The organism is Stenotrophomonas maltophilia group sp. RNC7 (assembly GCF_030910085.1).
Classification (GTDB): Bacteria; Pseudomonadota; Gammaproteobacteria; order Xanthomonadales; family Xanthomonadaceae; genus Stenotrophomonas; species Stenotrophomonas sepilia.
Map to the genome: position 1 here is coordinate 1 of NZ_JAVFVN010000769.1, position 52,229 is coordinate 52,229.

Annotated in this window: 45 protein-coding genes; 19 read left to right on the forward strand and 26 right to left on the reverse strand. The window is 67.0% G+C overall.

Going from position 1 to position 52,229, the window contains the following annotated elements; translation table 11 throughout:
• Positions 1-105 precede the first annotated feature (105 nt).
• A complete protein-coding gene (locus RCF13_RS18105) occupies positions 106-1,080 on the forward strand; it encodes an MBL fold metallo-hydrolase (protein ID WP_134969190.1) in 975 nt (324 codons plus the stop codon).
• Between the two features lie 99 nt (positions 1,081-1,179).
• Here the strand turns inward: RCF13_RS18105 and yihA are convergent, their stop codons facing one another.
• A complete protein-coding gene (yihA, locus tag RCF13_RS18110) occupies positions 1,180-1,782 on the reverse strand; it encodes a ribosome biogenesis GTP-binding protein YihA/YsxC (RefSeq protein ID WP_049414655.1) in 603 nt (200 codons plus the stop codon).
• Between the two features lie 156 nt (positions 1,783-1,938).
• Between yihA and RCF13_RS18115 the strand changes: the two genes are divergently transcribed.
• The 4 genes from RCF13_RS18115 (at position 1,939) to RCF13_RS18130 (ending at position 5,230) form a co-directional block, all read left to right on the forward strand.
• Positions 1,939-2,739, forward strand: coding sequence for a c-type cytochrome (locus RCF13_RS18115; protein WP_134969191.1), 801 nt, complete (start codon positions 1,939-1,941; stop codon positions 2,737-2,739).
• Between the two features lie 106 nt (positions 2,740-2,845).
• On the forward strand, positions 2,846-3,496 hold the full coding sequence (locus tag RCF13_RS18120; protein WP_134969192.1) for a thiol:disulfide interchange protein DsbA/DsbL: 651 nt from the start codon (positions 2,846-2,848) through the stop codon (positions 3,494-3,496).
• Between the two features lie 106 nt (positions 3,497-3,602).
• A complete protein-coding gene (locus RCF13_RS18125; RefSeq protein WP_061479608.1) occupies positions 3,603-4,439 on the forward strand; it encodes a thiol:disulfide interchange protein DsbA/DsbL in 837 nt (278 codons plus the stop codon).
• 23 nt (positions 4,440-4,462) lie between these two features.
• Positions 4,463-5,230, forward strand: coding sequence for an endonuclease/exonuclease/phosphatase family protein (locus RCF13_RS18130; RefSeq protein WP_061479609.1), 768 nt, complete (start codon positions 4,463-4,465; stop codon positions 5,228-5,230).
• Between the two features lie 110 nt (positions 5,231-5,340).
• Here the strand turns inward: RCF13_RS18130 and RCF13_RS18135 are convergent, their stop codons facing one another.
• Entirely contained in the window at positions 5,341-6,210 is an 870-nt protein-coding gene (locus RCF13_RS18135; protein ID WP_134969193.1) for an EamA family transporter, read from the reverse strand.
• A 72-nt stretch (positions 6,211-6,282) separates the two neighbouring features.
• Between RCF13_RS18135 and RCF13_RS18140 the strand changes: the two genes are divergently transcribed.
• From RCF13_RS18140 to fhuE, 3 genes are all read left to right on the forward strand, one after another.
• Positions 6,283-6,765, forward strand: coding sequence for an Lrp/AsnC family transcriptional regulator (locus RCF13_RS18140; RefSeq protein ID WP_134969194.1), 483 nt, complete (start codon positions 6,283-6,285; stop codon positions 6,763-6,765).
• A 77-nt stretch (positions 6,766-6,842) separates the two neighbouring features.
• Positions 6,843-7,394 carry a M23 family metallopeptidase gene (locus RCF13_RS18145; protein WP_231352293.1) on the forward strand — a complete coding sequence of 184 codons (552 nt, stop codon included), beginning with the start codon at positions 6,843-6,845 and terminating at the stop codon, positions 7,392-7,394.
• A gap of 185 nt (positions 7,395-7,579) precedes the next feature.
• The gene (gene fhuE / locus RCF13_RS18150; RefSeq protein ID WP_134968897.1) at positions 7,580-9,742 is read left to right on the forward strand and encodes a ferric-rhodotorulic acid/ferric-coprogen receptor FhuE; all 2,163 of its coding nucleotides are present in this window, start codon (positions 7,580-7,582) and stop codon (positions 9,740-9,742) included.
• A gap of 132 nt (positions 9,743-9,874) precedes the next feature.
• Here fhuE and RCF13_RS18155 read toward each other — a convergent pair whose 3' ends face one another.
• The gene (locus RCF13_RS18155) at positions 9,875-12,736 is read right to left on the reverse strand and encodes a TonB-dependent receptor (protein ID WP_134968898.1); all 2,862 of its coding nucleotides are present in this window, start codon (positions 12,734-12,736) and stop codon (positions 9,875-9,877) included.
• Positions 12,737-12,978: 242 nt separating this feature from the next.
• Here RCF13_RS18155 and RCF13_RS18160 point away from each other — a divergent pair, with 242 nt between their 5' ends.
• On the forward strand, positions 12,979-13,437 hold the full coding sequence (locus RCF13_RS18160) for a hypothetical protein (protein WP_134968899.1): 459 nt from the start codon (positions 12,979-12,981) through the stop codon (positions 13,435-13,437).
• 9 nt (positions 13,438-13,446) lie between these two features.
• Here RCF13_RS18160 and RCF13_RS18165 read toward each other — a convergent pair whose 3' ends face one another.
• Positions 13,447-13,854: a biopolymer transporter ExbD gene (locus RCF13_RS18165; protein ID WP_134968904.1), complete on the reverse strand. Its 408-nt coding sequence runs from the start codon at positions 13,852-13,854 to the stop codon at positions 13,447-13,449.
• 151 nt (positions 13,855-14,005) lie between these two features.
• On the opposite strand from RCF13_RS18165, the gene RCF13_RS18170 reads away from it, so the two are divergent.
• The 3 genes from RCF13_RS18170 to RCF13_RS18180 all read left to right on the forward strand — a co-directional run bounded on the left by RCF13_RS18170 (position 14,006) and on the right by RCF13_RS18180 (position 17,572).
• On the forward strand, positions 14,006-15,991 hold the full coding sequence (locus tag RCF13_RS18170) for a transglycosylase SLT domain-containing protein (RefSeq protein WP_134968900.1): 1,986 nt from the start codon (positions 14,006-14,008) through the stop codon (positions 15,989-15,991).
• Positions 15,992-16,059: 68 nt separating this feature from the next.
• A complete protein-coding gene (locus RCF13_RS18175) occupies positions 16,060-16,296 on the forward strand; it encodes a hypothetical protein (RefSeq protein WP_019338423.1) in 237 nt (78 codons plus the stop codon).
• 55 nt (positions 16,297-16,351) lie between these two features.
• Entirely contained in the window at positions 16,352-17,572 is a 1,221-nt protein-coding gene (locus RCF13_RS18180; RefSeq protein WP_061479617.1) for a multifunctional CCA addition/repair protein, read from the forward strand.
• 343 nt (positions 17,573-17,915) lie between these two features.
• Here the strand turns inward: RCF13_RS18180 and RCF13_RS18185 are convergent, their stop codons facing one another.
• The 5 genes from RCF13_RS18185 to RCF13_RS18205 all read right to left on the reverse strand — a co-directional run bounded on the left by RCF13_RS18185 (position 17,916) and on the right by RCF13_RS18205 (position 20,491).
• Complete coding sequence (locus RCF13_RS18185) at positions 17,916-18,350, reverse strand: SseB family protein (RefSeq protein ID WP_005419309.1); 435 nt, start codon at positions 18,348-18,350, stop codon at positions 17,916-17,918.
• 78 nt (positions 18,351-18,428) lie between these two features.
• Entirely contained in the window at positions 18,429-18,788 is a 360-nt protein-coding gene (locus RCF13_RS18190; protein WP_061479618.1) for a hypothetical protein, read from the reverse strand.
• Positions 18,785-19,087, reverse strand: coding sequence for a type II toxin-antitoxin system HigB family toxin (locus RCF13_RS18195; protein WP_134968901.1), 303 nt, complete (start codon positions 19,085-19,087; stop codon positions 18,785-18,787). Before RCF13_RS18195 ends, RCF13_RS18190 begins: the two co-directional genes overlap by 4 nt.
• Before the next feature lie 49 nt (positions 19,088-19,136).
• Positions 19,137-19,475 carry a hypothetical protein gene (locus RCF13_RS18200; RefSeq protein ID WP_061479619.1) on the reverse strand — a complete coding sequence of 113 codons (339 nt, stop codon included), beginning with the start codon at positions 19,473-19,475 and terminating at the stop codon, positions 19,137-19,139.
• Positions 19,472-20,491, reverse strand: a complete 1,020-nt coding sequence (locus RCF13_RS18205; RefSeq protein WP_231352765.1) for a S41 family peptidase — start codon at positions 20,489-20,491, stop codon at positions 19,472-19,474. The genes RCF13_RS18200 and RCF13_RS18205 overlap by 4 nt, the downstream gene beginning before the upstream one ends.
• A 434-nt stretch (positions 20,492-20,925) precedes the next feature.
• Between RCF13_RS18205 and RCF13_RS18210 the strand changes: the two genes are divergently transcribed.
• Positions 20,926-21,321, forward strand: a complete 396-nt coding sequence (locus tag RCF13_RS18210; protein ID WP_231352766.1) for a hypothetical protein — start codon at positions 20,926-20,928, stop codon at positions 21,319-21,321.
• A gap of 103 nt (positions 21,322-21,424) precedes the next feature.
• On the opposite strand, the gene RCF13_RS18215 is transcribed toward RCF13_RS18210, so the two are convergent.
• From RCF13_RS18215 to RCF13_RS18240, 6 genes are all read right to left on the reverse strand, one after another.
• Positions 21,425-24,451: an autotransporter outer membrane beta-barrel domain-containing protein gene (locus RCF13_RS18215; RefSeq protein ID WP_308141435.1), complete on the reverse strand. Its 3,027-nt coding sequence runs from the start codon at positions 24,449-24,451 to the stop codon at positions 21,425-21,427.
• A 262-nt stretch (positions 24,452-24,713) separates the two neighbouring features.
• Entirely contained in the window at positions 24,714-25,781 is a 1,068-nt protein-coding gene (locus RCF13_RS18220; protein ID WP_134968141.1) for a heparan-alpha-glucosaminide N-acetyltransferase domain-containing protein, read from the reverse strand.
• Positions 25,781-26,929, reverse strand: coding sequence for an N-acetylglucosamine-6-phosphate deacetylase (gene nagA, locus RCF13_RS18225; protein ID WP_134968140.1), 1,149 nt, complete (start codon positions 26,927-26,929; stop codon positions 25,781-25,783). Before nagA ends, RCF13_RS18220 begins: the two co-directional genes overlap by 1 nt.
• Complete coding sequence (locus RCF13_RS18230) at positions 26,929-27,957, reverse strand: SIS domain-containing protein (RefSeq protein ID WP_061479625.1); 1,029 nt, start codon at positions 27,955-27,957, stop codon at positions 26,929-26,931. The genes nagA and RCF13_RS18230 overlap by 1 nt, the downstream gene beginning before the upstream one ends.
• A 7-nt stretch (positions 27,958-27,964) precedes the next feature.
• Positions 27,965-29,032, reverse strand: a complete 1,068-nt coding sequence (locus RCF13_RS18235; protein WP_134968139.1) for a LacI family DNA-binding transcriptional regulator — start codon at positions 29,030-29,032, stop codon at positions 27,965-27,967.
• A gap of 39 nt (positions 29,033-29,071) precedes the next feature.
• Entirely contained in the window at positions 29,072-30,364 is a 1,293-nt protein-coding gene (locus RCF13_RS18240; RefSeq protein ID WP_005419333.1) for a sugar MFS transporter, read from the reverse strand.
• A gap of 375 nt (positions 30,365-30,739) precedes the next feature.
• Here RCF13_RS18240 and RCF13_RS18245 point away from each other — a divergent pair, with 375 nt between their 5' ends.
• The 3 genes from RCF13_RS18245 (at position 30,740) to RCF13_RS18255 (ending at position 37,032) form a co-directional block, all read left to right on the forward strand.
• Positions 30,740-31,756: a glucokinase family protein gene (locus RCF13_RS18245; protein WP_231352296.1), complete on the forward strand. Its 1,017-nt coding sequence runs from the start codon at positions 30,740-30,742 to the stop codon at positions 31,754-31,756.
• Positions 31,757-31,899: 143 nt separating this feature from the next.
• Entirely contained in the window at positions 31,900-34,563 is a 2,664-nt protein-coding gene (locus RCF13_RS18250; RefSeq protein ID WP_088496524.1) for a TonB-dependent receptor, read from the forward strand.
• Positions 34,564-34,674: 111 nt separating this feature from the next.
• Positions 34,675-37,032, forward strand: a complete 2,358-nt coding sequence (locus RCF13_RS18255; protein ID WP_134968137.1) for a family 20 glycosylhydrolase — start codon at positions 34,675-34,677, stop codon at positions 37,030-37,032.
• A gap of 118 nt (positions 37,033-37,150) precedes the next feature.
• Here the strand turns inward: RCF13_RS18255 and RCF13_RS18260 are convergent, their stop codons facing one another.
• Positions 37,151-37,543: a VanZ family protein gene (locus RCF13_RS18260; RefSeq protein WP_134968136.1), complete on the reverse strand. Its 393-nt coding sequence runs from the start codon at positions 37,541-37,543 to the stop codon at positions 37,151-37,153.
• Complete coding sequence (locus RCF13_RS18265) at positions 37,540-38,724, reverse strand: SAM-dependent methyltransferase (protein WP_061479676.1); 1,185 nt, start codon at positions 38,722-38,724, stop codon at positions 37,540-37,542. The genes RCF13_RS18260 and RCF13_RS18265 overlap by 4 nt, the downstream gene beginning before the upstream one ends.
• 59 nt (positions 38,725-38,783) lie before the next feature.
• On the opposite strand from RCF13_RS18265, the gene RCF13_RS18270 reads away from it, so the two are divergent.
• Positions 38,784-39,521 carry a pteridine reductase gene (locus RCF13_RS18270; protein ID WP_005419347.1) on the forward strand — a complete coding sequence of 246 codons (738 nt, stop codon included), beginning with the start codon at positions 38,784-38,786 and terminating at the stop codon, positions 39,519-39,521.
• 60 nt (positions 39,522-39,581) lie between these two features.
• On the opposite strand, the gene folK is transcribed toward RCF13_RS18270, so the two are convergent.
• Entirely contained in the window at positions 39,582-40,067 is a 486-nt protein-coding gene (gene folK, locus RCF13_RS18275) for a 2-amino-4-hydroxy-6-hydroxymethyldihydropteridine diphosphokinase (RefSeq protein WP_053498221.1), read from the reverse strand.
• A 90-nt stretch (positions 40,068-40,157) separates the two neighbouring features.
• On the opposite strand from folK, the gene RCF13_RS18280 reads away from it, so the two are divergent.
• Positions 40,158-40,898 carry a 20S proteasome subunit A/B gene (locus tag RCF13_RS18280; protein ID WP_061479677.1) on the forward strand — a complete coding sequence of 247 codons (741 nt, stop codon included), beginning with the start codon at positions 40,158-40,160 and terminating at the stop codon, positions 40,896-40,898.
• A gap of 80 nt (positions 40,899-40,978) precedes the next feature.
• On the opposite strand, the gene RCF13_RS18285 is transcribed toward RCF13_RS18280, so the two are convergent.
• The 4 genes from RCF13_RS18285 to RCF13_RS18300 form a co-directional block, all read right to left on the reverse strand.
• Positions 40,979-42,490 carry a hybrid sensor histidine kinase/response regulator gene (locus RCF13_RS18285; protein WP_111201871.1) on the reverse strand — a complete coding sequence of 504 codons (1,512 nt, stop codon included), beginning with the start codon at positions 42,488-42,490 and terminating at the stop codon, positions 40,979-40,981.
• A 4-nt stretch (positions 42,491-42,494) separates the two neighbouring features.
• The gene (locus RCF13_RS18290) at positions 42,495-42,935 is read right to left on the reverse strand and encodes a response regulator (protein ID WP_005411057.1); all 441 of its coding nucleotides are present in this window, start codon (positions 42,933-42,935) and stop codon (positions 42,495-42,497) included.
• Positions 42,932-44,749, reverse strand: a complete 1,818-nt coding sequence (locus RCF13_RS18295) for an ATP-binding protein (RefSeq protein WP_111007681.1) — start codon at positions 44,747-44,749, stop codon at positions 42,932-42,934. The genes RCF13_RS18290 and RCF13_RS18295 overlap by 4 nt, the downstream gene beginning before the upstream one ends.
• Before the next feature lie 228 nt (positions 44,750-44,977).
• Positions 44,978-45,364 (reverse strand): BON domain-containing protein, encoded by a 387-nt coding sequence (locus RCF13_RS18300; RefSeq protein ID WP_053498227.1) that lies wholly within the window; start codon positions 45,362-45,364, stop codon positions 44,978-44,980.
• Between the two features lie 173 nt (positions 45,365-45,537).
• On the opposite strand from RCF13_RS18300, the gene RCF13_RS18305 reads away from it, so the two are divergent.
• Positions 45,538-46,581, forward strand: coding sequence for an oxidoreductase (locus RCF13_RS18305; RefSeq protein ID WP_308141436.1), 1,044 nt, complete (start codon positions 45,538-45,540; stop codon positions 46,579-46,581).
• Positions 46,582-46,765: 184 nt separating this feature from the next.
• On the opposite strand, the gene gnd is transcribed toward RCF13_RS18305, so the two are convergent.
• The 4 genes from gnd to RCF13_RS18325 form a co-directional block, all read right to left on the reverse strand.
• Positions 46,766-47,671, reverse strand: coding sequence for a phosphogluconate dehydrogenase (NAD(+)-dependent, decarboxylating) (gnd, locus tag RCF13_RS18310; RefSeq protein ID WP_134968134.1), 906 nt, complete (start codon positions 47,669-47,671; stop codon positions 46,766-46,768).
• Between the two features lie 10 nt (positions 47,672-47,681).
• On the reverse strand, positions 47,682-48,920 hold the full coding sequence (locus RCF13_RS18315; RefSeq protein WP_134968142.1) for a hypothetical protein: 1,239 nt from the start codon (positions 48,918-48,920) through the stop codon (positions 47,682-47,684).
• Positions 48,921-48,937: 17 nt separating this feature from the next.
• Positions 48,938-49,528: a DUF2242 domain-containing protein gene (locus tag RCF13_RS18320; RefSeq protein ID WP_134968133.1), complete on the reverse strand. Its 591-nt coding sequence runs from the start codon at positions 49,526-49,528 to the stop codon at positions 48,938-48,940.
• A gap of 234 nt (positions 49,529-49,762) precedes the next feature.
• Positions 49,763-51,940: a carboxy terminal-processing peptidase gene (locus tag RCF13_RS18325; protein ID WP_005419368.1), complete on the reverse strand. Its 2,178-nt coding sequence runs from the start codon at positions 51,938-51,940 to the stop codon at positions 49,763-49,765.
• Between the last annotated feature and the right edge of the window lie 289 nt (positions 51,941-52,229).

A 52,229-nucleotide genomic window follows, 5' to 3' on the forward strand; every position in this document is an offset into this window, starting at 1 on the left:
CCCCACCCTTCCCTGAGCATTCCACGTAGTGGTTTGAGCGCCGCGCACACGCCGGCCACGGCACGCTAAGCCAACGGAACCACCCGTCATCCACCGAGAACCGCCATGACCCTGCGTTACCTGCCCCTGCGCACCGCCCTGCTGCTTGCCCTGTCCGCCCTGCCACTGGCCGCGCTGGCCGAAGCCACCTCGCCCGCGCCCACCCAGCAGGTGCCCGGCGTCTACCACCAGCGCGTCGGTGCGCTGCAGGTCACCGCCCTGTTCGACGGCGTGGTCGCGCTGGGCCGGCAGGAAGTGGTCGACGTGCCGCCGACACTGGTCAGCCGCCTGTTGGAAGGCCGCTACGTGCCCGAAGACAAGAAGGGCCTGCAGACCGCGATCAACGCCTTCCTGGTGCGCCAGGGCAACCACCTGACCCTGGTCGATACCGGCACCGCGCAGTGCTTCGGCCCCGGCCTGGGCCAGGTGCTGGGCAACCTGCGCGCCTCCGGCGTGGACCCGGCCGAGGTGGACGAGGTGCTGCTGACCCACGCCCATCCGGACCACCTGTGCGGGGTGCTCGATGCGCAGGGCAAGCCGGCCTACCCGAATGCCACGGTGTGGCTGTCCAGGGCCGATGCCGACTACTGGCTCAACCCGGCCAGCGAGGCTTCTGCGCCGAAGGGTGTGCGCTTCGCCTTCCCGCTGGCGCGCAACGCGGTGGCGCCGTACCAGGCCAGTGGCCACCTGCGCACGTTCAACCCCGGCGATGCCCTGCCCGGCGGCGCGGTGGCGATGGACACCCATGGCCACACCCCCGGCCACGTCTCCTACCGGTTCGACAGCCAGGGCCAGTCACTGCTGGTGTGGGGCGACGTGCTGCACTTCCATGCGGTGCAGTTCGCGCACCCGGAGGCCGCGTTCGAGGCCGATTCGGACCGCAAGGCGGCCATCGCCAGCCGTCGCGGGCTGCTGCAGCAGGCCACCGCCAACGGCTGGTGGGTGGCCGGTGCGCACCTGCCGTTCCCCGGCCTGGGCCACGTCCGCAGCGAAGGCCAGGCCTACGCTTGGGTGCCGGCGGAGTATTCGCCGTTGAAATGACCTCGTGTAGCGCCGAGCCCATGCTCGGCTACCACGCGCAGCGTGCCGGGATTCCACAGCCGAGCATAGGCTCGGCTCTACAGGAAGGCAGGGAAGGCCTTATTCCAGCCCCAGCCAGCCGCCGATCACGGCGCGGGCTTCGTCCACGCCGGTACGGTCTTCGCCGGAGAACACCTGCACGCTGACGCTGTCACCGTAGGCCGATTGCAGCTCCTTGCGCACCTTCTGCAGGGACTGCATCTGCTGGCTGCGGCTGAGCTTGTCGGCCTTGGTCAGCAGGGCGTGCGCCGGCAGGCCGCGCTGCACGGCATAGGACAGCATCTGCCGGTCGTAGTCCTTCAGCGGATGACGGATGTCCATCACCACCACCAGCCCCTTCAGGGCCTCGCGGGTGCGGAAGTACTTGTCGATGAAGGCCTGCCAGTGCGCCTGCAGGTCCAGCGGCACCTTGGCGTAGCCGTAACCGGGCAGGTCGACCAGATGCGCCTCCGGGGTGACCTGGAAGAACACCAGCTGCTGGGTACGGCCGGGGGTCTTGGAGACACGCGCCAGGGCGTTCTGGCGGGTCAGCGCGTTGAGCGCACTGGACTTGCCGGCGTTGGAGCGGCCGGCGAAGGCCACTTCGGCCCCTTCGTCGGGCGGCAGCTGCCGCACGTTGTGGGCCGAAAGGTGGTAACGGGCGCGTTCGATGAGCAATGACATGTGCCTAGGATCGCATGTTGCGGCGCCGCGCGCCCGTGCCGGCGGCCTTTGCGGGCATTTTGCTGCACTGCTGCGTTGACCGTGCGCGGAAACGGCGTTGATAATCCGAACGATGCCGGCGGCCACCGCCCGGCCCGGTCCATACGGAGCTTCAGCATGCGCCACGCTCGCGTTCTTGCCGTATCCGCCCTTGCCACTGCTGTAGTCGTTGCCGCTGCTGCGTTCGCGCAGACCACGTTGACCCCGCTGCCCGACAATGGGCCGATCAACACCGCCTCGCTGGAGGTGGATTTCAGCAAGACCCACTGGGGCGATGCCAAGGCCGGCCAGGCCAAGGCCTCGGCCTGCGCGGCCTGTCATGGCGTCGACGGCAATTCCACGGTGGAGATGTATCCGTCCATTGCCGGCCAGAGCGAGCGCTACGTGGCCCAGCAGATGGCCCTGATCGCCAATGGCCAGCGCAGTTCCGGCGCGGCAGTGGCGATGGTGCCGTTCGTGCAGAACCTCACCCCGCAGGACATGCGTGATATCGGCGCCTACTTCGCCACGCAGAATGCCAACGCCGGCATCGCCGATGACACGGCGGTCACCGAGGGCCCCTACAAGGGCATGAAGTTCTACGAGATCGGCCAGCAGCTGTACCGCGGCGGCGATGCCAAGCGTGGCCTGCCGGCCTGCATGGCCTGCCATGGCCCCAGCGGTGCCGGCAATCCCGGCCCGGCCTATCCGCATCTCGGTGGCCAGCACGCCAGCTATGTCGCGCGCCGCCTGCAGGAGTACCAGGCCGGCCAGACCAACGAGACCGACAAGGCGCACTTCCAGATCATGGCCACGGTCGCGCAGAAGCTCAGCGAGCAGGAGGTGCAGGCGCTGTCGAGCTACCTGCAGGGCCTGCACAACAAGGCCGACGATGTGGCCACCACGGCCACGCCAACACAACCGGCTGCCGCCCCCTGACCACCACTGGTCGGCCCGGGCCGCGACGCCGGCCCACGGCTGCGGTATGTTTCCTTCACGCCGGCGGCTGCGCCGGCGTTGCTTTTTTCAACGGAGATGCGTGTCGATGAGGTTGATTTCCCGCCTGCTGTTGTCCTTGCTGGTGCTGCTGCCGCTGGCAGCCTGCGCCGCCCCCCCCGCCAATGTCCCGCTGGTCGAGGGCAAAGACTACGAGCGCATCGCCCAGCCGGGCCCGTTCCAGCCGCTGGCCGGCAAGATCGAGGTGGTCGAAGTCTTCGGCTACACCTGCCCGCACTGCGCCCATTTCGAACCGCAGCTGGAAGCCTGGGCGGCCAAGCTGCCGGCCGACGTGCGCTTCACCCCGGTCCCGGCGGCCTTCGGCGGTGCCTGGGATGCCTGGGCCCTGGCCTACTACGCCGCCGACGAAGTCGGCGTGGCCAAGCGCAGCCATGCCGCCGTGTTCAAGGCCCTGCACGAGCAGGGGTCGCTGCCGATGCAGAACGTCTCGGCCGATGAGCTCGCCACCTTCTACAAGGCCTACGGCGTGACGCCGGACCGCTACATCCAGGCCCTGCGCGGCGATGCCGTGCAGAAGAAGGTCGACGCCGCGCGCGCGTTCGCCCAGCGCACCAAGATTCCGGGCACCCCGGCCATCATCATCAACGGCCAGTACCTGGTGCGCGGCAACAGCTTCGACGACCAGCTGCGCATTGCCTCGGCGCTGATCGCGCAGGCGCGCGCCGCCCGCGGCCGCTGAACCAACACCCACCACCGACACGGCGTTGTCGCCGCCGCATGTCATCATTTCCCCTTGGCCGGCGCCTGCCGCCGGCCCCACCTTTCCAGATGCTGGAGACGTTTCCATGAAGATCCGTTACGCCCTCGCCCTCGCAGCGCTGCTGCCGATCCTGGCCGCCTGCAAGGCCGACGACGGCAGCACCAACACCACCGCAGCCCCGGCCGAACCGGCAGCCACCCCGGCAGCCAGCACCGAACCGGCTGCTGCGCCGGCAGCGGGCAGCGAAGGCGCCGCGCCGGCTGCCGCTGAAGGCGAGAAGGCCCCGGCCGAAGCGGCGCCGGCCGCCGCACCGGCCCCGACCACCGCCGCACTGACCGGCCCGGCTCCGGTGGAAGGTGCCGACTACCAGGTGATCCCGAACGGCCAGCCGTTCCAGCCGGCCGCCGGCAAGATCGAAGTGACCGAGATCTTCGGCTACGTCTGCCCGGCCTGCGCCGCGTTCCAGCCGCTGGTCGGCCCGTGGAAGGCTGGCCTGCCCAGCGACGTGAACTTCGTCTACGTGCCGGCCATGTTCGGCGGCACCTGGGATGACTACGCGCGTGCCTTCTACGCCGCGCAGACCCTGGGCGTGCAGGAGAAGACCCACGAAGCGCTGTACGCCGCCATCCACTCGCAGAAGACCCTGAAGGGCGAGCGCGGCCGTGACTCGGTGGAAGACATCGCCAAGTTCTACGCCGCCTACGGCGTCGATCCGAAGCAGTTCGCGGCCACCATGGGCAGCTTCGCGGTGAATGCCAAGACCAACTCGGCCAAGCAGTTCGCCCAGCGCAGCCAGATCAGCGGCACCCCGTCGATCATCGTCAACGGCAAGTACCTGGTGAAGGGCAAGAGCTTCCCGGACATGCTGCGCATCGCCGATCACCTGATCGCCCGCGAACGCGGTGCGGCCCAGGCTCACTGATCCAAGAGAAGCATTTCCCGGCCGTGAATTCCCCCCGTACACGGACCCTGCGCTTGCTGACGGCCAACATCCAGGCCGGCTCAAGTACCCGCCGTTACAGCGACTATGTGACCCGCAGCTGGTCACATGCGCTGCCGGCGGGTCGCAAGCGCAGCAGCCTGGACGCGATCGCCACCTTGGCGCGCGAACATGACATCGTCGGCCTGCAGGAGGCCGACCCGGGCAGCCTGCGCTCGGGCTTCACCAACCAGACCCATTACCTGGCCCAGCGCGCCGGCTTCAACTACTGGAGCCACCAGCCAAACCGGCGCATGGGCGGGGTCGCCTCCAGCGCCAATGGCCTGCTGAGCAAGCTCGAACCGGTGGAAGTGCAGGACCACGCCCTGCCCGGCCGCATCGGCGGGCGCGGCGTGCTGCTGGCCAAGTTCGGCGACGGTACCGACGGCCTGGCGGTGGCGGTGGCGCATCTGTCATTGGGCGCGGGATCGCGGATGTCGCAGCTGGGCTTCATCGCCGAACTGCTGTCCGACCATCCCAACGCGGTGCTGATGGGCGACTTCAACTGCCTGGCAGAACGCCCGGAAATGCAGGTGCTGTACCAGAAGACCCGGCTGCAGCCGCCCGGCTGCATCGTGCCGACCTTCCCCAGCTGGCGCCCCGACCGCGCCATCGACCACATCCTGGTCAGCAGTGGCCTGCAGACCCGCACCGTGGAAGCCATACCGGCCGCGTTCTCCGATCACCTCGCCCTGGCGATGCAGATCGACGTCCCGGCCGACGCCCTGCGCTGAACCGCCCCCCTGGTAGGTGCGGACCGTTGGTCCGCACGCTTCGCGCCGGCCGCCGCCTGGCGCCCCCTAAATCAGGGCATGAACGACTTAATCCCCTCCGTCCCCTTTTTTCAGGCGGTGGCCGACGCCTTCAACCCCCGCGCCGTCATCGTGCTGCCCACCGAGGCGAGCACCGTGCAGCCGATCGCCAGCCACTGCAATCCATGCAGGTGCTCGTGCAGCAGCAGCATCGCCCACAGCGCGGCCACCGCCGGCTCCATGCTGATCAGGATGCCGAAGGTTTCCTTTGGCAGGCGCTTGAGCGCCATCATCTCCAGCGACATCGGGATCGCACTGGACACCAGCGCCACCAGCAGGCCGGCTGCCAGGATCTTCGGATCGAGCAGCGCGGTGCCGGCATGCACCACGCCCACCGGCACCACCACCAGCGATGCCGCCAGCAGCCCCAGCGACACCGAATGCCCGGCGTGCAGGTGGCCGGCACGCTTGCCGAACACGATGTACAGGCCCCAGCACGCCGCTGCGCCCATGGCATACAGCACGCCGGCCGGATCCAGCGCCGGTCCACCGCCGATCGGCAGCAGCAGCAACAGCCCCACCGCCGCGCAGCCCACCCAGACGAAGTCGATGGGGCGTCGTGATGACAGCATCGCTACCGTCAGCGGCCCGGTGAACTCGATGGCCACCGCGATGCCGAAGGGAATCGTGCGCAGCGCCATGTAGAACAGCAGGTTCATCAGGCCCAGGGTGAGCCCGTAGCGCAGGATGGTGATCGCGTCCACGCGGCGGGTCTTCCAGCGCCATGGCCGCCAGAACATCAGCAGCAACAGTGCCGAGAAGCCCACGCGCAGCGCACTGGTGCCCTGTGCGCCGATCAGCGGGAACAGGTGTTTGGCGTAGGAAGTGCCGATGGCCAGCGAGGTGACCGAGCCGAGCACCGCCAGCGCCGGCAACATCGGCGCAAGTCGTGAGGTCTGCATGGGCAAAGTCTATTGCGCCGGCGCCGAGCACTTGGCTCAATTGACAGCCCGTTCGTGCAACTTCTGCTCGCCATGGCCACCGCCCCCGCGCTCGACAGCTTCGACCGCGCCATCCTCGACCTGCTGCAGCGGGACAACACCCTGCCGCAGCGCGAGATCGCCGAGGCCGTGCACCTGTCCACCCCGGCCGTGCAGCGCCGCATCAAGCGCCTGCAGGACAGCGGCGTGATCGCGGCCAATGTGGCGGTGATCGATGCCGCAAAGATCGGCCGGCCGCTGACCATCATCGTCGAGGTGCGCGTGGTCAGCGAGCTGCGTGAACGCGTGGCGCCGTTCAAGCGCCGCGTGCAGGACGACCCGGCGGTGCAGCAGTGCTACTCGATCACCGGCGATGGCGATTTCCTGCTGCTGCTTTCGGCCGCGTCGATGGAGGAGTACGAAGCGATCACCGAGCGCCTGTTCGGTGGCGATGACAACATCGAGCGCTTCCGCACCTCGGTGGCACTGGGAACGTTGAAGCGCAGTTTCAAAGTGCCGCTGGCCCCGGTTCTGTAGCGCTGAGCCATGCTCGACTGCGCCTTGACCGCAAAGCAACAGCCGCCGAGCATGGCTCGGCGCTACAGTCGGAGACCATGAACACACCGCCCTCCCCCGCCCGTCGCCTGCGCCGCTGGCTGCTGCGCGGCCTGTGGCTGGTCATCGCGATCGTTGCCGCGATGGCGCTGTGGAACAGCCCATGGGCTGCTGCACCGAAACTGCTGTGGACACTCTCGCGGATGCCTCCGGCCACCGAGCTTCCGGTGCCGGTGGAAGGCGTGCGGCCCCGCCAGATCGCCGATACGTTCGGCGCTCCGCGCGGCCGTGACCGTTCCCACGCCGGCATCGACATCTTCGCCAGGCGCGGCACCCCGGTGCGCAGTGCCACCGCCGGCGTCGTCGTGGATGTCAGCGACCGCGGCCTCGGTGGCCGCCAGGTGTGGGTGATCGGGCCCGGGCGCGAGCGCTACTACTACGCCCATCTGGACGACTGGGCCGAGGGCCTGGCGCGCGGCCAGGTGGTCCAGGCCGGCGACCTTCTCGGCCACGTCGGCGACAGCGGCAACGCCAAGGGCACGCCGCCGCACCTGCACTGGGGCGTCTACGGCACCGACGGTGCCCGCGATCCACTGCCGCTGCTGCGCTGAACGCCATGTGCTGCGTCGAGTCCTGCGTGAGCGCCTTCCGCGCTCATGGTTTGTAAATAGGAATAGTTCGTATTACCATTTCTTTCGTTTCCGGTGGTGCCAGGACGGCCTGCCCGCCCGTTTCCCACCCGTAGCGCCTCGCCTTCTGGATGCTGGCCGAGCGCGCGTGCTCGTCCAGGACCCCCATGAACCGTTCCGCCTTCCGTATCCCGCAGCCGCAACGGCTGTCCGTTGCCGTGCTCGCTGCACTCTGCGCCGTGGCCCCGGCCGCCTTCGCCGACACCGCCGCCGACCCGACCACGCTCGACAAAGTGGTGGTCAAGGGCGAACGCGCCGAAGGCTATTCGGTGCGCCGCACCTCGGCCGGTACCCGCTTCGACCTGGCGCCGCGCGAGATCCCGCAGTCGCTCAGCATCATCAGCCACCAGCGCATCGAAGATCAGAACCTGGACGACATCATCGACGTGCTGGCCAACACCACCGGCGTCAGCAGCACCCAGTCCGACAGCGAGCGCACTGAGTTCTATTCGCGTGGCTTCTACATCGATAGCTACCAGTTCGATGGCCTGCCGACGCAGATGGTGCAGAACTGGAGCTACGGCGATTCCGGCCTGGACCTGGCGCTGTATGACCGCGTGGAAGTGGTGCGTGGCGCCACCGGCCTGCTGACCGGTGCCGGCAACCCGTCGGCGTCGGTGAACCTGGTGCGCAAGCACGCCGACAGCGCCGAACTGACCGGCAGCGTCTCGGTGAACGTCGGCAGCTGGGGCCGCACCCGCAGCACCGTGGACGTGACCACCCCGCTGAACAAGAGCGGTTCGGTGCGCGCCCGCGTGATCGGCAGCTACCTAGACACCGACGCGCAGATGGACCGCTACAACCAGCACAAGACGCTGGGCTACGCCGTCATCGACGCCGACCTGACCCCGGACACCCAGCTGAGCGTGGGCTACGACTACCAGCAGAAGCGCGCCAACGGCGCCACCTGGGGTGGTTTCCCGATGCTGTTCTCCGATGGAACCAGCACCGGCTACGACGAATCGTTCAATCCGAACCCGAGCTGGACCTACTGGGACACCACCAGCAAGCGCGCGTTCGCCACGTTGGAACACGCCTTCAACGATGACTGGAAAGTCCGCATCGGCGCCACCCACGACGAAACCAAGGCCGACGACAAGCTGTTCTACCCGGCCTACAACGACTGGGTCACCGGCGCTTCGTTCTTCGACAAGAACACCGGTGCCGGCATTTCGCCGTCGGCCGGCTTCTACAACACCGAACGCAAGGTCAATGCGGTGGACGGCTACTTCAGTGGCGCGTTCGAGCTGTTTGGCCTGAAGCACGAAGTGATGGGCGGCCTGAGCTACAACAAGCGCGAGTACGCCAACTACGGCGACTACCAGATCGGCGGCGCCGGCCTCGCCTGGGACCCCTTCTCCAGCTACCTGAACTGGAACGGCAACATCAGCGAACCGAACTGGAATCCGCTGGCCCTGGCCAGCGAAGGCACCATCACCCAGAAGGCCGCCTATGCTGCAGCACGCCTGTCGCTGGCTGATCCGCTGAAGTTGATCGTGGGCGCGCGCTACACCGACTGGAAGAGCGAAGGCGAAGGCGCCGACCGTTCGCACAAAGTCACCACCCCGTATGCGGGCCTGGTGTTCGACATCAACGACACTTACTCCACCTATGCCTCGTACACCGAGATCTTCCAGCCGCAGATGCTGAAGGACCGCAACGGCAGCTACCTGGACCCGGTGGACGGCAAGAGCTACGAAGTGGGCGTGAAGGGTGCCTGGTTCGACAACCGACTGAATGCCTCGGTGGCGGTGTTCCGCATCGAGCAGGACAACGTCGGCCAGTCCACCGGCGAGCCGGTCATCGGCGGCACCGGCGGCGAAACGGCCTACGTGGCCGCGCGCGGCACCGTCAGCCGTGGCTTCGAGTTCGAAGTGAACGGCGAACTGACGCCCGGCTGGAACGCTACCTTCGGTGCTTCGCGCTACGTGGCCAAGGACATCAACGGCGCCGACATCAACACCAACCTGCCGCAGACCGCGCTGAAACTGTTCACCAGCTACACCCCGCAGTCGCTGCAGGCACTGACCGTCGGCGGCGGCGCCAACTGGCAGAACCGCATCTACTACGCGGTGCCGGCTTACGGCCGCATCGAACAGAGCGGCTACGCCCTGGTCAGCGCCTTCGTGCGTTACCGCCTGTCGCCGGAATGGAGCGTGCAGGCCAACCTCAACAATCTGCTGGACAAGAAGTACTACTCGCAGATCACCGGTTACGGTGCGTACGGCGATGGCCGCAATGGCTCACTGACGTTCACCTGGGCGTTCTGATCAGACGCGGGGTACGACCGCCCCGCACCTGTAGAGCCGAGCCCATGCTCGGCTCAGAGAATCAGCCGAGCGCGGACTCGGCGCTACATCCGCAAGGCAGCGCCGGAACTGACCGGCGCTGCCCCCCTCACATCAGAACCGCAGGTCCGCGCGCAGGTACCAGTAACGACCGCGCGGGATGTCGTAGGTCGAAGCGTCATACCCGTTCAACGAGCACGACAGGCAGATCGGCGGATCCTTGTCGAACACATTGTTCAGGCCCGCGGTCAGCTGCAGCCCCTTCATCCAGTCGATCTTGTAGCCCACCTGCATGTCGTGGAAGGTGGTGGCCGAGAGCGTGTTGGTGCCGTCGGCCTGGTTGCTGCACACCGGGAATGCCACGGCATCGCCGCAGTTCTCGGTCAGCTCGGAGATGTGCCGCACCGTCCAGTTCGCACTCCAGCGATCCATCGTCCAGGCGATGCTGGCGTTGCTGGTCCACTCCGGAATGGAGCTGTCGGCCACTTCCACGCCCGGCTTCTGCGGCTGCTTCTGCCCGGCCGCGCCGGTGGCTTCGTAACGACCGACGAACGTGTTCTTCCAGGCCAGCTTGAACTGGCCGAAGGAGGTCTGCGGCAACGTCCAGAACAGGTCCACGTCCCAGCCGTCGGTCTTGATCGAGCCCAGATTGGTCAAGCGGTTGTTGAAGCTGCTGACCGCACCCGTGCTGGCGCGGGTGATGCCATCGCAGTACACCGGGTCGAGCGTGTCCACGCACAGGTCCAGCTGGGTCTGCGCGTTGATGGCCTGGATCGCACCATCGATGGCGTGGCGGTAGAAGGTCACCTCCACATCGAAGCGCTCCGACCACGACGCGTTGTTGCCGAACCACGGGCTCCACACGAAGCCGGTACTGAAGCTGCGCGAGCGCTCCGGTTCCAGATCACGATTGCCGCCGGTGGTCACCGAGATCTGCGAGTTGGCCTGCTGGAAGCCGGCCGGCACGCCCAGCGCGGCACAATTGGCGGCACTGCCACGCGGCGGCGTACCGCCCAGGCCCACCGAGCACGGATCGAACAGCTGCAGGTCGGCACGTGCGGCCGAGCCGTACAGTTCGCCAATGGACGGTGCACGGAAACCCTCGGCGTACGTGGTGCGCAGCACGAAGTCATCGGTCACCTGCCAGCGCAGGCCGTACTTGGGCGTGAACTCGCCACCGAAAGTGGAGTAGTCCGAATAGCGGCCGGCCAGGCTCAGGTCCAGCTTCTTGCCGAACGAGGAGTCGGCGAAGATCGGCACGCTCAACTCCAGGTAGGCCTCGTTGACGTCGTAGGAACCGGAGGTCGGCTGCGACGGCACGCCGTTGTAGTGGCCGATCACCGTCAGCGGATCCGGCTGGTACCAGCCCTCGTACTTGCGGTACTCGAAACCGGTGGCGAAGGACACCGGGCCGGCCGGCAGCGAGAACAGCTCGCTGGACAGGTTGGCGGTGAACAGGCTCAGCTCGTTCTGGCTGCGGTCGCGCACCACCGGCTGGATCCACTTCAGCATGTCCGGGGTGATCGAACCGACGCCACCGAAGATGTTCAACGGCACGCAGCCCGGGGTTGCCGCGCACACCGCCGGGTCACCCAGCGCCATGTTGACGTTGTAGATGTTGTAGCTGCCGTAGTTGGTCTGTTCGGCCTTGTTCTTGCTGTACATGCCGTTGACGTCCCAATACCAGCTGCGGTCGGCGGCCTGGAAGTTGCCGACCAGGCCGGTGGCCACGTAGGTCGTGTTGACCTCCTGCTTGAACACGCGCGCACCGCCTTCCACCGGGCGGCGGCCGATCAGGCTCATGTTGCCCGAGGACACCAGGTCGAAGCCGAACGGGTTGTACGGATTCAGGCGCGAGACCACGATGTTGTCGGCCAACGGATTGCCGGTGGCGCCATCGGGGCCGAAGAACAGCGGCTCGGGGCCGGCCTGGTTGGTCGACTCGCGGCGGTTGCCCAGTGCCTTGATGTACCACTGCACGTTGCCAGTGATGTCGAAGCGGAACTGGCCGAACAGGCCTTTGCGCTCGGACGGCGTGAGCACCATGTTGTATTCGGCGAAGTTGAAGCGGTCGGCGCTGGTGAAGCAGTGGTAGTCATCGCTGCGGTTGCAGCCGGCGCTGCCGTCATAGCGCGGGTTGGGCACGCCGCTGTTGGGCACGATGTCCTGCTCGGCACCGGTGTTGGGGTCGACGAAGGCGAAGCGGCCCTGTGGAATGCCGCCGCTGCCGAAGGCCAGGCCGGTACCGGGAATCGGGAAGCGCGACTGCTCGCGATCCTTGGCAAACACCGGGTCCTGCTTGGTCCAGCTGGCACCGAGGAACAGGCTGAAGCGATCACCGCTCTTGCCCCACGCCAGGTCCACGCCCTTCTGGGTGCCGTCGCCCTTGCTGTACTCACCATAGTTCAGGGTCACCTGCCCGCCATCGAAGTCGCGGCGGGTGATGATGTTGACCACGCCGGCGATGGCATCGGAGCCGTACAGCGACGACGCGCCGTCTTCCAGCACCTCGATGCGTTCGACGATGGCCAGCGGAATGGTGTTGAGGTCGGTGGCCGCACCGACACCCGATGCGGACGACTCGTTGACCCAGCGGATGCCGTCAACCAGCACCAGCACGCGCTTGGCACCGAGGTGGCGCAGATCGACTTGCGCCGAGCCGGCACCCACGCCACTGCCATCGGGCGGGAAACCGAAGTTACCGGACGAGTTGAACTTGGCGTTGAGCGCCGAACCGGAACCGGTGAGCTGCTGCAGCACTTCGCCGATCGAGGTCAGGCCGGTGCGTTCGATATCACCGCGGGTCAGGGTCTGGATCGGCACCTGGCCCTCCACCTCAGCGCGCTTGATGCGGGTACCGGTGACTTCCACCGCATCCAGGTTGGTGGTGGATTGTGCAGCGGCACCCAACGGTGCCAGGGTCATCACGCACAGCGCGACGGCAACCGCCAAAGGGCGGTGGTGCAGGTGATTCATTCGCTCTCTCTCCAAAGGAATGTCGGGACATGGGCTGCCGCACCCCCCTGCATGGCGGCAGCGTCTCCTTTGTAAACAAGCGGTAAAAATCACGGCGTGACGATCGACACTCTTTCACGCGGAATTGACGCAATTGACGGCCATTTGCGTCAAATGGGGGCCGTTTAGAACCGGACGGTAATGTTCCTCCGCCTTCGCTTTGATGCTGGCCGCGACAGCGCGCGCCGGAAACTGCCGCGCGCATGAAAGTGCCTTTGCCGAACCATTTCAGGAATATTCTGAAATTCCTTCATTCAGAAGGCCCGGTTGATCGACCCGGTGCAGACTCGCATCTCCAGCCATTCGCGAGAGGATCGATCATGAAAGCACTAACTGCCGTGCCGAGCGTCATGATGGTGATCACGCTGCTTCTTCCTCTGGCAGGTGAATCGAGGGCAGGCGGCGTGATCGAGTGCAACAACTGCCTCTCTCCCAGCGATGCGGCCTCGGCCTCAGGAGAGGGGTTGACGGTTGTGGTGGATTTCGAGAGAGCCGAGTTGACCGCTTTCGACGTTGAACATGCCCCTGAGATCGGAAGGTGGCGAGCACATCCGACCCCGGTTCCGGCGCAGATTGAGATGGCTTTTCTGCGGATCCTGGACGCGACACTGTCAGCAGGGCAAGCGCCGCTCATGCAGCAATTACCGCATGAGCGGCAGTGAGGCAACGCTCTATCGCACGAAGGCAATCCGCTCCATGCCGGTCGCCTCGGCCGCAGCCAATATCCTCGCCATGCCTTCGTACTCGGCCGCGGGATCGGTGGCGATGCGCAGTTCCGGCAGGTTGCCGACATTTTCGTCCACCTGCGCCTGCAGGCGCGCCTGCAGATCGTCGATGACCATCGGCTGGCCATCCCAGCTCAGCTGGTTCGAGGCATCCAGGCGCAGCTCGATCGGAGGCGGCGGTTCGGGACGGTCGACCACCCGATCGGTGGCCTGCGGCAACTGCACCGCAATCGGCCGGGCCACGATGGGCGCGGTCACAATGAAGATGATCAACAGCACCAGCATCACATCCACCAGTGGCGTGACATTGATGTTCGCCAGCGGGCCGCTTCTTCCTGCGCTACTGAACGCCATGTGCCGCTCCCTGCAGCCGGGCCGTTCGCCCAAGGCCGACGTTACGACGCCTGCGACCCCGTGCGGCAGGGGCCTGCGCGGATTCATTCAGCTGTCGTTGCCGACGCCGGGCGTGCACGCAATGCGAAACTGAATTCAGCCACTGCCCGCTATGCTGCATGCCATGACCCGACGCACTTCGACCGCCCTGTCCCTGCTGCCCTTGGCCACCACGCTGCTGATCGGCTGCGCCAATGCCCAGTCCCTCGATGCCCAGAACGCGCAGCTGAAAGCCGCGATCGCAGCCGCCGAACGCGGCCAGTACGATCCTGGCCAGGCCGCTGCGCTCAGCCGTCATCCGGCCTATGGCTGGCTGGAGTACGCCAACCTGCGGCGCAACATCGACAGCGTCGATACCGCGCAGGCCCAGGCCTTCCTCAAGCGCTACGACGGCCAGGCCGTGGCCACCACCTTCCGCAGCGTGTGGCTGCCCTCGCTCGCACGCCGCCAGGACTGGCCCACCCTGCTCGCCAACTGGGTGCCCACCGACAACGCCGGCCTGCGCTGTGCGCAGCTGACCGCGCGTCAGGTGACGGGCAAGGTCGATCCGCAGTGGATCAGCGAGGCGCAGGACCTGTGGCGCAAGAACGGCAAGTCGCTGCCGGACGGCTGTGATGCCGTTTTCGCCGTGCTGCAGGCGCAGGGTGGCCTGAGCGACGCCCTGCGCTGGGAACGCATCGATGCCGCCGCCGATGCCCAGCAACCGGCGGTGATGCGCAGCGCCGCACGCGGCCTGCCCGCCGCCGACCTGGCGCTGGCGAACAATTACGCCGCCTTTGTCGACAAGCCCAACGCCAGCGCGTTGAACTGGCCTCGTAACGAGCGCAGCCGGCGCATCGCCACCGATGGCCTGGCCAAGCTGGCCAAGGCCGACCCCGGCGCCACCGAGCAGCAGCTGCCGCAGTACGCCCAGGCGCTCGGCCTGAGTGCCGACCAGCAGGGCCAGGTGCTGTACCAGATCGCGCTGTGGACGGTGGCCTCCTACCTGCCCGATTCGGCACGCCGCCTCAACGCGGTGCCGGAGTCGGCCTATGACGAACGCCTGCACGAGTGGCGCGTGCGCGAAGCGATGTCGCGCGGCGACTGGCCGGCGGCGCTGACCGCGATCCGCAAGATGGGCAGCAAGCAGCGCAGCGACCCGCGCTGGCGCTACTTCGAAGGCCGCATGCTGGAGAAGACCGGCCAGGCCCAGCAGGCGCAGCCGCTGTTCCGCGAAGCCGCACGCGCACCGACCTTCCACGGTTTCCTGGCCGCCGACAAGCTGCAGCAGGGCTACACCCTGTGCCCGTGGAAGCCGAACGACAGCGCGCAGGCACAGGCAGCGGTCGCGCGCGACCCGGCCATCCAGCGCGCGATGGCGCTGTACCAGATCGACCGCGCCGGTTGGGCCGTGGCCGAATGGAACAGCGCGCTGTCGCGCTTCGACGACACCCAGCGCCGCCTCGCCGTGCGCGTGGCGCAGGACAACGGCTGGTTCGACCGCGCCGTGTTCGCGCTCGGCAAGCAGCCGCAGGAACAGCGCCTGTATGACCTGCGCTTCCCGCTGCACCACGACGCCACCATCCGCCGCGAGTCGGCACGCAACGCGATCGATCCGGCCTGGGTGGCGGCGGAGATCCGTGCCGAGAGCACGTTCACCCCGCGCGCGCGCTCGCCTGCCAACGCCATGGGCCTGATGCAGGTGCTGCCGGCCACCGGTGCCAGCGTCGCCAAGTCGATCGGCCTGACCGGCTACGGCGGCGCCGACAGCCTGTACGACCCGGACACCAACATCGCCATCGGCACCGCCTACCTGCGCCAGCTGATGAACAAGTACGACGGCCTGCCGTACGTGACCATCGCCGCCTACAACGCGGGGCCAACGCCGACAGCACGCTGGCAGAGCCAACGCCCGGGCTTCGATCCGGATCTGTGGATCGAGACCATCAGCTACAAGGAAACCCGCGAGTACGTCGCCCGCGTGCTGGCCTTCAGCGTGATCTACGACTGGCGCCTCAATGGTGATGCGCTGCCGCTGAGCGACCGCCTGATGGGCCGCCTGGTGGACAAGCGCAAGAAATTCAGCTGCGCGGCCGACGCTGAGCAGGGCGGCGATTGATCGCACTGCGGTCGTGCCGGCTTCTGGCTGGCACGACCTGGTAGCCATTTCCCGGGGAGGGGAACGCAATGAGCCTGTTGGCCTGGATCGGGATATTCGCCGCCTGGAGCCTGTTCGCCACCTGGGTACTGCGCTGGGGTGGCGCGGCCTGGATGGAAGGCTGGAAGTCGCTGGCCTTCGTCGACAGCTGGGGCAGCCTGTGGGACGAAGCCCAGATCAAGCTGTACGTCCTCTGCCTGTGGATCGTCTACGGCCTATGGTTCCTGGCCGGCCTGTTCGTGCCGGAGTGGCGCGGCCTGCCGTGAGGCCTCAGCATCGGTCGTGCCGGAACATCTGCGCCGGCCATGCGATCATCCCCCCATGAAGATCTATCTTGTCGGCGGCGCCGTACGCGACCGCCTGCTGCAGCGCCCTGCCGGCGACCGCGACTGGGTGGTGGTCGGCGCCACGCCCGCGCAGATGGAAGCACAGGGCTACACCGCAGTCGGCCGTGATTTCCCGGTGTTCCTGCACCCGAAGACCGGTGAGGAATACGCACTGGCGCGCACCGAGCGCAAATCCGGCCGCGGCTATCGCGGCTTCGTGGTCGATGCCGATCCGGCGGTGACGCTGGAAGAAGACCTGCAGCGCCGCGACTTCACCATCAATGCGATTGCCTGCGACGAAGACACCGGCACGCTGGTCGATCCCTATGGCGGTGTCCGTGACCTGGAACAGCGCGTGCTGCGCCATGTCGGGCCGGCCTTCGTCGAGGATCCGCTGCGCGTGCTGCGCGCGGCGCGCTTCATGGCCCGTTTTGCACCACTGGGCTTCAGCGTCGCCGAAGAGACCATGGCACTGATGCGCGAGGTTGCCGCCAGCGGCGAGCTGGACGCGCTGGTGCCCGAACGCGTCTGGCAGGAACTGCGCAAGGCGCTGGTCAGTGAGCGGCCCTCCGCCTTCCTGCGCACGCTGCACGATGCGCAGGCACTGGGCCCGATCCTGCCCGAACTGGAAGCACTGTACGGCGTACCGCAGCGTGCCGAATTCCACCCGGAAGTCGACACCGGCATCCACCAGGAAATGGTCAGCGACATGGCCGCGAAGCTCGCCCCCGGCGATGACCTGGTCGGCTTCGCTGCCCTCACCCACGATCTCGGCAAGGGCCTGACCCCGCCGGAGGAATGGCCGCGCCACATCATGCACGAGCAGCGCGGCATCAAGCCGTTGAAGGCACTGTGTGCGCGGTTGAAGATTCCAGCCGAGCACCAGCAGCTGGCTGAAGCGGTGTGCCGCGAGCACTTGAACGTGCATCGCATCGACGAACTGCGCGATGCCACCGTGCTGGAACTACTGGGCCGCTGTGATGCGCTGCGTCGGCCGGAGCGCGTGGCGCGCATCGCACTGTGCTGCGAAGCCGACAAGCGCGGCCGGCTCGGCTTCGAGGACGCCGACTACCCGCAGGGCGAAACGCTCAAGCGCCTGCACCAGGCGGCGCTGTCAGTGCAGGCACGTGATCTGGATACCACGCACCTGAAGGGGCCGGCCATTGGCGAGGCGCTGGCCAAGGCGCGGGTGAAAGCCATCGCCGCCGCCCGCTGAAGCACCTGGTGATGCCGGCTGCTGGCCGGCACCGATCGCCCGTCTATCGACGACGCTTACGCGAGAAGTGGTCGACAGCATGAGCACCCAACAAGATGGGTTGCATCAAGAGGAACAGCCATCCACCCAATCGGAGCGTCTCCACCGGATTGAACCGGGTGATGAACGCAGCTACCAGTGCCAAACCCGCAACAAGGCCGATCTCATAGACCCACAGCGATCGGTTAGAACGCCTGCCCACGATGCTCCTCTCCATTGAACAGGACGCACTTGCAAGCCATCGCCGCCGTCCGGCACCACGGGTAGTGCCGGCCGTTGGCCGGCAACCACGCAATCGCTGGATTCAGTGCGCCATGCCGCGGGTAATCGCCGCCGCACGCTGCTTCAGCTGGGCCACGGCATCGGGAATCATCTCCATGCCCACGTCCAGGCCCGGGTTCAGCACCAGGCCGACGCCGTCGCCGATACCGGCCAGCAGCGCGTGCACCGCGATCGGCATGGCATGCGCAAACTGCGGCAGCTGCTCGTGCCACAGGCCCGCGCGCTCGGGGGCAGTGAACACCGCGAACATCGGCTCACCGCTCTCGCTGGTCAGCACCAGCGGCGAGATGCTCTCGTCCCAGGCGCCATCTTCGCCGATGGCCTTGTCCAGCAGCACGAACGCCGTCGAGGTCAGCAGGCCGTCGAGGAACTGCGCTGCGGTCAGCGTACCGTCCTGGGCCTGCAGCAGGCGCACCTCGAGGTCGTTGAGGGGTTCGAACGGGGTGTCGTGGTCCATGGTCGGTTCCGGTACGTGGTTGCAGGCTGCAACTTTAACAGGCCGGGAGTGAGGCACGGCAGCGTATCGGCAGGGGCTTCAGCGGCCGATGAGACTTTCTGCGGGAATGCCCAGGTTGCGGTGAAGCTTCCGGATCATTTCAAGAGTCAGACCGCGCTTGCGATTCAACACTTCATAGACACGGTTGAGCTGGCCGATGGAGGGCACCAGATCCTTCACGGTCAGACCGCCCTGCTCCATGCGGAAGCGGATTGCATCGATAGGATCTGGCGGCTCGATCGGGTAGTGCTTCGCTTCGTAGGCTTCAACCAGCGTTACGAGAATTTCAAATCGATCGCCATCCTCGCTGCCCAGCTCCGGCTCGTTGTCGACATAGAACGAAATCTCGCGCAGCGCGTTTTCGTAGTCGCTTTCCGTACGGATGGGATGGATGTTCATAGAAGCTCCACAGTGTCGGCATCGATCCGGTCGTACTCGGCGTGGGTGCTAATGAACTTGATGTAGACCACTTGAAACCTGTAACCCACAGCGACGATGAGCCGGTAGCTGTTGCCCTTTATGTTGAACACCACACGACTGTTGGCCACGAAACTTGCGCTTGCGTAACGTTGGCGTACGTCATGCGGTGTGTCCCAGACGGCGTGCCTCACTTCGTCATACCAGGACCTCAGCGCTGCTTCCGAATCAGGGTGACGTTCCCAGAATCGTTTCAGCGTCGCCAAAGCAACCACTTTCATTCGGACATCCTAGTCCCAGTATGGGACATAAGCAACCGTTTCATCTTCATCAGCGGCCGATGTATCCGTGTCGCCACAGCCAGCCCAGCGCAGCCAGCCCGGCCACCACCACCAGCATCAACGGCAGGCCGAAGCGGTGCCGCCACGGGATCGGTACCCCGCCCAGCTGCTGGTCCATGGTCTCGGTATCCAGCACCCAGCCGTGCTCGCAACGGGTACAGGCCAGTTCGTAGCGGCGCTGGTAGGTGAAGCCGAACAGCAGGTCGATGCGCGCCATCTTGTAGCGCAGCTGCGGCGCGAATTCGGTTTCGGTCTGGCAGCGCAGGCAGTGGTGGGCTTCGGTGGGGCCGACGATCAGCACCCGTTCCTGTTGGCCGATCAGGATCATGACCGGGTGCCCTGGCAGGCGGGCTGGGCCAGCAGCCAGGCTTGGGCGGCGGCCACGGTGGCGGCGTCCCCCTCGACGCGCTGGTCGGGCTCGATCTTCAAGCCATCACCACGATCATTGCGGTCCCGCATCACGCTGGTGGTCAGCAGCAGCGCGCTGCCATCAGCCAGCGGCCGCATCACGTTGGCGGTGGACAGCCCCGAGGTGGGTTGGCCGAAACTGCGCGTCTGCGGCCGACCGCGGAAGGAAAGTACGGTGGCCTCTCCGGAGCTGGCAGTGCGCGGCCCGGTCAGCACGGCGACGGGCGCGCCCGGATGTTTTAGCAGATAGCCGGGCCCACCAAGATCGATCCGCACGCGACCGCCAAGACGCACACTGGACGAGGTCAGCTGCCAGAGCGACGGTCCATCTGCGGCAGCGAAGGAACCCACGTTCTCGTCGGCGCTGGGCGTGACGCGCAACAGCGGCGCCACGCCCAGCAGCATCGGCCACATGTTGCCACCGGTGTTGCCGCGCAGATCGACAATCCAGCCGCAGCGGCTGCCGTTGTCCTGGTCATCGATGATCGCCTGCCAGCGCTTGGCACGCTCCTTCATCTGCTGGTGCGCCGTGGGGCTCTGCATGACACCGTAGCCCTCGATCTGTACCCGGCCGATGCGCGGGTCAAGCGCTTCGGCCGGGGCCGTCGTTGCTTTCTGGACCGCTGTTGCTGCGCCATTGGCGCGCGCCAGGCGTTCTGCCTTCGCCTGCAGCTGCTTTGCGCTGATCCAAGCCCCGTGCCCGCCGGAACTGCGGCCGATGGCCTGCCGGAGCACCGCGCGGGCCTCAGCCGGGTCGTTCTGCGCCGCCTTCAGGCGCGTGCGGATGGCCCGCCAGTCCACGCGGTCGCGGTACAGCGATTCCTTCTCCAGCATGTCCAGCAACTGGGCCTGTGCCTGTGCTGTCGGCAGGTCGATGGCGTCTGGTGCCACGGCCTGTGCGGTGGTGCAGAACAGGGCGCCGAGTGCAGTGGCCATCACGCGGAGATCAATAGACATTCGACGTTCCTTCGTCGTGAGCAGGTACCGCAGCATACGCGCTTGCCGCCGCCGTTGTGTGTCGGCTTTGGCACTCCCCATGCGGGGCATGATTTACAACTTTGCTCATGTCGTTGCTCGAGTGAAAGCGCGAAGGTGGCTGCGCCAACGTACTTTGCGCTGGCCGGGATTGGCGTCCTGAATCAAACATCGAAGCGATCGATTTGCCGCATCAACGGCAATCGCGACAATGCACCGGCTTGCCCATGGCGGGCGGTGCGTGGGGATCCTCGTGATCCGTCGGCTTTTTTCGCTTTGATTTTGACCGGCACGCCAACCCGCACCGCCCGCCACCTTGCATCCCGCAGGTGGCCTTGCCTTGTGAGGTTGCTGCCATGAACACGCCCTACCCCGCCTATCCACGCCTGTAGGCGCTGCTCGGCGCTGCACTGCCCGGCCTGCAGCTGTCCACTACGGCCGCCGAAGCGCTGGAAGATGCGCTCACCGAAGCCAACGAACAGGCGCCGCCGTCGGCGTTCTTCGCCCGGTTGCGCGGCATCGCACACAGCCACGGAGCCGACGGCCAGGCGTGGCGCGAGCGGCAACTCAGCGAGGCGCGCGGCCGGGAACTGGCCGAGGCGACGCGCTGTCTTGCCGCATTGTCCGCCTGCGGCGGTGTGTTGCTGGCCGCACAATCGGCGCGCGACATGGATGACGCGCAGGCACAGTGTCCACCGCAGGTGGAGGAAGGGTTGCTACATGCGGTGGTGGTGTTGGCCGATCATGCCGGGGCGCTGGTGGAACCGGATGCTTGCGCACCGCTGTTGTAGAGCCGAGCCTATGCTCGGCTGCGCGGAGGTCATGGCGCCGGTAGGATTCGTGCCGACCAAGGTCGACACCCACCGGAACGAGTCATGACATCCGTACCGCGCGCTACCAGTCCGCGCGCAGGCCGATGTTGCCTTCGATGATGCGGCGCTTCTCGTTGCGGTCACCGCCCAGCTCGCGCGTGTAGTCGGCCACCGCGTACGCGCTGATGGTGCGGTTGAAGCGCCCGACCACACCCACGCCGGCTTCGAGCGCCCGCGAGCGCTGCGAATTGACGATCACGTCGCCGTCGAAACGGATGCGGTCCTCGCCGGAACGACCATGCCAGTAATTCAGCTTGAAATACGGCTGCCAGCCGTTGTCGGCCAGCTGGTAATCGCCGGCCAAACGCAGGCCCACACGGCCGGTCCAGGCGTTGTCGTTGTCGAAGCGCACGCTCGATACTTCATCGCGACGGTCATCCAGCGAAGTGCGCTGCCAGATCACCTGCACCTGCGGTTCCAGCCACCATGCGGACTGCCCGACGTGCAGCAGCGGCTTGCCGGCCTCCACCGACACGCTGGTGCCGTCGCCGCTCAGGCCGAAGCCGAGCCCGCGCGAGGAACGCACGCGGCCGTCGTAGCGGCTCTGCATCGCCACGGCGTCGATGTAGCCACCGCTGCTGTCGGTGAACGTCCAGTACAGGCCCACGTGCTTGTCGTCCAGGCGGTTCTGGCCCACCTGTACGTTCTCCCAGCCCAGTGCCAGGCCGGTGGTCTTGCCCTGCGCGCGGGTGCGGCCGACGAACACGCCGATCTGGTTGCGGTGGTTGTCCGACGCCGCGGCCCACACGTCGAGGCCGGCCTGCAGGCCCATTACATCGCCATCAAAGCCGGGCTGCGCATCGCCCTTCCAATGGATCTCGCTGCTCTGCCCCACCAGGCGGCCCCAGGCGGTGCGGAATGCGCCCTGGTTGTACAGCAGGCGCTGTTCGCCCTGCCGCTCGTGGAAGGTACCGAGGCTGGCCAGCGAGGTCTCGCGCAGCAGCGGCGGCACCACGGCATAGGCGGCGGTTTCCACGCGGTACAGCGGTACCACCGCGTCTTCGGCCGGGCGTGCACCCGGCGTCGGCGGTGCACCGGTACCGGGCAATGCACCGCCGGCCACGGGCACATCCGGCACCGCCGGATCGCTGGGCGGTGCCACCGGCGCCGGTTCCGGCGGCGGTGGTGGTGGTGCGGTCTCGCCTGCGGTCAGGTCCGGATCGGTGGCGCCTTCGGGCGGCGGTGGCGGCGCCGGGGTAATGGGAGGCGGTGGTGCCACCGGCGGCGTCAGCGGCGGCGGGGTGGCACTGCCACCACCGTTGGGTGCCGGCGTCGGGCCGGTCACCAGCGTCGAACGCAGGTACCAGTTCTCGCTGGTACCGGCACTGACACCGCCCTTGAACAGGAAGTACTCGTAGGCACCGGCCGCGACCGGTGCGAACAGCGAGAACGCGCCCGGCGCGGTGCGGCCACCATTCAAGGCCTGCACCACCAGGATGCCATCGGCCAGCGTGGCCGCGCCGCTGCCACCGGCATTCAGCACGCCGATGCCGGTGGTTCCGGTGGCGGTACCGCCATCGATCACCAAGCGATCGCTGGGTGAGTTGTCCGCGCCCAGCACGGTGCGCAGGTACAGGCCACCACCGTCACCGCGGTAGTTGCCACGCACGGTGAACACATCGCCGGCGCCGGTACCGGTCAGGTCGATGCGCCCGGCATTGACCATCTCCACCAGTGCAGCACTATTGAACGGGCGGATGGCATGGCCGCCACTGCCCGCGTAGACGGTGCTGGTGTCGTCCACCGTGAGCGTACCGGTGCCGGTTGCGCTGTCGCCCAGCACCAGGTCGCCATCGAAGCTCAGCTCCGTGCTGTTGGCCAGGCTGATCGCCTCCCAGTTCTGGAAGCGGCCCACGCCTGCGGTCTTGACGTTGCTCAGGTTGAGCTGGTCGATGCCACTGCCCCCGTCGAACAGCGGCACCGCACCCAGGTTGCCCTGGTTGAGGTTGCTGAGGTTGGCCACGTCGTTGTCCGGGCCCATGTCGATCGCACCGTAGACGATGCCACCGCCGTTCCAGTTGAAGGTGTCATCGCCGGTGCTGAGCAGTACCTGCCCTCGCACGGTGCCGTCGGTGATGGTCACGCTGTCGTTGCCGCCGCTGACGCTGATGTTGCCGCCGATGTAGGCCGTGCCCGAAATGATGATGGTGTCGGTGTCGAAGCCGGTCACCACGTTGCCATCCACGGTGCCGCCGGACTGGTCCCACAGGTTCTTGTCCAGCTTCATGTTGACGCGGCCGATGCGGCCAGCGGTCATCCAGGCCTGGTCGCCATCCTCGAACGCGCCGATGATGCGACCACCGCTCATGCGGAAGGTATCGATGTTGTCGCCCTGCTGCAGCGCGCCGATCGTGCCGCCACTCATGACGAAATCATCGCGGCCACTGCCCTGCGCTACCAGGCCGGTGACGGTGCCGCCGGTGACGGTCATCTGGTCATCGCCACTGCCCTGGTCGACGCTGTCGATGGTGCCATTGCCCAGCAACAGCACGTCGTTGCCATCCCCTTGCAGGACACCGCCGCTGATGCTGCCGGCCTGCATGTCCAGGCGGTCGTTGCCTGAATCGAACTGTACGCCGGTACGCCCACTGATCGTTCCGCGGTTGACCAGCACGCTGTCGCCCGCACCGACGAACTGCAGCGCGGTGTTGTTGCCGGTGCTGATGCTGCCCGAATTCTCGACACGGCTGCCGCCACCGAGCTGGACCGCCACACCCCCCACCGAACTGATCGCGCCCTGGTTGGTCAACAAGTGACCACTTGCACCGACCAGGGTAACGGCCGACGCCCCACCGCTCTGCTGCAACTGGGCACCGCTGGCGACGTTGACGGTGATGCCCGCTTCGCCGCTGGCCGAGATGGGCACCGTCTGCGGATTCGGCGCGTTGGCGTCGCAGGTGACCGTCTGGCCGGCGACCGGAGCGACGGTGCTGCAGCCGGCCCAGGCGGCGCTGGCGGTCAACAGCACCATGGACGGGACTGCCAGTGCCTGAAGCATGGAAACGGTGAGGCGGCGCGGACGGAAAGCGCGCGGGACGGCACGGGTCATACAGTCCTCCTGGACAGGGAATCAGGAACTGCAAATGCACGCTGCTGCGTGTGCAGTCTGCCGTCATGTGAACCGTTTCGATAGGTGAACTTGCGTGCGGGAAATCACACTTCGGATATGAAATCGCCGGGCCCTCACGCCAATGTGATGTGGCTGAAATCGTTCATTTTTTCTGGGCGTTGGGAGCCGCACATGCGTGGATGCCGTTGGCGGATCGGGTCAGGGCCCTTTCCTGCGGAACGGGGTCCGACCCCGGGACTGCTCAGATCTTCAAGTAGATCTTCCGACGGTCCAGCCACCAGGCCACGCCCCACCACAGCGCGACAAACGCCAGTGCCTGCAACATCGACGCCAGCTCCAGCGCACCCGGCATCGCGTTGGCCAGCTGCTGCCAGATCCAGCCCCAGGCACCGCTGGCCATCAACGCCACCGACATCACCGAGGCCCCCAGATACGCGGTGATCGCATTGACGCCGAAGCGCCGGCCCAGCGCCGGCCATCCCTTCAGGTCGATCAGCACGTGGCCCAGCCACAGCGCCAGCGCGGCCAGGCCGCCGGTCCACAGCGCGTAGCTGGGCGTCCACAGCTGCTTGTTCAACGGCAGCACCCCGGCCAGCAGCAGGCCCAGCACGGCGGTCGCCACGCCCAGCCCGGCCAGTGCCGTCGAACGCCCGCTGCGCAGCAGGCCACCGGCCAACAGGCCGAGCACGGTACTGGCCAGTGCACCCAGCGTGCTCAGCAATCCTTCCGGGTCATGGCCGAGGCCGGTATCGGCATGCCATTGATAGATCCACGGTGCGAACAGCGTGGTGTCCAAGCGGCTGGCCGGGTTGGTCCACGGCGCCAGGTCACCCATGCCGAGCAGCAGCATCGTGTACCCCACCAGCAATCCAACAAGCACGCCGGCCTGCATGCGCGGCCGTGCATACACCGCCAGCACGCCCACCAATGCCGCGCACACGGCGATCCGTTGCAGCACGCCCCAGATGCGGAAGTGGTGCGTATGCAGCGCCCACCAGATCAGCAGATGCAACAGCACGCCGGCCACCAGGATGCGGAGTGCGCGCTCCAGCACGCCGCGCGCCAACACCGGGCGTGCGGCGGCATCCAACGCGCGCGGTGCCACGCTGAAGGCCATCGACACGCCCACCAGGAACAGGAAGAACGGGAACACCAGGTCGGTGGGCGTGCAGCCATGCCATTCCGAATGGCGCAGCGGCGCGAACACTGCACTCCAGTCGCCTGGATTGTTGACCAGCAGCATCGCCGCCACGGTGATGCCGCGCAGGGCATCGATCGAGCCCAGACGGCGTGGCGGCGTACTGTTCATCAGGCGGCCTCGTACTGACCTGCAATCCAGGTGCCACGCACCTGCAGGGCGTCATCCAGCAGCACCAGGTCGGCCTGGTAGCCCTCGGCGATGTGGCCCAGGCGGTCGTCGACGTTGAGGAACTGTGCCGGGTAGGTCGAGGCCATGCGCGCGGCCTCGGCCAGCGGCTGGCCCAGCAGCTGCACGGTGTTGCGCACCGCCGTGGCCATGTCCAGCGCAGAACCGGCCAGCGAACCGGCGGCATTGCGCACCACGCCATCGATGGCGGTGATGGTTTCGCCATACAGCACGTAGCTTGGATCGTCGGCACCGACCGGCGGCATCGCATCGGTCACCAGCAGCAGGCGACCGCGCGGCTTGGCCGCCAGCGCCACGCGCAGGCTGGCCGGATGCACATGCACGCCATCGACGATGATGCCAATCCAGCTGTCGCGGTCTTCCAGCGCAGCGCCCACTGCGCCAGGCTCACGGCCCTGCAGCGGCGACATCGCGTTGTACAGGTGGGTGAAGCCGCGTACGCCGGCATCCAGGCCGGCGCGGATCTCTTCGTACGTGCCTGCGGTATGGCCGGCGGCCACGATCACGCCACGTTCGACCAGCGCACGGATGGTTTCCAGTGGCACGCGCTCCGGCGCCAGCGTCAGCAGCGTCACGCCGTTGTCCAGCGACGCCGCCAGCGCGATCTCTTCTTCGTCCGGCACGCGGAACTTGCTGGCATCGTGCGTACCCTTGCGCGCCGGCGCGATGTAAGGCCCTTCCAGATGGATGCCGATCACGCCCGGCACGCCCTGCGCGATCGCCTCGCGCATCGCACCGATGGCTTCGCGCATCACCGCCACGTCATCGCTGATCAGCGTGGGCAGCATCGCGGTGGTACCGAAACGACGATGCGCCTGCGCAATGGTGCGCAGCGCCGCCACGTCCGGCGTGTTGTTGAACAACGCGCCGCCACCGCCATTGACCTGCACGTCGATGAAGCCGGGCAGCAGCCAGCCACCGCCCAGGTCTACCTGCTCGGCAGCGGGACCCAGCTGTGGTGCGGCGTCGGGCAGCAGCGCGCTGATGCGACCGTTTTCGATCACCACGGCCAGATCGTCGCGGAACTCATCGCCTGCCAGGATGCGGGCATTGCGCAGCACGGATGCCATCACACGGTCTCCGTCACCTTGTTCAGGTGCGGCGGCAGGTCCGGGTTGAAGCCACGGCGCAGCGCCAGCGCGTTGATCGCGCGATAGAAGCTCTGCACGGTCAGCAGCGGTGCGCACAGCGGGTGTGGCGCGGGCGCCACCGGCAGGTTGCCGCCGGCACCGGCCAGCCACACCTGCGCGCCGCGCGAAGTGAACTCCTCGACCACCGCTCGGGTGCCGGCACCGGTTTCATCGGGCTGCGCGAAGGCCAGCACCGGGAAGCCACGGTCGACCAGTGCCATCGGGCCATGCTTCACTTCGGCCGAGCTGTAGGCTTCGGCGTGCAGGCTGCAGGTTTCCTTGAACTTCAGCGCCGCTTCCTGCGCCGCACCCAGGCCCAGGCCACGGCCGAGCACGAACAGGTTGGTGGCCTCGACCAGGCCTTCGGTCACCGCGCTCCAGTCGCACTGCCAGGCTTCACGCATCGCGTCCGGCAGCAGGTCCAGCGCGTTGCGCAGGCTGCTGTCCTGCTTCCAGTAGGCGGCCAGCTGCAGCAGCGCCGCCAGCGAGGCCAGGTAGCTCTTGGTTGCCGCCACGCTCTTTTCGGCACCGGCATGCAGCGGAATGACCGTGTCGGCCAGCTGCGCCAGCGGCGAATCCTCGACGTTGACCAGCGCGATCACGCGTGCGCCAGCGGCCTTGGCCGCCTCGGCGTTGCGCAGCAGGTCCGGGCTCTTGCCCGACTGCGAAATGACGATGAACAGCGCACCGCGCAGCTGCAGCGGTGCGGCATAGACCGAGCCTACCGACGGCGACGCGGAGGCGACCACCAGGCCCAGTTGGGTTTCCAGCAGGTACTTGCCGTAGGTGGCGGCATGGTCGGAGCTGCCGCGTGCACAGGTGACCACGAACGGCGGCGGCGCGGCGCGCAGGCTGGCGGCCAGGGTTTCCATGGTGGCGTGGTTGCGCGAGAACTGGCGGGCAACCACGTCGGCCGCTTCAGCGGCCTCGGCGAACATCAGGGTGGCGGTGGGGTCTGACAGCGACATGGCAGGCTCAGGCAGGATCGGAAGGAAGGGAGCGTGCGCCGGCCGGGCGCATCGGCGCGGTCGAACCGCGCACCACCAGTTGCGGCACGAAGCCCTGGTTGTGCAGCGGTGCCGGCGCATCGTCGTAGGCGTCGCTGCGCAGTTGTGCGATCAGCAGGCGCGCGGCATGGCGGGCGATGTCCTCGGTGGCCTGCTTGGCGGTGGTCAGCGGCGGCCACGACTGGCGCGAGAACGGGCTGTCCTCAAAACCGGCGATGGACAGGTCGTACGGCACGTTCATGCCGGCCGACTTGGCGGCGGCCAGCACGCCGGCAGCGATTTCGTCGTTGGAACCGAAGATGGCGGTGGGCGGTTCGCGCAGCGCCAGCAGGCGGCGCGCCCCACGGAAACCATCATCGAAGGTGTAATCGCCCTGCACCACCAGGTGCTTGTCCACGGTCATGCCGTAGTCCTTCAGCGCGGCTTCGTAACCGGCGTAGCGTTCGCCCGAGGAGCGGTGCGAGCTGCCGCCCCAGAGGAAGCCGATGCGCTGGTGGCCCAGCTGGATCAGGTGCTCGGTGATCTCGTAGGCCGCCTCGCGGTCGTCGACGAACACGCAGGCGCCGTCGGCCGGATCTTCAGTGGCGGCGATGATGCGCACCAGCTTGATGCCACGCGCGGTCAGCGCCTGGATCAGGTCGCGGCGCTCGGACATCGGCGCGGTCAGCACCAGCCCGGCCAGGCGCGAGCGCTGCACCCAGTCGGCCAGTTCATCGGCCAGCAGCGGCGAGCTCGAATCACAGGGATGGATCTGCAGGCCGAAGCCGGTCTCGCGGCACGCGGCCAGTACGCCGTTCTGCACGCCGATGATGTGGTACGGGTTCGGGTTGTCGTAGACCAGCCCGATCACGAAGGTAGTGCCGCTGCGCAGGTTGCGCGCGGACGGATCGGGCTCGTAGTCGAGCTCGGCGATGGCACGCAGCACCCGCGCACGGGTGGCCTGCATCACCGAGGGCTCGTTGTTGATCACCCGCGAGACCGTCTTCAGCGAGACCTTGGCCTTCTCCGCAACGTCCTTGATGGTCGCTCTGCGCATGGGTTTTCCCTGGGGTTGGCTGCCGTCCATCATCGCCGATCAGGCCTTGTCCTGCGGCAGGCCGGCACGATGGCCGATCACCGAGTAGAACAGGATGTACAGGTAGCACGGCACCATCAGCAGCACGAACACCAGCTGGAAGTCGATGTGCTGCTTGAGCACGGCGAACAGCTGCGGAATGATCGCGCCGCCGGCGATGCCCATCACCAGCAGGGCCGAGCCGGTCTCGGTGAAGCGGCCCAGGCCGCGGATCGCCAGCGGGAAGATGGCCGGCCACATCATGGCGTTGGCAAAGCCCAGCAGCGCCACGAAGGCCACCGAGACGTAGCCGTGCGTAGCCCAGGCGCCCAGGCAGAACACCACGCCCATCACTGCCGAAATGGTCAGGTAGCGCGACTGCGAGACCAGGCCGGGGATCGCCAGCAGGCCGACCACGTAACCGGCCAACATCGCACCCAGCGTCAGCGAGGTGAACATCTTGGTCTGGTCCAGCGGCAAGCCGAAACCGTGGCCGTAGGTGCCGATCGCATCACCGGCCATGACTTCCACGCCTACGTACACGAACAGGCACAGCACGCCCAGCCACAGATGCGGGAACTGGAAGATGCTGCGGCGCTCGGCGGTTCCTGGTGCACCCGACGGCGTTGCATTGGCTTCGGAGGACTTGATCTCCGGCAGAGGCGAGAACAGCACGGCCACCGCCAGCACCACCAGCAGCGCGGCCATCGCCAGGTACGGCGCATGGATCTTGGCGGCGAATTCGTTGAGCAGCGCAACCTTGGTGACCGCGTCGGCGGCCTGCACCTGCTTGTCCAGGTCGCCGATGCCATGCAGCACCAGGGTACCGATCAGCACCGGCGCCAGCATGCCGGCGATCTTGTTGCAGATGCCCATCAGCGCGATGCGGCGTGCCGCGGTTTCAATCGGGCCGAGGATCGAGATGTAGGGGTTGATCGCGGTCTGCAGCAGCGCCAGGCCGCTGCCGATCACGAACAGGCCGCCGAGCGCACCCGGGTACCAGCGCTGGGTGGCGAATTCACCGAACAGCGCGGCACCACCGGCCATCACCAGCAGGCTCAGGCTCAGGCCCTTCTTCATGCCGGTGCGGCGCAGGATCCAGGACGCCGGCAGGGCGAGGAAGAAATAGGACAGGTAGAACACCATCAGCACCAGGAAGGCGCCGACCTCGCTGAGTTCGAAGGCCAACTTGACGAAGGTGATCAGCGGGCCGTTGAGCCAGGTGAAGAAGCCGATCAGGAAGAACAACACGCCAACGATGGCGATGGAGGTGGCCACGTTCGGGCGCGCGCTTGCAGCGGGGACGGCGGACATCAGGAGGGCTCCTGCGGCGACGGCCGCAGAACGCGGCGTCGGAGAGTGGCTGGGAACAACGTTGTCACATTCTTTCGATGGACAACGGCGGTTTGTCAACTTCCATGCACGCCTGCCTGAACCTTGTGCTGCACTGCGCAAGTCCGCCGCGGTACGCCCCGCTGAATGCGCGGCAGGCCTAGAGCCCCGTGCGCCAATGGTTCCCATGTGAAACCCGCACTCACACCGTGTAAACGTTTACTGCGCGCCGCATTCGTTGCGACGCAGCAACGAAAGTGTCACGAACTCGTTGACATCGTTGTCAGCGCGGTTACAGACTCCGCCCCAATCGCCGCCCCCGATCCCCGGGCCGGCCCACCTGCAGCAGGAGCCCGCGTGACCGCCAGCCACCCCGCCCCGTCGCATGTCCTGTCCCGCGTCGCGCCCTCGTTCCTGGCCGCCGACGTCGGTGGCACCCATGTGCGCGTGGCCCGGGTCCAGGCCAGCGGTGACGCCGCCCATCCGGTGCAGGTGCTGGAGTACCGCAAGTACCGCAATGCCGACCATGCCGGCCTCAGCGCGATCCTGTCCGACTTCCTGGGCGAAGGCCCGCGGCCCACGCATTGCGTGGTCGCCAGCGCCGGCTATGCCCGCGAAGACGGCACGGTGATCACCGCCAACCTGCCGTGGCCGCTGTCGGCGCGCCAGGTGGAAGCCGAGGTCGGCCTGCAGCGGGTCTACATCGTCAACGATTTCGAAGCGGTGGCCTACGCCGCCGCGCAGGTGGACGCCAGCGGCGTGCTGCACCTGTGTGGACCGGAAACTGCCACACGTGGCCCGACCCTGGTGGTCGGTCCCGGTACCGGTCTGGGCGCCGCGCTGTGGATCCCCACCGCGCACGGCCCGGTGGTGCTGCCCACCGAAGCCGGCCAGCCGACCCTGGCGGCCAGCACCGAACTGGAAATGGCCATCGTCCGCTACATGCAGCGCGACCGCGCGCACGTGTCGATCGAGCATGCGATCTCCGGCCCCGGCCTGATGAACCTGTACCGTGCGGTGTGTGCACTGCAAGGGCAGGCGCCGACCCTGGCAAGCCCCGACGCAGTCACCGCCGCCGCCATGGCCGATACCGATGCACATGCGCGCCAGGCGCTGGACGTGTTCTGTGGCCTGCTCGGCAGCACCATCGGCGACATGGCGCTGTTCTACGGCGCCCACGGTGGCGTCTACCTGGCCGGCGGCATCCTGCCGCAGATCCGCGAATACCTGCACACCAGCACCTTCGTCGAACGCTACCTGCAGAAGGGGCCGATGGGCGAAGCGCTGGCACGCATCCCGGTGAAGGTCGTCGAACACGGCCAGTTGGGCGTGGTCGGCGCTGCCAGCTGGTACCTGCAGCAGTCGGCCGCCTGACACCGCAACAGGCTTCAACGCAATCGCAGCACGCAGTACGTGGCACGCCAACGCACGGGACTTCGCCGCCGCCCCGCGCATGTCATCGCAACCGTAACCGAACACCGCCGCCGGCACCCAATCGAGTGATGAGGAGAGACATCATGAACACCCGCAAGACCCTGCTTTCGGCCGCCATCGTCAGCTGCATCGCCTTCAGTGCGCACGCGCAGCAGGCGGCCCCGACCGCCACCGATCTGGACACCGTGACCGTTACCGGCATCCGTGGCTCGATGGAAAAGTCGCTGGACACCAAGCGCGAAGCCAATGCGCGCGTGGAAGTGGTCACCGCCGAAGACGTGGGCAAGCTGCCCGCGCACAACGTTGCCGATACCCTGCAGCGCCTGCCGGGCGTCAACATCAGCTCGTCCAGCGCCGACGAAGGTGGCTTCGATGAAGCCGACCGTGTCAGCCTGCGCGGCACCAGCCCGAGCCTGACCCAGACCCTGATCAACGGCCACACCGTCGGCTCCGCCGACTGGTTCGTGCTCAGCCAGGGCAACAACGTCGGCCGCAGCGTCAGCTACTCGCTGCTGCCGTCGGAACTGGTCAGCTCGGTGGAAGTGAACAAGTCCTCGCAGGCCAAGCTGCAGGACGGCGGCACCACCGGTACCGTCAACATCATCACCCGCAAGCCGCTGGAATTCTCCAAGCCGTTCACCGCGGAAGGCTCCATCGGTGCGGTGCGTTCGGACCTGGCCAAATCGACCGATCCGCAGTACTCGGCATTGTTCAATTACAAGAACGACGAAGGCACCTTCGGCGTGATGGTGCAGGGCTTCAGCCAGAAGCGCGAACTGCGCCGTGAAGCGCAGGAAATCCCGGGCGGCTTCTTCAAGATCGGCGCCGGCGACCCGGTCGCCAGGACCAATCCGGACCTGATCGGCGTCAACGTGCCGGGCCTGCTGGGTTCGACCCTGTTCGAACAGACCCGCGAACGCAAGGGCGGCCTGGTCTCGCTGCAGTTCAAGCCGAGCGACAGCCTCACCTTGGGCCTGAATGGTTTCAGCTCCGAGCTGAAGGCCAACAACTACAACCGCAACTTCATGATGTTCGGCAACAGCTTCGCCAAGTCGCAGGCGCCGGATCCGGGCTATGTGGTCAAGGACGGCGTGCTGACCAACGCCACCTACCGGGGCGTGCCCGGCACCGACTATGCGGTGTACGACATGATCTACCGCGAGTCGAAGGCCAAGTCGAGCTATGTCACCTTCGATGCCGACTGGCAGATCAGCGACAGCCTGACCGCCACGTTCCAGGCCGGCAGCACCAAGGGCACCGGCGAGACGCCGCGCCAGTACATCGCCGAGGTCACCCTGGCCAACGGCGGCGGCGCCAGCTGGGCCACCCACGGCAATGGCTCGCCGATCGACTGGAACGTCGGCGGCGACCTCTCGCCCAACGGCGTGACCAGCTTCGGCACCTGGGGCAACCAGCAGGTCACCGCTGAAGACAAGGAGAAGTGGGCCACGCTCGACTTCAACCAGTACTTCAATGATGGCGGCGTACTGAGCTCGATCGACTTCGGCCTGCGTTTCGCCGACCACAAGCGCGAAGCGCTGTCGCCGGAAGGTGCAACCCCGGGTGACATCTGGAGCGCGCTGAAGAACGGTGCCACGGCCAACTATCCCAGCGGCTTTGCCGGTGACATCGGCGGCACCTTCCCGCGCAACCTGTGGTACTTCACCCCGGGCGCGCTGAAGGATGCGGTGACCAACAACTCCACCTGGCTGGCCGGCAATGATGGCCCGACCGGTCGCCACAACTATGGCGCCGAGTGGAAGGTGAAGGAAAAGAACTTCGCCGGCTACGTGCAGGCCAATTTCCGCGGCGACTGGTGGAGCGGCAACGTCGGCCTGCGCTACGTCAACATCAAGCAGGACATCGACACCTACAACGCCGTCAGCAAGGCCGCCGACGCCGATGTCAGCAGCCTGTTCGGCATGTGGGAGCGCCTGGCCTTCCAGAACAAGCGCAACCGTGTCCTGCCCAGCGCCAACATCAAGTTCGACCTGGACGACTCGCTGGTGCTGCGTGTCGCCGCCTCGCAGACCCAGACCCTGCCGGACTACTCGGCACTGGGCGCGTCCTCGTACGGCTCTGACCTGAACCGCACCGGCGGCGGCGGCAATCCGAACCTCAAGCCGACCCTGTCGACCAACCTGGATGCCAACCTGGAGTGGTACTTCATGCCGCGCGGATTGCTGTCGGTGGGCGCGTACCACATGAAGCTGAAGGACTACATCGCCTTCGACGTGGTCTCGCGCCAGCTGTACAGCGAACTGACCAACCAGCTCGAGACCTACCAGATCTCCACCCCGATCAATGCCGACGGCAAGGTCACCGGCGTGGAAGTGGCCTACGAGCAGCCGATCGGCGAGTACTTCGGCATCAATGCCAACTACACCTACGCCAACGGCACCACCTCGCACACCTGGTCGGATGGTTCGCACAATCTGCTGGGTACTTCGAAGAACACCTACAACGTGGGTGCCTACTTCGAGAACGAGCGCTTTGGCGCCCGGGTCAGCTACACCCGCCGTTCCTCGTTCCTGATCAGCCTGTCGGGCACCAACCCGTACTACCAGGATGACTTCGGCACGCTGTCGGCATCGCTGAGCTACAAGGCCACCGACTGGCTGAGCATCAGCCTGGATGGCCTGAACCTCAACAACCCGACCTACAAGTACTACCAGACCGCGGCCATCCCGACCTCGTTCTACAGCAACGGCCGCCAGTACTACCTCAACTTCCGCTTCAAGTACTGATCCAGCGGCAGCAACATCGCCGAGTCGTGCACGCACGCCGGGCCTGGGTCATTCCGGGCCCGGCGTTTTTCATGTATAGCGTTCATCGCACCGTTCCAAGGAGTCGTTCCGATGGTCAAGCCTTCCCGCGCCCAGATGCGCAGCGCAGTACTGCTGGGCAGCCTGCTCGCCCTGCTGCCGGCGCTACCCGCGCTCGCCGCCGATCCCACGCCGGCCGCTGAAGCACCGGGCCCGCAGCTGCGCGCCGGCAGCCTGATGCTGATTCCCGCGCCCGCTACCGTGCAGCACGGCCAGGGTAGCGGCATCACCGTACGCGCCGATACCGCGCTGCAGGCCGAAGGCGAAGCCGCGCAACGGGTCGCCACCCAGTTCGCCGACCTGCTGGCGCGCAGCGGCGGTCCGCGCCTTACGCCGGCACAGGGCAAGGCGGCAGGCACGTCGGGCAGCATCCGCTTCCAGATCATCCCGACCTTCCGCGACAGTGGTGAGAGCTACACGCTGGAAAGCACCGCGCAGGGCGTGCTGGTGCAGGCCGGCAACGAAACCGGCCTGTTCTACGGCGCAACCACGCTTGCCCAGCTCGCCACGGGTGGCAGCAACGGCGTGCTGCCGGCGGTGCAGATCCAGGACGCGCCGCGCTTCGGCTGGCGCGGTTTCATGCTCGACTCGGCGCGGCATTTCCAGAGCCTGGACGAGATCAAGCATGTGCTCGACGCGATGGCCGCGCACAAGCTCAATACCTTCCATTGGCACCTCACCGATGACCAGGGCTGGCGCATGGAGATCAAGCGCTACCCGAAGCTGACCGAGGTGGGCAGCTGCCGCCTGCCGGCCGGCGACGGTGGCATCGATCCGGCCAGTGGCAAGGAGCATCCGTACTGCGGCTTCTACACGCAGGAGCAGATCCGCGAAGTGATCGCCTATGCCGCCAGGCTGCATATCCAGGTGATTCCGGAAATCGACGTGCCCGGCCATGCCACCGCGGCGATCGCCGCGTACCCGGAACTGGGTTCGATCAACACCCCGCTGAAGCCGATCAGCGAATGGGGCGTGTTCCCGAACCTGTTCAACGTGGAAGACAGCACCGTCACCTTCCTCGAGAACGTACTGGAAGAAGTGATCGCGCTGTTCCCTGCGAAGTACGTGCACGTGGGCGGCGACGAAGCGGTCAAGGACCAGTGGGAAGCCTCGAAACAGGTGCAGCAGCGCATGCGTGCGCTGGGCATCAAGGATGAAATGGCCATGCAGAGCCACATCATCAAGCGCCTGGAGACCTTCCTGGAGCAGCACGACCGGCGCCTGATCGGCTGGGACGAAATCCTCGAAGGCGGCCTACCACCGCAGGCCACGGTGATGTCGTGGCAGGGCACCGAAGGTGGCCTGGCTGCAGCCAGTGCCGGCCATGACGTGGTCATGTCGCCGGTGGGGTACCTGTACCTGGATTACCTGCAGACCGCCTCGCCGAATGAACCACCCGGTCGCCCGGCTCAGGTCAACCTGGGCAAGCTGTACAACTTCGAGCCGGTGCCGGCCGAGCTGGCGGCCGACAAGCGCCAGCACATTCTCGGCCTGCAGGCCAACATGTTTACCGAGCACACGCGCACCTACGCGCGCCTGCAGCACAACCTGTTCCCGCGCCTGGCCGCCGTGGCCGAGACCGGCTGGAGTACGCCGGAACATCGCGACTTCCGCGATTTCCTCGCGCGCCTGCCCGCGCAGCTGCAGCGCTACCGTGCCTGGGGCCTGGCCTACGCGCAGACCCCGTTCGAAGTGGGCGTGGACTACACCGATGATCGCGCGAAAAACTCCGTGACCCTATCGCTGGCCAACCCGCTGGGTTATGAAGTGCGCTACAGCACCCATGGCCAGCCGGTGACCGCGCAGTCGCCGTTGTACCAGCAGCCGCTGACCGCGACGCTGCCGACCACCGTGCAGGCCGCTGCGTTCTACCAGGGCCAGATGCTGGCCGCGAAGCCGACCATCGCCACGTTCACCGCGCAGTCGCTGCTCAGCCGCCGCAGCGATGCGCTGCTCAGCTGCGTGGGCAAGAAGGGGCTGGTGCTGCGCCTGGAAGACGACGGCCCGCGCGAGGGAACGCGTGCGGTGTTCAACGTCGACATCTTCCAGCCGTGCTGGCGCTGGCCGCAGGCGCAGCTGGACGGCATCGGCAGCGTGGAGGTCCGCGCGGGCCGCATTCCGTACTACTTCCAGCTGGCCCACGATGAACCCAAGCGTCGCTTCGAAAAAGCGAGGCGCGCGCATGGCGAAATGCAGGTGCGTCACGGCGATTGCAGCGGCAAGGTGCTGGCTGAAGTACCGCTGCCGGCCACGCCCGATGCCGATGGCTTCGTGACCCTGCGTGCGGCGCTGCCGAAGGGCACGCAGGGCACGGGTGACCTGTGCATCAACTTCACCGGCGATACGCGCCCGGCGATGTGGGTGCTGGATGAGGTCACGCTGAAGAAGTAACCGCAAGCCTGTCCTGGCGCAATCCATCCACGCATGGCGTGGATCTACTGTAGAGCCGAGCCCATGCTCGGCTGCCTTTCGGGAGGAAGCCGAGCACGGGCTCGGCTCTACAGGAACCTCAGCCCCGCCAGCGCACCAGCAGATCGCGCAACGGGGTCAGTGCCGTGGCCATGCCGGCCAGCACGCCGACCGTGTTGGCAATGGCGTCCATCGGGTCGGCAGTGCGGTTGCTGGTCAGCGCGCCCTGCGCGAACTCGATGCCGACGCCCATCAGCACCAGCCCCACGCCCACCCACAGCAGCGGGCGCCCCGGCCGGAACAGCTGCACCGCGCTGCCGGCCAGGATGAAGTAGGCGAGGAAGTGCTCGCCCTTGTCGCTGTTTTCCGGCAGTGGAATCGGCGGCGGTGGGATCAGGCAGACCACGACCACCAGCAGTACCGCCAGCACCCACAGCACAGTCCACAGCCGCGGCCGCCGCAGCGGCTTGATCAGCGGCAACGCACTGCTCACAGGCGCCAGCTCAGGTCGCCCAGTTCGAACGCCGGCTCGAAGTCGACGCCGCGCTGCAGGCCGATGGCCTGGAAGCGCTCGCCCATCTCGGTCGGCAGGGTCAGCTTCTTCACCTGGTCACGCAGCTGGATACGGCCGACCTCATCCGTACGCTCTTCGGCCAGCAGCAGCACCTGGTCCAGGCCGTTGCCGAGCAGGAAACTGGCCTGGCTGCAGTACCCCGCCAATTCGAAACCACCGTGCATGCCCGCCTCGGCCATCGCGGTGAAATCCACCGACGCGGTGATGTCCTGCAGGCCGGGCCAACGATGCACGTCGTTGTGCACGTGGTGGCGGTAGAACGCGCGGACTGTGCCATCGTCGCGGTCGTGCTGGTAGAACTCGCTGCGGCTGTAACCGTAATCGACAAACAGCATCGCACCACGCTGCAGGCCGCCAGCCACTGCCTGCAGCCAGTACGGCAGCTGCGGCAGCACCTCGGAGCGGTAACCGTCGGCAAAGGGCTTTTCCAGGTAGCGCTCGATGTGGCGCACCGCACCGTTGAGCAGGATGTCAGCCGGCTGCGCGCCACGGATGAAGTTGCCTTCGCCATCAAGCTCGACGGTTTCCTCATAGACCTCGCCGTCCCGGATCAGGAAACGCGGGGTCGGCAGCGCGTCGATCACCTCGTTGGCGAACACCACGCCCTCCCAGTCCTCCTCGAACGGGCGGTCGATCCAGTCCACGCGCGCGGCCAACTCGGCCGGCAGGTTCTGCTGCAGGCGCTGCTGCTGGCGCTCGCGCAGGTCGGCGCTGGGTTCGAGGATGGCGTAGCGCGATGGCAGCGCGTCCAGTTCGGCCAGGCGCAGCAGCACGGCCTCGGCGAAGGCGCCGGTACCGCCGCCCAGTTCCAGCATGCGGGCCTGCGCGCCCAGCTGGGCGAACACTGGCGCCAGCGCATTGGCCACGCTGCCGGCGAACAGGCTGCCGAGCTCGGGTGCGGTGGTGAAGTCGCCGCTGCCACCGAACTTGCTGGCGCCGGCGCTGTAGTAGCCCCAGCCGGGGGTATACAGGCACAGCTCCATGAAGCGCGAGAACGGCATCGCCCCGCCCTGCGCAAGGATTTCGGCGCGCAGGGCGGCCGCCAGCTGGTCGCTGTGGGCCAGGGCATCGGCTTCGGGCAGGGGGAAGGTGGGCTGCATGGCGTCTTCGAATGCGGTGACAATGGTGCACAGGATAGCCGAGCCTTGGAGGACCCTCGATGAGCGATACCCACCCCGTGGTCCTGATCACCGGCAGCGCGCGCCGGATCGGTGCGGCCATCGCCCGCCAGTTCCACGCCTGTGGCTGGTCGGTGGTACTGCATGCCAACACCTCCAGCGCCGAACTGCAGCAGGCCGCGTTCGATTTCGACAACGTGCGGCCCGGAAGCGTGCTTGCGCTGCAGGCCGACCTGCGTGACGCCGACGCCCTGCCCGACCTGGTGGAACAGGCCGTTACCCACTTCGGCCGCCTGGACGCGCTGGTCAACAACGCCTCCAACTTCTATGCCACCCCGCTCGGCCAGGTCACCGCCGAGGCGATGGACGAGCTGTATGCGGTCAATGCGCGCGCGCCACTGCTGTTGTCACAGGCGGCCGCGCCCTACCTGCGCCGCCAGCAGGGCTGCATCGTCAACCTGACCGATCTGCACGGCACCGACCCGATGCGCGACCACATCGCCTACACGATGGCCAAGGCCGCGCTGGAGATGGCCACCCGTTCGCTGGCGCTGGAGCTGGCGCCGAAGGTGCGGGTCAATGCGGTGGCGCCCGGCGCGATCCTCTGGCCGGAACAGGGCAAGGACGATTTCGCCCGCGAGGCCCTGCTGGCGCGCACGCCTTTGGCGCGGATCGGTACGGTCGAGGAGATCGCCGAAGCGGTGTACTGGCTGGTGGCCGAAGCCAGCTTCGTCACCGGCCACACGCTGCGCGTGGATGGCGGGCGCACGGTCAGCTGAGAGGTTGCCGGCCAGCGGCCGGCGCTACCGGTCATGCCGGCCGCTGGCCGGCAACCTCCATCAATCCAGGTCAACCACCTCGAACGCCTCGCCAAACTGCGCGTGCGCGCGCCACAGCGTCGCCAGGTCCAGCCCGCTGACCGGATCGATGAAGTCGGGCGCGATATCGGCCAGCGGCTTCAGCACGAAGGCATGCTTCAGTTCGGGACGGGGAATGCGCAGGTGGCCGGGACCTTCCACCACCAGGTCGCCGTAGAACACCACGTCGATATCCAGGGTCCGGTCGGAGAAGCGCGGCCCACTACGGTCGCGGCCGTGCGCGTCCTCCAGCGCATGCAGCCAGTCGTCCAGTTCCTGCAGCGGCAAGTCCGTCTCGATCGCCACCGCGTTGTTGAGGAAGGCCGGGCCGTCGAAGCCGACCGCGGCGGTACGGTAGGCCGGCGAGACCTGCAGCGCGCCGAAGCGCTCGCGCAGGGCCGCCACCGCGGCGTGGAGGTAGCGGCGGGGCTGGACATTGCTGCCCAGGCTCAGGAGCACGGTCGTCATGCGGTTCAGGTGGCAGCGATGGGGGGCGTGGACATGCCGTCGTCACGGCGGCCTGCCTACAATCCGGGACGCACATGATAGGGCACCGACATGACCTATTGCGTTGGAATCGAGGTGGACGAGGGCCTGGTCTTCGCTGCCGACACCCGGACCAATGCCTCGCTGGACGATGTACGCGTGCATCGCAAGCTGCACGTGTTCGAATATCCCGGCCAGGCAGCCTACGTGCTGATGGCGGCTGGCAACCTGGCCACCACCCAGCTGCTGGTGTCGCGCCTGGGCCGCGATGCCGCAGAGCGGCGCGTGCCCAACCTGCGCGACATGACCCACCTGTTCGAAGCCGCCGCGTATGTGGGGCAACTGCTGGTGGACAGCCAGGTGCACAGCAGCCACAGCGAACACGGCCATGACGGGGTCAACACCCAGGCCACGCTGATCTTCGGCGGCCAGATCGCCGGCGAGCGGCCCGGGCTGTACATGATCTACCCGCTCGGCAACGCCATAGCCGCCTCGCCGGAGACGCCCTACCTGCAGATCGGCGAGTCCAAGTACGGCAAGCCGATCCTCGACCGCATCCTCAGCCCCGCCACGCGCCTGGAGGATGCCGCCCGCACGGCAATCGTCTCGTTGGACTCCACCATCCGTTCCAACCTGTCGGTAGGCCTGCCGATCGACCTGGCGCTGCTGCGCGACGGTGAACTGCGCATCGGCCAGCAGCTGCGGCTGGGCGCGGATTCCACGCTGTATGCCGACATCCACCAGAACTGGTCGCGGCGGCTGGAACAGGCGGTGGACGCGCTGCCGCGGTTCCCCTGGGAAACCGCCCTGTAGAGCCGAGCCCATGCTCGGCTGTCGAGGTCAATGCGAACAGCAGCCGAGCATAGGCTCGGCTCTACAGAACCCCAGCGGCATCAGCCCAGCGCCTCGGCCACTGCCCGGAACACCTGCTGCATCTGCAGCGGCTTGCGCAGTACATGGACGTCCACGCCGGCCGGGAAGGCATCGGCAGGCACCGCCACCGCCGCGTCCTCCAGCACCAGCGCCGGGCCGCGATAGCCCAGCGCAGCCATCTCGCCCAGCAGCTGGCTGGCCGGCAGCAGCTTTGAGCCGGCGTCTGCAATCACCAGCGCCGGCATCGCCTCCTGCTGCATCCAGCGCAGCGCCGCCGGGCCATCGGAGGCCAGCTGCAGCTGATACCCCTGGCTGGACAGCGCGTTGCCGAGCAGCGACAGGCGCGTGGCTTCGCCGTCGACCACCAGGATCGACTGGCCACTGCCCAAGGCCACCAGCTGCTCGATCGGCTCGCTGCCGTCGCTGGCTTCGTGCATCGGCAAGCGCAGCTCGAAGCAGGTGCCCTGCCCCGGTTGGCTGCTGACATGGATGCTGCCGCCGGCACCTTCGACGATGCGCTTGCAGGAAATCAGGCCCAGGCCGGTGCCATCGGCCTTGGTGGTGAAGAACGGATTGAACAGGTGCGACAGCGTGTCCGCATCCATGCCGATGCCTTCATCGGACACGCAGATCTGCATCCAGTCCACGCCATCGCGCTGGCCGGCATGGCTGGCGGTCAGGCTCAGGCGGCCACCGTTGGGCATCGCCTGGATCGCGTTGAGCGCCAGGTTCAGCATTACCTGCTGCAGTTCGGTGTAGTTGGCGTCGACCACCAGGCCTTCGTCCTGCACCTGCAGTTCCAGGCGCACGGCATCGGGCACGTTGCTGCGCAACAGCAGCGCCACCGCATCGAACAGGCCCTTGATCTCGATGCGCTCGCTCGGCTTGCGCGAACCACGCACGAACGACAGCATCGACTCGGCCATCTCATGGCCGCGGCGGCCGCACTCGGCGATGACGTCGGCCAGGTGGTGCAGCTGCGGATCCTCGGTACGGGCCTTCAGCAGGTCCGGCATGATCAGCAACGGCTGCAGGATGTTGCGCAGGTCGTGGCTGAGGCCGGCGGCGAGCAGTGAAAGGCTTTCCAGGCGCTGCGCACGCATCAGTTCGGTTTCCACGCGTGCGCGCTCGACCGCACTGCGTGCATCGCGGATCGCACGTGCGACCGCCGAAGGCAGGCGCGCAGGCTGGTGCTTGATGATGTAGTCGTTGGCGCCCTTCTGCAGCGCCGCCACCGCATTCTCCTCACCCATCGTGCCGGAGACGAAGATGAAGGGCACCTCCGGCGAGGTCTCGCGCACGATGCGCAGCGCGTCGTCACCGGAGAACCCCGGCATGCTCAGGTCGGACAGCACGATGTCCGGCTGGAACACCGCCAGTGCCTGGCGCAGTTCCGCCTCGCTCTCGACACGCTCGAAACGGGCCTCCAGGCCCGCGTCGAGCATCTGTTCGGACATCAGCTCGGCATCTTCCGGTGAGTCTTCCACCAGCAGGATGCGCAGCGCCCCCAGGGCGGGACCGGTCAGGGGCATGGGCTCACTCGAGTTCCGGTGCCTGGTTGATCAATGCCCAGAACTTGCCCAGGGTCTGCACCGCGCCGAAGAACTGGTCCACGTCCACCGGCTTGACCACGTAGGCGTTCACGCCCATGTCCCAGCTGCGGGCCAGGTCGCTTTCCTCGCGCGAGGACGACAGGATCACCACCGGCAGGCGCTTGAGTTCTTCGTGCTCGCGGATCTGCCGCAGCACTTCCAGGCCATCCATGCGCGGCATCTTGATGTCCAGCAGCAGCACCGCCGGCAAGCCTTCCTCGCGGTTGGCGAAGGCACCGCGGCGCAGCAGGTAGTCCATCACTTCCACGCCGTCCTCGACGTGCACGATGGGATTGGCCAGACGCGCTTCTTCCAGGGCGTCGATCGCCATTTCGGCATCCGCCGGGCTGTCTTCAGCGAGAAGAATGGTGCGCAGAGTCGTCATGCAGAAGGACCTTGTTTGTCCGCGTCGGTCGCGGGGGGCAGGTAGAAGTGGAAGGTGGCGCCGACGTCCGGTTCGGCCTCGGCCCAGATACGGCCACCATGGCGGGTCAGCACGCGGCGCACGCTGGCCAGGCCGATGCCGGTCCCCGGATAGTCACTGGCCTTGTGCAGGCGCTGGAACACACCGAACAGCTTGCCGGCGTAGGCCATGTCAAAGCCTGCACCATTGTCGCTGACCGTGAACTGATGGCCGCCGTCGGGCTGCTGCTGGTAGTCAACGCGGATCTTCGCCGGCTCGCGGTTGCCCGAGTACTTCACTGCGTTGCCGAGCAGGTTGAGCCAGACCTGGCGGATCATGTTCTCGTCGCCCACCACGATCGGCAGCGGCGCGATGTTCCACTCCACCTGGTGCACATGGCCGCTGTTCTCGGCCTCGGCCTGCAGGTTGGAATCGAGCATGGCGCGGGTGTCGGCCACCAGCGACTGCATGTCCACCGCCTGCTGCCGCATCGCCGCACGGCCAAGGCGCGAGTAGACCAGCAGGTCGTCGATCAACGCTGCCATGCGCCGGGCCGAACTGGAAATCACGTCCAGATAGTGGCGGCTCTTGTCATCGGCCTGATCGCCGAGGTGGCGCGACAGCTTGTCGGAAAATCCGGCCACGTGGCGCAGCGGTGCACGCAGGTCATGCGAGACCGAATAACTGAAGGCCTCCAGCTCGCGGTTGACCTCGGATACCTGCGCAACCTTGCCTTCCAGCTGGCGGTTCAGCTCTTCCACGCGCAGCTGCACTGCGCGCTGCATGGTGACGTCGCTGATGGTCAGCAGCACCACCTCGTCATCGCTGTCGGGCAGCGGCATGCGCCGCGCGTTGAGCAGCATGTAACGCACCACGCCGTCAGCGGTGCGCTGCTCGTGCTCGAAGTCCCACAGTTCGCGACCGCGCGACAGTACGTCGGCCAGGCGCTGCCGGACCACCGGGTCCTGCCATGCATTGTCGCCAACGTTTTCCAGCAGCAGGCCGTCGGCGCGCTCGTCCTGCAGGCCGTACAGCTCAGCGAATGCTGGATTGTGCAGCTGCACGCGCAGGTCGCGGTCGAGCAGCACGATCGGTTCGCGCACGGTCTGCAGCACCGACGCCGCACGTGCAGCCGAGCGCAGCGATTGCCGCTCGGCATGCAGGCGACGGCCGATCTGCCGCTGCAGCAGCCACAGCACCAAGCCGAGCAGCGCCAGCTGGATCACCAGCGAACTCCACGACACCAGTTCGGTCTGCTTGCGTTGGCGCGCCGCCTGCTCGGCGCGCAGCGCCAGCAGCTTCTGCTCGCTGGCCTGCAGTTCTTCCACCAGCCCGCGGATGGGATAGCGCGTACTCAGGTCCTGCACCAGCTCGCGCTGGTCGCTGTTCGGCTCGGACCTGGCCAGCTCGCGGGCGAGTGTCATGCGGCCTTCCAGCATCGATTCGATCCGACCGATGCGGATCAGCTGGTCGGGATTGTCGCGGGTCATCCGGCCCAGTTCGGCCAGGCGCCCGGGAATTTCATCGGCGCGGGCCATGCGCTCGCGCAGGCCGGGGGCATCCACGCCCTTGGACAGGGTCAACGCGGCCGATTCAACATCGCGCACATCGGCCTGCAGTTGCTGCAGTGCCACGCCCACGGCCTGGGTGTGGTTGACCCAGGCCATCGCTTGTTCGCTGTCCTGCTGCAGTTTACGCAGGGTCAACCACGGCACCACGATGATCGCGGCGGCGGCCAGCGCCAAGGCCGGCAACCGCCAGCGGTCCCAGATGTCGTCACTGAAAACCAGCGCCATAGTTCCTCGTCAGCTCTGCCGCGACGCGTTGGCCGGGCCGAACCCGGTTGCGGAACCGGCAATATAGCGCAGGCGGTCACAACTCTGGAATTTCCAGCGCGGTCAGCTGAACGGGTTGGCAATCAGACCTGTAGGGCCAAGCCCATGCTCGGCTGCCTTGGAGTTCCAGCCGAGCGTGGCTCGGCTCTACAGGTCAGCGGGCGCCCCACCCGGGGGCGCCCAACCGGTTCAGCGCTTGGCGGCAGCGCTGACCTTCAATGCGGCGGCATCGACGCGGGTCACGCCCTTGATGCCCTTGGCGGTGGTGACCGCCTTGTCCTTCTCGGCCTGGGTGGCCACGGTGCCGCTCAGGCTGACCACGCCGTTCACCGTTTCCACCTTGATCTCGGTGCCCGGGACGTTGCTGCTGGTCAGCAGGTCCGCCTTCACCTTGGTGGTGATCCAGCTGTCGGTCACCGGTTCGTTGGAATCATGGCGATCCGCATGGGTAGCCGGATGTGCGCTGGTGGTCGGCGGGCTCTTCGCGGCCGGGTCCTTGGCGAAGGCGGCCGAGGAGGACAGTGCCAGGCCCAGCGTCAGGGCAGAAGCAATCAGCGTGCGAGTGGTATTGCTCATCGTGTCGTTCTCCTTCGGGATGTGCTGCCAGTCTGGACGAGCGCACGTAGAGCAGGCGTGGCGTCGCGGTCATGCCGCCGTGAATCGAAGCGTTTCCAACGGCAACGGTTCAGTTTTGGGCTGTCCGCATCCGTCGTTTACCCTGCCCTTCCCCCCCCTGCCGGAGCTCTGCCATGCGCCCCGACCTGCACCTGGCCCTGATCGGCTACGGCCTCGCCGGCCGCGTCTTCCATGCGCCGCTGATCCAGCACACGCCCGGCCTGGTCCTGCACAGCATCGTCAGCTCGCAGCGCGACACGTTGCTGCGCACGTTCAGCAACGTACACGTGCGTGCAACGCCACAGGACGTGTTCGACGATCCAGCGGTGGATGCGGTGGTGATCGCCACGCCGAACGAACAGCACGCGCCACTGGCGATGGCCGCGCTGGCCGCCGGCAAGCACGTGCTGGTCGACAAACCCTTTGCGCTGGATGTGGCCGAAGCGGAAACGGTACTGGCCGCAGCACGCGACGCCGGCCGCATCGCCACCGTGTTCCAGAACCGGCGCTTCGATGCCGACTTCCTCACGCTGCAGGCGCTGCTGTCCGAAGGCACGCTGGGCGAGGTGGCCGAATGCCATGCGCATTTCGACCGCTACCGGTCGCAGGTGCGCGACCGTTGGCGCGAACAGGACGGGCCAGGCAGTGGCCTGTGGTACGACCTCGGCCCGCACCTGCTGGACCAGATGCTGGTGCTGTTCGGCTGGCCCGACGCCATCGATGCGGATCTGGCCGTGCAGCGCCAAGGTGGCACCGGCATCGATTACTTCCACGCCGTACTGCACTACCCGCGGCATCGCGCCATCGTGCATGCCGGTTCACTGGTGGCTGCCCCTGCCCCGCACTTCAGCGTGCATGGCAGCAAGGCCAGCTGGATCAAGTACGGCCTGGATGTGCAGGAGGCCCAGCTGCGCCGCGGCGTAGCACCGGGTGCGCCCGGTTGGGGCATCGATCCCCGGCATGGCGAACTGGTGCGCTGTGATGCAGAAGACAATGTTCTGCGCAGCACCGTCGACAACCTGCCCGGCGACTATCGTCGGTTGTATGCGCAGTTCGCAGCGGCGATGCACGGCGACGGCGAAGCGACGGTCAGCCCGATGCAGGCATTGCAGTTGATGCGGCTGCTGCAGGCCGGCATGGACAGCGCGCGCGAAGGGCGGCGGATCGCGTTGGACTGACCAGTAGATCCACGCCATGCGTGGATGACGTGGCAACGATCGGAGACGGCTTTTGTAGAGTCGAGCCATGCTCGACTGGCTGCATGGGGTCAGAACCCTTTCCTGCGGAAAGGGATCCGACCCTGATCTGCCCGGGGTCGGATCCCTTCGGCAACGCCGAAGGGCTCTGACCCCACCGCAGTGCTTACGACTTCTTGATGGCGTGGCCGCCGAATTCATTGCGCATCGCCGACAGCAGGCGGTCGGTGAACGAATTCGATTCGCGCGAACGCAGGCGTTCCAGCAGAGACAACGTGATCACCGGTGCCGGCACGTCCAGCGCGATGGCTTCGGCCACGGTCCAGCGGCCTTCGCCGGAATCCTCCACGTATGGCGCGATGCCTTCCAGCGACGGATTGCGCTTGAGTGCTTCAGTACTCAGGTCCAGCAGCCACGAACGCACCACGCTGCCGTGGCGCCACACCTCGGCGACCTGGGCCAAGTCCAGTTCCATTTCCTGCTTGCGCTCCATCAGCGCGAAGCCTTCGGCATAGGCCTGCATCATCCCGTACTCGATGCCGTTGTGGACCATCTTGGTGAAATGGCCGGCGCCGGATGGACCAACACGCGCCCAGCCACGATCTTCTGCCGGTGCCAGCGTGCGCAGCAGCGGTGCGATCTGCTCCACCACCGGCGCTTCGCCACCGACCATCAGGCTGTAGCCTTCCTGCAGGCCCCACACGCCGCCGCTGGTGCCGCAGTCGACGTAGCCCAGATCGTCCTCCGCCAGCGCCTTGGCGCGACGGATCGAGTCCTGGTAGTTGGAGTTGCCGCCGTCGATGACGATGTCACCCTCGGCCAGGTGCGGGGTCAACTGGCCCAGCGTCTGGTCGACGGTTTCGCCGGCCGGTACCATCAGCCACACCACGCGCGGCACCGGCAGCGCGGCCACGGCGGCGGCCAGCGAATCAACCACTTCCAGGCCGGCCTCTGCAGCGCGCTGGCGCGCACTTTCGCCCGGGTCGTAGCCGACCACGCGGTGGCCGCCGCGATGCAGGCGCTGGGCCATGTTGGCGCCCATGCGGCCGAGGCCGATCATTGCAATATCCATTGTTTCACCTTCAGTTGGGGTCTAGGGTCAGGCTGCCTGGCCTGCCGGTAGCCGCGCAGTGGCGCAGTTGCGCCTCGCGCCAACGCCGGTAGAGCGTGGTATGCAGATTGTGCACCGCCAGGTCGATCGAAAACGGCGTTCTCGGGTTGCGATCGAGCAGGCGGACGATGTGGTAGCCGATAGGACGTATACCGCGCGGATGCACGTAGATCACGAACTGCTGGTAGAACGGATCGTCCAGCAGCTGATCCATGCGCACAAGAGCCGCGTGGTAGCGCGGCGCCAGGCGTGCGCGCAGCTGTGGATCGCGCTCGAACAGCAGGCGCTCGAAATAGCGCTGGCCGATGCGCGGGATGTCCTGCGCCAGTTTCCAGAGCTCGGCATTGCGCTGGTCGTACCAGGCCAGGCCGGCGTGCAGCGCCAGCGCCTGCGCAGCGCCCTCGCCCACCTCGACCACCACGAAGTTCTCGGCCTGGTTGCTCAGGTCGTCCAGCGTGCCTTTGTCGTACACATGTTCGATGAAACCGGGCACGCCCACGAACGCCTGCCGCCCCATCGCCGAGGTGCGCACCGCCTTGCCATCGGCGAAGAGGTCGCCCGCATGCGCGCCGAGCAGGATGCTGTCGGTGTCGTGCAGCGCGAGGAAGGTGCCGATCGACAGTTCCTCCGCTGCGAACCCGGTGTCGAACGCAGCATCGCCATACAGCTCGCGCTGGGTGGCCAGCTGTGCGACCTGGCGGCCGACACCGCATTCGGCACGCACGGCACCACTGTAGAACGCCTGCAGCGCATGGCTGTTGCCCGCGCGGGGCACGAAGCCACGACCGAAACTGCGCGTACGCTGCCAACCCTGTGCCGGTGCGCCCTGCAATCCGAAGCCGATCCATCCCAGCTGCGGGCCGGAGAAGCGGAACGTGGGATTGCCCTGCAATGCCGAAGTCGCGCGCCGCGTGGCCGCCCCCAGCTCAAAGGCATAGGCGCAGACGGTGGCGGGGTCATCCAGCAGCTGCTGCAGCAGTGCCTGCCGAGCGGCAGCGGGCAGCGCCGCCGGCCACCGCACCTGCAGGTCGCCGGCCGCTTGTGAATCAGCCAGCGAGGCACGCGTGCATACGGGACCACCGCGCACCTGCGGCGCGGTGAGGGACGCTTCTTCGAAGCGCCACCCCAACCGCTGCAGCAGGCCCTGCGTACAGTCCGGGGATGGCGCTGCCACGACCCACGCGGGCGCCAGCAGCAGGGCTGCAATCAGCCACCTGCCGCGCACACTCAGCCCTGGTCCGTGACCGCCGGTGCGGGTTCCGGCGCCGCTGCCGGCGATGGCGATGGCGTGCCAGCCGCGGCCGGCAGATACTGCTGCAGGCGCTGGAAGAAGCGACGATAGAACTCGGCATCCGTGACCGTGCTGCTGGCCACCTTCACCAGCGAGTCGTCGTTGCTGCCGAACGGCAGCGACACCGAGCCCAGCGCACCCACGCCGACACTGGCCGAGGTCGGGCTCTTCTTCAGCGCGTAGCGGTCCTGCACGGCACTGACGAACACCAGCGTCTGGCTGCCGCGCGGGGCGCAGGAGATGCGCAGCACCAGCTGCTCATGGTCATCCTCGCGCGGCTGGAAGTTCTTGTTGCCCTCCACCTGCGCATCATCGGAACGGGCGATGGCATAGCCTTGGCTGAGCAGCGTGCGGCGCGCGGCCTCGCAGGCTTCGCCGGGGCGTCCCTCAACGGTGCGCGAGAAGGTATCGCCGGAATCGAAAGACTCGCGCAGCACGGTGCTGTCGGCGGCGCGGCCACCACAGGCCGAAAGGATCAAGGCGCTGGCGCACGCCACGGCAGCGCGGGAAAGACGGGAGGCCCGCATGGGTACTCCTGCGAGAACGGAAGCACCAAGGGTAGTCCCGCCCCCGTGTGCGGCAGGTCGATATGGCCCCCCACGTTGCTCCCGGTTCATGCACGTAAAAGGGGACGGAGGGGATCAAGTCGTTTGCGGCACTTCACTGGCCCGGGCATGGCCCGGCGCGACCGGGAATGGGCTTCCCAAACAGAAAGGGGCCGGCAATGCCGGCCCCTGCGGATGTCACGCGCCGCCTCCGGCTCAGTCCGCCCAGCGCCCCGCGCCGGTGGACTGCGGCAGCACCTGGGCCGACAGCGGACGGTCGTTGGCCAGCAGGTTCACCGCGTCGGCCAGGATCGAGGCCGACTCGCGCAGCAGCGGGTCCGGACGCTTTTCGGCGGCCTTCTCGCGGGCGGCATCCTTCACGATGTCGCGCTCGTTGCCGGTCAGGCCATCATCACTGCTGTCATCGGCCAGCGGGTCCAGGGCCAGGCCCAGCTCCTTGCGCTGCAGCTGGCGTTCCTTGCGCTGGGCGTCCTGGCGCTCGCGTTCGGCGCGACGGGTGGCCTCGTTCAGCGAGATGTACTTCTTCGCCGCCTCGGTCCGGAACTGCTGCACGTCCTCGTTCCACCACTGGAATTCCTTGTCGGTGGCGATTCGCGCGTCGTGGCGGGCCTCCAGCTTCGGCAGCAGCGGCGCGAAGTTGCCGTACTGGGTGTGCGGCACGGCGGCGATGCGGGTCCACGGCAGGGCGTTGTCGTAGGTGCTCTCGCCGAACTCGGTGGCATCGACGCTGGCCGGGAAGGCCAGGTCCGGCACCACGCCCTTGTGCTGGGTGCTGCTGCCGCTGATGCGGAAGAACTGGGCGATGGTCAGCTTGACCTGGCCGAAGCGCTGGGTCTCGCCACTCGGCCAGCGGTCGAGGTCGACGATGTTCTGCACGGTGCCCTTGCCGAAGCTGGTTTCACCGATCACCAGGCCACGACCGTAATCCTGGATCGCGCCGGCGAAGATCTCCGAGGCCGAGGCCGAACCGCGGTTGATCAGCACCGCCAGCGGGCCATCCCACGCCACGCCCTGGTTGCGATCGCTGTTGACGGTGACGCGGCCACCGGACTCGCGCACCTGCACCACCGGGCCCTGCTCGATGAACAGGCCGGTCAGTTCGATGGCTTCATCCAGCGAACCGCCGCCGTTGTTGCGCAGGTCCAGCACCACGCCGTCCAGCTTGTCGTTCTTGAAACCAGCCAGCAGCTTGGCCACGTCACGGGTGGCCGAGGCATAGTCGGCCGCGTTGCGGCGGCGGCCTTCGAAATCCTGGTAGAAGGTCGGCAGCTTGATCACGCCGATCTTCCGTGCCGGCTCGCCGTTGGCGGCCGGAATGGTCATGGTCTCGCCCTTGGCGGCCTGTTCGGCCAGGCGCACCTTCTGCCGGGTCAGCACCAGGGTGTGGTGCTTGCCATCGGCACCTTCGGCAGCTGGAATGAACTCCAGCTTGACCTGGGTGTCCTTGGCGCCGCGGATCTTGGCCACCACATCGTCGATGCGCCAGCCGATCACGTCCTCGACCTGGCCAGACTTGCCCTGGCCAACGCCGACGATGCGGTCACCCGGCTTCAGCGTGCCGTCCACCGCAGCCGGGCCGCCGGCGATGATCTCGCGGATCACCACCACGTCGTCCTGGCGCTGCAGCTGCGCACCGATGCCTTCCAGCGACAGCGACATCGCCTGGTTGAAGTTCTCGGCCGTGCGCGGGGTGAAGTAATCGGTGTGCGGATCAACCGCGCTGGTGTACGAATTCATGAAGAACTGGAAGACGTCTTCGCCCTTCAGCTCGTTGACCGACTTCTCCAGCGTCGCGTAGCGCTTGTCCAGCGTCTTGCGGATATCGTCCGGCTTCTTGCCTGCCAGCTTCAGGCGCAGCCAGTCGTTCTTCACCGACTTGCGCCACAGCTCATCCAGCTCGGCGCTGCTGGCCGCCCACGGCACCTTCTTGCGGTCGTACTCGAAGCGCTCGTCGGTGGTGAAGTCCGGCTCCTGCTTGAGCAGCTTGCGCGCAAAGGCCACACGTTCGCCGACACGCTGCTTGTAGACCGCGAACACCTGGAACGCCGGCTCAAGCTCGCCGCCACGGATGGCCGAGGAGATGTTGGCTTCGAAGGGCGCAAAGCGCGCCACGTCGGCCTGGGTGAAATACTGCTTGGCGCCGTCCAGCGTCTCCAGATAGCGCTTGAACACGTCCTTGGAGGTGGCCTCGTCCAGCGCACGCGGGCGGTAGGCGTAACGACTGTCGGACAACAGGCCATACACCAGCTTGGAGGTGGTCACCTGATCGGCAGTTGCCGCAGCGGGCAATGCAGGCGAGTCGGCCTTGGCCGCCAGCGCCAGCGGCGCGACCAGCGCCAGGGCCATCAGGAATGCGGGGGCTTTGAATTTCATTGACGTGCTCGAAGGCGCCTTGCCAAGGGAGAGACTGCAGGGTGTTCAGACACCCCGACAGTGCCGAAAGTTGCCGGGTTTGTCACCCGGCCGCGCTCGGTGGAAAACCAGCCTAGCCGGGCCGGTGTAGCAAATTGTGAATGCATGTAGAGCCGAGCCCAAGCTCGGCTGGCCGGCAGCAAGCAGCCGAGCATGGGCTCGGCTCTACGGCAGGCAGAGGTGTTGGGGCCAACCGGGCCCCCCCCCACGCGGAACACCGCCCCCCCCCCCGCCCGCTGGGACGGAACCC

What these genes read in the sequence shown, in the direction of transcription:
- RCF13_RS18105 (WP_134969190.1), top strand. Translation starts at nt 106, where the DNA reads ATGACCCTGCGTTACCTGCCCCTGCGCACCGCCCTGCTGCTTGCCCTG.
- yihA (WP_049414655.1), bottom strand. Translation starts at nt 1,782, where the DNA reads ATGTCATTGCTCATCGAACGCGCCCGTTACCACCTTTCGGCCCACAAC.
- RCF13_RS18115 (WP_134969191.1), top strand. Translation starts at nt 1,939, where the DNA reads ATGCGCCACGCTCGCGTTCTTGCCGTATCCGCCCTTGCCACTGCTGTA.
- RCF13_RS18120 (WP_134969192.1), top strand. Translation starts at nt 2,846, where the DNA reads ATGAGGTTGATTTCCCGCCTGCTGTTGTCCTTGCTGGTGCTGCTGCCG.
- RCF13_RS18125 (WP_061479608.1), top strand. Translation starts at nt 3,603, where the DNA reads ATGAAGATCCGTTACGCCCTCGCCCTCGCAGCGCTGCTGCCGATCCTG.
- RCF13_RS18135 (WP_134969193.1), bottom strand. Translation starts at nt 6,210, where the DNA reads ATGCAGACCTCACGACTTGCGCCGATGTTGCCGGCGCTGGCGGTGCTC.
- RCF13_RS18140 (WP_134969194.1), top strand. Translation starts at nt 6,283, where the DNA reads ATGGCCACCGCCCCCGCGCTCGACAGCTTCGACCGCGCCATCCTCGAC.
- RCF13_RS18145 (WP_231352293.1), top strand. Translation starts at nt 6,843, where the DNA reads ATGAACACACCGCCCTCCCCCGCCCGTCGCCTGCGCCGCTGGCTGCTG.
- fhuE (WP_134968897.1), top strand. Translation starts at nt 7,580, where the DNA reads ATGAACCGTTCCGCCTTCCGTATCCCGCAGCCGCAACGGCTGTCCGTT.
- RCF13_RS18155 (WP_134968898.1), bottom strand. Translation starts at nt 12,736, where the DNA reads ATGAATCACCTGCACCACCGCCCTTTGGCGGTTGCCGTCGCGCTGTGC.
- RCF13_RS18160 (WP_134968899.1), top strand. Translation starts at nt 12,979, where the DNA reads ATGAAAGTGCCTTTGCCGAACCATTTCAGGAATATTCTGAAATTCCTT.
- RCF13_RS18165 (WP_134968904.1), bottom strand. Translation starts at nt 13,854, where the DNA reads ATGGCGTTCAGTAGCGCAGGAAGAAGCGGCCCGCTGGCGAACATCAAT.
- RCF13_RS18170 (WP_134968900.1), top strand. Translation starts at nt 14,006, where the DNA reads ATGCTGCATGCCATGACCCGACGCACTTCGACCGCCCTGTCCCTGCTG.
- RCF13_RS18175 (WP_019338423.1), top strand. Translation starts at nt 16,060, where the DNA reads ATGAGCCTGTTGGCCTGGATCGGGATATTCGCCGCCTGGAGCCTGTTC.
- RCF13_RS18180 (WP_061479617.1), top strand. Translation starts at nt 16,352, where the DNA reads ATGAAGATCTATCTTGTCGGCGGCGCCGTACGCGACCGCCTGCTGCAG.
- RCF13_RS18185 (WP_005419309.1), bottom strand. Translation starts at nt 18,350, where the DNA reads ATGGACCACGACACCCCGTTCGAACCCCTCAACGACCTCGAGGTGCGC.
- RCF13_RS18190 (WP_061479618.1), bottom strand. Translation starts at nt 18,788, where the DNA reads ATGAACATCCATCCCATCCGTACGGAAAGCGACTACGAAAACGCGCTG.
- RCF13_RS18195 (WP_134968901.1), bottom strand. Translation starts at nt 19,087, where the DNA reads ATGAAAGTGGTTGCTTTGGCGACGCTGAAACGATTCTGGGAACGTCAC.
- RCF13_RS18200 (WP_061479619.1), bottom strand. Translation starts at nt 19,475, where the DNA reads ATGATCCTGATCGGCCAACAGGAACGGGTGCTGATCGTCGGCCCCACC.
- RCF13_RS18205 (WP_231352765.1), bottom strand. Translation starts at nt 20,491, where the DNA reads ATGGCCACTGCACTCGGCGCCCTGTTCTGCACCACCGCACAGGCCGTG.
- RCF13_RS18215 (WP_308141435.1), bottom strand. Translation starts at nt 24,451, where the DNA reads ATGACCCGTGCCGTCCCGCGCGCTTTCCGTCCGCGCCGCCTCACCGTT.
- RCF13_RS18220 (WP_134968141.1), bottom strand. Translation starts at nt 25,781, where the DNA reads ATGAACAGTACGCCGCCACGCCGTCTGGGCTCGATCGATGCCCTGCGC.
- nagA (WP_134968140.1), bottom strand. Translation starts at nt 26,929, where the DNA reads ATGGCATCCGTGCTGCGCAATGCCCGCATCCTGGCAGGCGATGAGTTC.
- RCF13_RS18230 (WP_061479625.1), bottom strand. Translation starts at nt 27,957, where the DNA reads ATGTCGCTGTCAGACCCCACCGCCACCCTGATGTTCGCCGAGGCCGCT.
- RCF13_RS18235 (WP_134968139.1), bottom strand. Translation starts at nt 29,032, where the DNA reads ATGCGCAGAGCGACCATCAAGGACGTTGCGGAGAAGGCCAAGGTCTCG.
- RCF13_RS18240 (WP_005419333.1), bottom strand. Translation starts at nt 30,364, where the DNA reads ATGTCCGCCGTCCCCGCTGCAAGCGCGCGCCCGAACGTGGCCACCTCC.
- RCF13_RS18250 (WP_088496524.1), top strand. Translation starts at nt 31,900, where the DNA reads ATGAACACCCGCAAGACCCTGCTTTCGGCCGCCATCGTCAGCTGCATC.
- RCF13_RS18255 (WP_134968137.1), top strand. Translation starts at nt 34,675, where the DNA reads ATGGTCAAGCCTTCCCGCGCCCAGATGCGCAGCGCAGTACTGCTGGGC.
- RCF13_RS18265 (WP_061479676.1), bottom strand. Translation starts at nt 38,724, where the DNA reads ATGCAGCCCACCTTCCCCCTGCCCGAAGCCGATGCCCTGGCCCACAGC.
- RCF13_RS18270 (WP_005419347.1), top strand. Translation starts at nt 38,784, where the DNA reads ATGAGCGATACCCACCCCGTGGTCCTGATCACCGGCAGCGCGCGCCGG.
- folK (WP_053498221.1), bottom strand. Translation starts at nt 40,067, where the DNA reads ATGACGACCGTGCTCCTGAGCCTGGGCAGCAATGTCCAGCCCCGCCGC.
- RCF13_RS18280 (WP_061479677.1), top strand. Translation starts at nt 40,158, where the DNA reads ATGACCTATTGCGTTGGAATCGAGGTGGACGAGGGCCTGGTCTTCGCT.
- RCF13_RS18285 (WP_111201871.1), bottom strand. Translation starts at nt 42,490, where the DNA reads ATGCCCCTGACCGGTCCCGCCCTGGGGGCGCTGCGCATCCTGCTGGTG.
- RCF13_RS18290 (WP_005411057.1), bottom strand. Translation starts at nt 42,935, where the DNA reads ATGACGACTCTGCGCACCATTCTTCTCGCTGAAGACAGCCCGGCGGAT.
- RCF13_RS18295 (WP_111007681.1), bottom strand. Translation starts at nt 44,749, where the DNA reads ATGGCGCTGGTTTTCAGTGACGACATCTGGGACCGCTGGCGGTTGCCG.
- RCF13_RS18300 (WP_053498227.1), bottom strand. Translation starts at nt 45,364, where the DNA reads ATGAGCAATACCACTCGCACGCTGATTGCTTCTGCCCTGACGCTGGGC.
- RCF13_RS18305 (WP_308141436.1), top strand. Translation starts at nt 45,538, where the DNA reads ATGCGCCCCGACCTGCACCTGGCCCTGATCGGCTACGGCCTCGCCGGC.
- gnd (WP_134968134.1), bottom strand. Translation starts at nt 47,671, where the DNA reads ATGGATATTGCAATGATCGGCCTCGGCCGCATGGGCGCCAACATGGCC.
- RCF13_RS18320 (WP_134968133.1), bottom strand. Translation starts at nt 49,528, where the DNA reads ATGCGGGCCTCCCGTCTTTCCCGCGCTGCCGTGGCGTGCGCCAGCGCC.
- RCF13_RS18325 (WP_005419368.1), bottom strand. Translation starts at nt 51,940, where the DNA reads ATGAAATTCAAAGCCCCCGCATTCCTGATGGCCCTGGCGCTGGTCGCG.